Genomic DNA, 54,662 nt, shown 5'->3' on the forward strand with positions numbered 1-54,662 from the left:
CGGGTGGACCCCGGTCTGGCAGTGGGTCGCCCTGGTGGCGTTCACGCCGTACGTGGCGGCGGCCTCGGTGATCCCGATCCTCCTCGCCCTGGGGCTGCGCCGCTGGGCGGCCGCGGCCCTCGCCCTGGTCACGGGCGCGGTGCTCGCGACGGCCGTGCTCCCCCGCTACTTCGGCGACGGTCACCAGCCCGCGTCCGACGGGGGGCGGCTGCGGGTGCTCGCCGCGAACCTCGCCGTCGGCGCGGGCGACACCGACGTCCTGATGAGGCTCGTGCGCTCCCTCGACCCGGACGTGCTGGCCCTGCAGGAGGTCACCCCGGCCGCCCGCGACCGCCTGGAGGCGGCCGGGTTGCGCGAGCGCATGCCCCACGTCGTGGACCGCGCGGTCGACGGGGTGCACGGCTCGGGCGTCTACTCCAGGCATCCCATCACCGAGAAACCGCTGATCGCGCTGGGCAGGTTCCGGCAGGCCCGAGGGGTGATCAAGCACCCGAGCGGCCACGAGATCGAGGTCGTCTCGGTCCACCCCTGCGCGCCCCGGTACGGCGAGAAGATCCCCTGCTGGGACGAGGGACTGCGGGCGCTGCCCAGGGCGGGCGGGCAGCTGCGGGTGCTCGCGGGTGACTTCAACGCCACCCTCGACCACTGGCTGGTGCGCGACCTGCTCGACAGCGGCTACCGCGACGCGGCCGACGTCACCGGGCACGGCCTGACGCCCACCTGGCCGCAGCAGGGCTGGGAACCGGTCCCCGGGGTGACGATCGACCACGTGCTCGCCGACTCGCGCATGGCGATCAGGAGCTTCGGCGTCCACCGCCTCCCGGACACCGACCACCGCCCGGTCTTCGCCGAGCTGGGCCTGCCCCGCTTCACCAAGCGCTGACCCCCGCCCGGGACCTTACGGACCACCGGGTGAGGTCCGGGCGGTCGCGCGCCTTCGCGAGCGGGACCCGCCGAGGAACAGGACCAGGGCGAGGACGGCGTACGGCACCGCGAAGGCGGTGAAGATCTCGGCGTCGCCGGTCAGCGCCGAGGCCGCGGCGTAACCGCCGTACACGAGGAGGGCGGCCAGCTCGGTGCCCAGCCCGGCCAGCGAGGTCACGGTGGCGCGGGCCGGGCCCGTGATGCTCTCCTGCAGCCGTACGTCGGCCAGCACGGTCGCCAGCTGGAAGGCGCAGAAGGCCGCCGCGAGGGCGACGAACCCCGCCGCGACCCCGCTGAGCGCGCCCGCGCCGAGCGTCAGCGCCCCGAACGTGAGGAGCGCGGCGAACTTCCGGTCCGTGAGGCTCCGCCCGGCGCCCGCGAGCACGCCACCGGCCGCGATTCCCGCGGAGACCAGAAGCACCAGGAGCGGCACGACGTGCGTGGCGACGCCGGTGCCGATCGCGAGCAGCGGGGTGTACTCCTCCAGCGAGCCCCACACGGCCGTCACCGCCGGTACCAGCAGCAGCGCCCGGCGCGTCGGCCGGTCGGCGCGCGCCGCCCGCAGCCCCTCGCGCAGGATCGCGGCGTAGCCGCCCACCGGCTCCGCCTCGCCCTCCTGCTCCTGTACGGCTTCCTGCCCGGCGCGTGCGCGATGTTCGGGAAAGCCCAGCGCGGCCACCGCGGCGAGCACGCAGGCCAGGATGCTGCCGGCCGCGATCAGCGGGTAGCCGCCCAGGGTGAACACCGGTGTGGCCACCGCCATGGACACCACGACGGCGCCCGTGCCGATCGCGCGGGCGCGACCCATGACGGCGGCGTAGCGACCGGCCGCGCCCAGGCGGTCGAGTTCGGTGTATACCAGCGCCTCCAGGGCGCCCGACTGCAGCGCTCCACCGGCACCCCACAGGACGAAGCCCGCGGCGAACGCCCAGTAGGAGGGGGCCGCGACCCACAGGACGAAACCGACGGCGGCCGGCAGCGGCGCCAGGGCGAGCAGCGCCCGCCGCGAGACGGCGTCGGCCCACACCCCCGAGGGAACCTCCAGCGCGACGGAGGTGATCGACCAGATCGCCAGGAGCGAGGAGATCTCGGCGGTCGACAGACCCGTGTCGACGAACAACAACACGTAGAACGGATAGAACAGGACGAACTCATCTAGAAGGGTATAGACGTAGAGCGTCGCGGCCAAGCGCTTCGCACGCCGCTCGGGCGCACGGTGAAAAGAAGTGGTCATGAGGTCCTTCTCGCGGGAACTGTGCGGACTCGGGATGCTCGGCATCTCCGGAGGTCCACGGCAGCTCGCGCCGGACCGACCGATCGTTCAGGATCAATGTCGCCATGTCATGGGGCAGACACTACAGCCGCGCCGCCCGCCACGGCCTCCCCTTTTCTCCCGCGCGGGGAACGTCTCCCCGCGTGGGCGCGTCCCGGTGTCAGGTCGCCGCCGAGGCGGCTGACATCCCGACAGCGCGGATAGCTGCGGATGGCGCGGGCGGCCGGGCCCGTTCCACCTCCGACCGTTCCGTCTCCGACCGTTCCGTCTCCGACCGGCCCGCCTGCCTGCCGTGACCGGATCGGGCGGGCCGGGGGCCGGTCAGAACTCGTCGTGCCCGGAGACCTGGCCGATCGGGAAGACGTGCCTGTTCGCGGCGCAGATGGTCTCCAGGACGTGGACGGGCACGTCCACGTCCGAGTAGCCCGCGCGGAGGACCTGGACGACCCACTCCCCCGGTTCGAGCTCCAGGGTCTCGTACTCGAAGGATGTCGGCGGGCGGGCCGTCAGGTTCTCCTCGGCGTGGCCGAAGGTGTGACCGAGGGCGACCAGGGCCGACTGGAGTGACGGCCTGACGAACCCGGGCTCGGCGATGCGGGTGCCCCCGAACAGGTCCGCCCGGAAGTAGCTGGTGGCGATGCGCACCGGGATCCCGTTCGCCGTCATCATCTTCCGGCGGGCGATCACCTCGGCGCCGGGTTCGACGCGCAGGCAGGCGGCCACGTGATCACCGGCCGGCTCCGGGCCCACGTAGAGCATCCTGCGGTCCGGCGTGATGCCCTGCCTCTCCGCCTCGGCGAGGAACAGGGAGGCGGAGGCCCGCACGGCGGGATCGGTCGGCAACGCCCGCCGCACCAGAACCCTGGGCGCGCGAACCGCCGCCCCCCCGGCGTCACGGGCTGCGGGCTCCTCGAGAGCACGGTCACCGGACTCCTCCGAGGTGCGGACCTCGGGCTCATCGGGGACGTGGACCGCGGATTCCCCCGAGGCGCGGCCCCCGGACTCCTCGGGAGCACGGCCCTCAGACTCCTCCGAGGCGCGGCCCCCGGACTCCTCGGGAGCTCGGCCGCCGGATTCCTCGGGGACGCGGGCCGTCGGTCCCTTTCTCATCTGGGAGATGCGGCCGGGGGACACGCCCAGGCGCGTCCCTATGTCCTCCAGGCTCATCCCGGCGTCACGGGCCTCGGCGATCGCCTGGCGACGCATCTTCGCCGCCTCCGCGACGAGTCCCTGCTCGTCGGTGATGAGACGGCTCAGGACCCGTGCGCGCTCGACGGGGTCGCTCAGCGCGGAAACATCGCGCAACGTCTCCAGGTCCATCGGGGCCGCCTCCTCGCGCTCAACACCATCGGGGATTTTAGTCCCCCTATTCCGGTGCCCGACCAGCGCCCGTACCGGCCGGCCGGAAGGCCGCCCGGCGACGGTGGAGCCGCGAGCCGTTCGCCCGGGGAAGCGGCGGAAAAGGCGTGGTCAACGGTCACTCTGGCCCGGTGGTTACAGCATGGGGACCGTCAAATCAGTTGCCGACGCCGTACCCGGGTGCGGAAATTGAAGGGTCACCCGTGTCACGCGGGTGGTGGTGATCCGACGGGGCGCCCACCGGAGGCGGTGGCACGGGAGACCGGCTGAGAGGGATGGCGTTCCGGCCTGCCATGCCCCGGACGGCTCTCACCCGGTCAGAACACCGTGAGGAGCGTGCCGCCTGCCGATGCCCCCCGATACCGGAACCACCACAGCCAGCAAGGACAAGAACTCAGACGACAACGCAGACAACAATCCGCACACCGCCACCGCCACCGAGTCCCCGGCCTCGCGGCCCCTTCCCTCTCGCCGCGCCGGAGCGGGCTCCCTGTGGCGCCTGAAGTCCTACCTCCGCCCGTACGTCGGCCGCCTGGTCGTCATCTGGGTGGTGTCCTTCGCCGCGGTCGCGATCGGCATCGCCGTCCCGCTGATCGGCAAGGAGATCATCGACGGCCCCGTCGCCCGGGGCGACACCGGGGCCGTGCCTCCCCTCGCGCTGCTCGCCCTGGGACTGGGCGTGGTCGAGGCGCTGCTCACCTTCCTGAGGCGGTGGCTGCTCGCCGCCGCCGTCCTGGGCCTGGAGACCAGCATCCGCGACGACATCTACGCCCACCTGCAGCGGCTGCCGATGGGCTTCCACTCCTCCTGGCAGTCGGGCCAGCTGCTGTCGCGGGCGACGACCGACCTGTCGACGATCCGGCGCTTCCTCGGCTTCGGCCTGCTCTTCCTCGTCCTGACCAGCGTCCAGATCGCGACGGTGACCGGGCTGCTGCTCCACATGTACTGGCCGCTCGGGCTGCTGGTCGTCGCCTCGGCGGTGCCGATCATGGTCACCACCCTGCGCTTCGAGCGCACGTACATCACCATCTCCCGCCGGGTCCAGGACGAGCAGGGCGACCTCGCCACGGTCGTCGAGGAGTCGGCGGCGGGCATCCGTACGATCAAGGCGTTCGGCCGGGGCCGGTACGTCTCCGGGATCTTCGAGGAGGGAGCGCTGAAGGTCTACCGGACCTCGATGGAGAAGGTCCGGCTGTCGGCCAGGTTCTTCACCTTCCTCGAGGTGATCCCGAACATCACCCTCGCGCTCGTGCTGCTGCTCGGCGCCCTGGCGGTCGGCTCGGGCACGCTGACGCTGGGCACGCTGGTGGCCTTCGCCACCCTGATGCTGCAGCTGGTCTGGCCCATCTCCGCGCTCGGTTTCATCATGACGATGGGGCAGGAGGCGATGACCGCGGCGGACCGGGTGATGGAGGTGCTCGACACCGAACCGGGGATCGTCGGGGGCACCGGCGTGATCGAGCGACCCCGGGGGCACCTGCGCTTCGAGGGGGCGGGGTTCACCTTCCCCGGCGCCGGGGAGCCGGTGCTCCACGACGTCTGGCTGGAGGTGCGGCCGGGAGAGACGGTGGCGGTCGTGGGCGCGACGGGGTCGGGCAAGACCACGCTGACCTCCCTGGTCCCCCGCCTGTACGACGTCGGCGCCGGCCGGGTCACGATCGACGGGGTCGACGTCCGCGACCTGCCGCTGACCACGCTGCGCTCGACGGTCGCCACGGCCTTCGAGGAGCCGACGCTGTTCTCGATGAGCGTCAGGGAGAACCTCACGCTGGGACGGCACGACGCGAGCGAGGAGGAGATCGAGCAGGCGCTGCGGATCGCCCAGGCCGGGTTCGTCCACGCGCTGCCGTGGGGGCTGGAGACCAGGATCGGCGAGCAGGGCATGTCCCTGTCCGGCGGCCAGCGCCAGCGGCTCGCGCTGGCGCGCGCGGTTCTCAGCCGTCCCAGGATCCTCGTGCTGGACGACACGCTGTCGGCCCTGGACGTCGAGACCGAGGCCCTGGTGGAGGAGGCGCTGCGGCACGTGCTGCGCGAGGCCACCGGGATCGTCGTCGCCCACCGGGCCTCCACCGTGCTTCTCGCCGACAGGGTGGCCCTGCTGCTGGACGGCACGATCGCGCACGTCGGCGAGCACCACGAGCTCATGGCGAGCGTGCCCGAGTACCGCGCGCTGCTGTCGGCCGACCCGGACGCAGAGGAGGCACGGCTGTGAGCGTGACCGAACCTTCCACCGGCCCTTCCAGGTCCGCCGAACCCTCAGGTCCTTCCGGCCCTTCCGGCGAACCTTCCGACCCCTCCGGCGCCGAGGCCGCGAACAGCTCGGACGGGTCGAGCGGCTCCCGGGAGTGGCGGGGGGTCGCGGCGGAGAACCAGGACGAGCTGTCGGCGCGGGTGTCCTTCCTGCTGCGCGACAGGTCCAGGCGGCTGCTCGGCGACCTGCTGCGCCCGTACCGCAGGGAGATCGTCCTGCTCGTCGCGATCATCGTGACCTGCAACGTCGCCTCGCTCGCCATCCCCTACCTGGTCAAGGTGGGCATCGACGCGGGCATCCCGCCGATGGTGGCGGGCGAGGGACCTCGGACGCTGGTGACGGTCGTCGGGGCGATCCTGGCGGCGGCGGCCGTCCAGCTGGTGACCCGGCGGATATTCCTCAGGATGGCCGGGCGCATCGGCCAGAGCATCCTGCTGGAGCTGCGGCGGCGGGTGTTCGTGCACTTCCAGAGGCTGTCGCTGTCGTTCCACGAGGACTACACCTCGGGCCGGGTCGTCTCCCGGCTCACCTCCGACATCGACGCCATCTCCGAGATGCTGCAGTCGGGGTTCGACGACCTCGTCACCGCCGTACTGACCCTGGTCGGCACGGCGGTCCTGCTGCTCGTCCTGGACGTCCACCTCGGCGTGGTCGCGCTGCTCCCGCTGCCGGTCCTGATGCTGTTCACCGGCTGGTTCCGGCGCCAGTCGAGCATCATCTACCGCAGGACCCGGGAGACCGTGGCCCTGGTGATCGTGCACTTCGTGGAGTCGATGGCCGGCATGCGCGCGGTCCAGGCGTTCCGCGGGGAGCCGCGCAACCAGGAGATCTTCTCCCAGCTGAACACCGACTACCGCGACGCCAACAAGCGGAGCATGCACCTGGTCGCGATCTTCTCCCCGGGCGTCAAGCTGATCGGGAACGTGACGGTCGCGGCCGTCCTGCTCTACGGGGGCACGCTGGCGATCCAGGGCGAGGTCACGGTGGGCGTGCTCGCCGCCTTCCTGCTCTACCTGCGCCAGTTCTACGAGCCGATGCAGGAGATCTCGCAGTTCTACAACACGTTCCAGTCCGCCGGGGCCGCGCTGGAGAAGCTCTCCGGGGTGCTGCAGGAGCGTCCCGTGGTGGCCGAACCCGGCGACCCGGTGACGCTGGAGCGGCCACGCGGCAGGATCGAGTTCCAGGGAGTGGAGTTCTCCTACCTGGACGGCACCCCCGTGATACCCCGGCTGGACCTGGCGGTCCCCGCCGGGCAGACCCTGGCGCTGGTCGGCACCACCGGGGCGGGTAAGACCACGCTGGCGAAGCTGGTCTCCAGGTTCTACGACCCGGTGGCGGGCCGGGTACTGCTGGACGGCATCGACCTGCGCGACCTCGGCGAGGAGTCCCGGCACGCGGCGGTGGTCCTGGTCACCCAGGAGAACTTCCTGTTCAGCGGGTCGGTGGCGGACAACATCAGGTTCGGGCGGCCGGGCGCGAGCATGGCCGACGTGGTGGCGGCGGCCCGCTCGATCGGCGCCGACGCGTTCGTCTCCGCGCTTCCCGAGGGGTACGACACCCAGGTCGGCAAGCACGGCGGCCGGCTGTCGGCCGGGCAACGGCAGCTGGTGGCGTTCGCCAGGGCGTTCCTGGCCGACCCGGCGGTGCTCATCCTCGACGAGGCGACGTCCAGCCTGGACGTCGCCGGCGAGCGGCTGGTGCAGCGGGCGATGCGGACGGTCCTCGCGAACCGGACTGCCCTCATCATCGCGCACCGCCTGTCGACCGTCGAGATCGCCGACCGGGTGCTGGTGATGGACGGCGGCAGGATCATGGAGGACGGCCCGCCCGGCGAGCTCATCGGGCGGGCGGGCCGCTACGCCGACCTGCACCGCGCCTGGCTCGACAGCATCTCCGACCACCGCGACGTCCCCGGCTGACCCACCCGGCGGCCGGGCCACCGCGCGACGTCCCCGGTCCCTCCGGAGGAGTGGGCCAGGGAGGTCGCCGCTCCCCCGGGCCGCGCGACGTCCCCGGCTGTTCCGGAGGGGCGCGCTCGGAGGCCGTCGCTCCTCCGGGCCCCACGGTGCGGGCCGGAATCGGGTGTCCGAATTTTGGGCACCCGATTCCGGCGGACCCTGAACCCCCTGGGTGGGGTCCGCGTATCTCAGGGCGGAACGGCACGAATGATCCTTCCCACCCGCAGGAAAGGGGCAGTGATCTCGATGAGCACCCGGCGATCGCGCAAACGACGGCCTTTGGCCGCCACCTTGCTGGTCTCCGCCATGTTGGTCACCGGGTGCTCATCAGCGGCCGCGACGAACGCCTCTCCCGTCCAGGCGGTGGGACTGGCCGGAGACCGGGCGGACGCGGATGTCCGTTTCTCCCAGGAGATGATCCCCCACCACCGCCAGACGATCCAGCTCGCCGGCCTGGTGGAGGGCCGGAGCGAGAACTCCTACGTGCGCGACCTGGCCGCGAAGATCAAGGATCAGGAGTCCCATGACATCGACCTGATGTCCGACTGGCTGCAGATGTGGAACGTCGAGGTGCCGGCGGAGAACGACAAGGCCGTGCACGACATGCCGGGCATGCTGTCCGCCACCCAGATCTCCTCCCTGGAGAGACGGTCGGGCGCCGCCTTCGACAGGCTGTGGCTGAGCGTGCTGGGCAAGCACCTCAACAGCGGCGTCCAGATGGCCCAGGTCGTGATCGCGCTGGGCAGGCACCGGCCCACCATCCAGCTGGCGGAGACGATGATCGCCGCGCAGCGCGCCCAGATCGCCGAGATCGGCGAGAAGCTCGCCTGATTCCTCGTACCTCCGGAGGGCGGGCTATCCAGGAGCGGCCCGCCACCCGGAGGTACGGGCCTCCCAAACGGGGCATATGCGCAAGGCACCGCGGGTCGCGGTGCCGGCGGCGACGCCGGAGAGCACCCGGTGCGGCCGGCCGCCCGTTCCCCCGCTGGAGGTCTCATGAGCACGACCGGCAGGCGCCCCGTCCTCGCGGACTCCGTCCGGATCACCGAGGACGCCGTGGAGATCCTCGACCGCCGGGTCTATCCCTTCGAGCACCGCTGGGTGCGCTGTGCCACCAGCGAGGACGTCGCGGTGGCCATCGAGCGGATGGTCACGCAGAGCACGGGCCCCTCGTTCGCGGCGACCGCCGGGATGACGCTGGCCGCCCGCGAGGCGCGGCGCGAGCCGCCGGGCCGGGCGGCGGCGCGGCTGCGCGGGGCGGGCGACCGGCTGATCGCGACCCGGCCCACGAACAACCACATCCGCGACGCCGTGGAGGCCGTCCTGGCCGCCACTGTGGACGGGCCGCTGCCCGAGGCGTACGGGGACGAGCTGGTGGAGGCCGTGACCCGGGCGGCGGCCGGGCACGACGCCGCCTACCTGGCCGGCAGCGCGGCGATGGGCAGGCACGCGGCGGCGCTGCTCGACGACGGCGCCCGCGTCCTCACCCACTGCTGGGCGGACGCCTACCTGATCGCGACCGTCGAGGCCGCGCAGGAGGCGGGCAAGCGGCTGGAGTTCGTCTGCACCGAGACCCGGCCCTACCTGCAGGGGGCGCGGCTGACCGCGCCGACGCTGGTGGAGATGGGCTACCGGCCCACCCTGATCACCGACGGGATGGTGGCCTCGGTGCTGTCCGACGGGCTCGCCGACGTGGCGCTGACCGCGGCGGACCGGGTGACGATGGACGGGCACGTGGTGAACAAGGTCGGCACGCTCGGGGTGGCGCTGGCCGCCCGCGCCTTCGACGTCCCGTACTACGTGATAATCCCGGCGCCCGACCCACGGGCTCGGGGGATCGACGACGTCGTCATCGAGCGGCGGGACGGCGACGAGGTCCTGCACGTCCTGGGCACGCGCACCGCGGGCGAGGGCGTGACCGGCCACTACCCGGCCTTCGACGCGACCCCGCCGCACCTGGTGACGAGGATCGTGACCGAGCGCGGCGCCTACCCCGCCGAGCGCGTTTCGGAGCACTTCGGCCCCCCGGAGGGCTCCGGCCCGCCGAACGGCACCGCCCGCACCTGACGTCTGACCGGGGGTGCCGCTCACGCCTGACGGGTGGCACCACCCGCGCCTGACGGGGTGCCATCCGCGACGAACGGCACCGCCCGCCTGACGGGCGGGCGGTGCCGTTCACCCGTGACGGACGGTGCCGTTCGCGTCCGACTCGGCCCGGCCCGGTTAAGCCCGGTCCGGTTAAGCCCGGTCTACTTCAGCTCGAAGGCTCGGACGATCGTCTGCTCGACGGTGTTGCCCCTCTCGTCCCCGGCGCCGGCCCGCAGGCTGACGTACCGGGCGCGGGACGGGGCGTTCAGCCTGGCCCTCCACCCGTCGCCGGTGCGGGTCAGGCGCTCGGCGCGCCAGGTGACGCCGTCGTCGTAGGAGACCTGGAGCTCGCCCGAACGGATCGTGGACGACTTCGGCCCTCCCGGCAGGTGCGAGGGGAGAAGGGTGAGGGCGGCCGAGCGGGAGGCCCTGCCGTCCGCGCCGGTGTCCACGGCGTAGTCGAGCTGCACCAGCGGCAGCCGGACCGGCTCGGCGGAGCCGGAGGGTGCCGAGGTGAAGTTCCACACGGTCCGCGTGGTGGTGGAGGTCGGGTAGACCGCGGCGTCGCGTTCCGTCGTGGTGACGAGGCGGTACGGAAGCCTGGCCTGGCCGACCTCGGCGTCCAGGACGTAGCCGGGGGTCTCGGCGACGAGGGTGTCCCCCTGGTGGAGCGACGTCAGCTGGTCGATCTGGCCGATGCCGGACAGTCCGACGTGGTCGGCGCCGGAGTCGCCCCAGCCGGGCACCTGGACGCGGAGGGTGTTTCCCTCGCGGACCGGGAGCGCGATGGAGTCGTTCACCCTCGGGCGCTGGATCGGGCCGAACCACTGCTCGCCGGTGGTGCTCCCCGCCCGGTAGGACCTCTCCCCCGAGAACTGCCACGTCGCCCGCGGGACCTCCGCCTCGGACGTCCAGCGCACGGAGTCTCCCGGGGTGACCCAGTCGGTGCGCTCGCCCTTCGACCTGCTCAGCAGCGTGTAGCCCACCTTGGTGTTCAGGCCGGGGACGACGTCGAAGCGGTACTCGAACACCTCGGCCGCCGGGTCGTTGCGGAAGTCGACGTCGACCCGCGCCAGGTCGCGGTGCGCGGGACGGTAGGTCAGGTCGCCGGGAACGGACTGCTCCCAGCGCCGGACCAGGTCGTAGAGGTAGCCGGTGTCGGGCCTGGAGACCGTGCGCAGCCGGACCGCCCCCTTCCCGAGGCGGGAGATGAGCTGCTCGCCCTCGTCCCTGGTCAGTGACGCCACGGTCAGGGGCGTCCTCCTGATCGGCTCGCGGAGCCGTCCCACCTCGTCGTTGACGATCAGCAGCAGCTTCGCCCCGGCGGCCACGGCGGCGGGCACCTGCTCGTCGGTGTCCCCGTAGCGGACGACCGCGATCTTCCCCTTGACGTCCAGCCCGGCGTAGTCGGCCGTGCGGCCCCCGCCCGCGAAGACGGCGGGCAGGTTCCACGAGCCCTCGGGCAGGAGGCCGGCCCCCGGCTGGATCCACAGGTCGTCGTACGCCTGCCCGTCCGAGCTCACGGTGAGGAGCGGCTGGATCTTGCGCCAGCGCGTGCCGATGGACAGCCGTCCCTCGCGCACCCGCTTCGTGGGCTGGATCCAGACGCTGTCGTACCCGGTGCCGAGCGTGTAGGAGTCGGCGACGGAGGCCGTGTCGCCCAGCGTGCGGTGGTAGTCGACGCGGGTCTCGGCGTCGGCGCTCTCCTGGGGCGTGACGGCCTTCGCCTCGCGCACGGTGGCGGCGTCCAGGGTCACGACGGTGTCGTCCTCGACGGTGACCAGGGGCTCGTTGAGCAGCGCGAAACCGAGCGAGGAGGGACCGTGCGTGCCTCGCACCTCGCCCCACATCCACACCGAGTACCTGCCCTGGGGCACCAGGACGTCCACCTCTCCGGTGAAGGTGAGGAAGCTGTAGTAGCCGTCGGCGGGGTCGCCCTCGCGCAGGAGGTTGATCTGGCCGCTCATCGGGGCGCCGTCACGGTCCTTGGCCTTGATGACGAGGTGGCGGGGCTGGTCCTCGGTGCTGACGCCGACGACGGTGCGGGCGAGCACCGGGCCGCCGCCCGCGGACGCCTCGATCCACCCGGTGTAGCCGTTCTTCTCCGACACGCGGGCGAGGTCGGCGGTGATGGTGACGGTGCCGGTGCCGCCCGCCGGGACGACGACCCGGGAGGCGGACAGGGCGAACAGGCCGTCCGGGGCACCGGCGACCTTGAGCGCGAGGTCGAGGACGACCTCGGCGCCGGAGGTGTTGGTGTAGGTCACCTGCCGCTCGGGCCTGCCGCCCTGCTCCTCCTCCAGCGGGTGGATGCCCAGGTAGGCGCTGCCGGTGGCGAACAGGGTGGCGGTGGTGGCGGCCCGCGCGTCCAGGCGGCCGGTGCCGGCCTCGTAGGCGGTGTGGTCGGGGGTGCCCTTGGACGTGCTCATCAGCGCGTCCTTCAGCTGCCCGCCGGTCCAGCCGGGGTGCGCGGCGGCGAGGAGGGCGGCGGCGCCCGCGACGTGCGGGGTGGCCATCGAGGTGCCGCTCATGGTCGTGTACGGGCCCTCGCCCGTCTGCGCGTACTGGGACCGGGCCGCCAGCACGCCGACGCCGGGAGCGCTGAGCTCCGGCTTGAGCGCGCCGTCGACCAGCCTCGGGCCCCGGCTGGAGAAGTCGGCGAGGTGGTCGGAGGTGTCCACCGCCGCGATGGTGAGGGCCGCGTCGGCGGCGCCCGGGGCGCCCACCGTGCGCTCGGAGGGTCCGGCGTTGCCCGCCGCGATGGTGAACAGGGCACCGGTCTCGGCGCTGAGCGCGTTGACGGCCTGGCTCATCGGGTCGGTGCCGTCGGTGGGCGCGTCGGTGCCGAGGCTCATGCTGACGACCTTGGCCTTCCGGTCCCTGGCGGCCCACTCCATGCCGGCCACGATCCAGGAGTCCTGCCCCTGTCCCTGGTCGCTGAGGACCTTGCCGACGTGCAGCTCGGCTCCGGGGGCGACACCCTTCTCCCTGCCGCCCGAGGCGGCGCCGGTGCCGGCGATCGTGGAGGCGACGTGGGTGCCGTGGCCGTGCCGGTCGGTGACCTCCTCTCCGGGTACGAAGCTGGCGGAGGACTCGATCTGGCCGGCCAGGTCGGGGTGGCCCGCGTCGACGCCGGTGTCCAGGACGGCGACGTCGACGCCCTCGCCGGTGTTGCCCGCCGCCCAGACCTCGGGGGCGCCGATCTGCGCGACGGTGTCGGCCAGGTCGACCTTGACCTTGCCGTCCAGCCAGACCTTCGTGACACCACCCGTGAAGGCGGGCGCGGCGTTCCCGCGCCCGCCTTCACGGGTGCCGGGCGCCGTGGCCCGGCCGCCGGTGAGCGCGGACCAGAAGCTCGCGGCCTTGTCGCGGTCCTCGGTGACGGCCGCGCCCTTGATGCTGCTGAGGGTACGGACCTTCGTGGCGCCCTCGGGCAGCGACTTCGCGGCGCGGGCGGCGGAGGCGTCCGCGTAGGTGACGATCAGCGGGAGGTGGTCGACGTTGGCGTCGTCGTAGCCGTCGGCCAGCAGGCGGGTGACGTTGAACAGCCGCCTGTCGAGCAGCCCCGCGGAGAGGTAGGGCGTCGCGCTGTCGGGATAGACGTAGGTGTCGGTGCCCACGGTGGTGACGCGGGCGCCGACGGGTTCGCCGTCGGGGCCCCGCACCACCGTGGTACCGGTCCCGGCGCCGCCGGAGCGGACCGTGACCTTGTCACCGGTGATCAGGGTGATGGTGCGGGTGACCGCCGCGGCGCCGTGGGCGGGTGTTCCCGCGGCCGGTGCGGGGTCGAGCCGGATGGTGTCGAGCCTGGTGGTGGCGTACGTCGGCGGGGTCACCGCGAGTACCGCCAGGGCGACCGCGGCGGCGAGCAGCCGCGATCCGCCGTAGGGCATGAGTGCCAAGTGGATTCCTTGACTCGAACGGTTCAGGGGGACGCGACAGCGGTGGCGGCGGTTTTTGTCCTCTACCAAGGAGAGAAACGGACGACCGTATCTGCCAAAGGACAATGTGGTGATTCCTGACCGCCCACGTCAACAGGAGTCGCGTTACGCGTTCGATTCACAAGTTCACTTTTCTGGACATTTGTTATGAAAAGCACCCATATTTCGATAAAGTAGTTAATCGATTACAGACAGCCCTGTAACGGCGAGAAGCCTGCCCCGAACGGAAAGTGACCGCCCGGCGAACGCGTACATGACACGCCGTCACGGGAACGGCGCGTGCCGCCCCCGTACGGGACTCGCGAAGGGCGGCACAGCACGAAGGCCCCTCTCGCGGCGGCGAGAGGGGCCTTCGGGTATGGCGAACCGGACGTGCCGGAGGACGTGCCGGGCTCAGCTGGCGGTGCCGGCCGTCTCCTGCTCCGCGGCGCGACGCCTCTCCTCCTCCTCGATCGCCTCGACCGTCTCGTTGTCGCGGTCACGGCGGTACTCGCGGACCGAGTAGGCGATGGCGGCGGCCCAGATGACGGCGATGGTGATGTAGGCGACGGTCTGCACGCCGCTGGAGGCGTCGACCCAGTCGCTGCGCAGCAGGGTCCTGACGTTGGTCAGGACGATGACGCCGCCGACGGCGGAGCCCAGGATGCGCGGCGGGATGTGGCGGACGAGCCAGGCGGCGATGGGGGCCGCGATGACGCCGCCGATCAGCAGCACGGCGACCCAGGAGAAGTTGATGTTCTCGGAGCCGATGCCGTAGAGGAAGCCGATGCTGGCTGCGACGGCGACCAGGAACTCGCTGGCGTCGATGGAACCGATCACCTTGCGCGGCGCCAGGCGCCCGCTGGCCAGGATCGCCGGGGTGCCGACCGGGCCCCAGCCGCCACCGCCGGTGGCGTCGACGAATCCGCCGACCAGGCCGAGGGGCGCGAGGAAGCGCTTGCGCAGCGGCTTGCCCAGGTTGCCGCGCGGGAGGCCGAAGGCCGTGAAGCGGATCAGGACGTAAAGGCCCAGCGCGAGCAGGATGATCGACATGACCGGTGCCGCGACCTCGGTGGAGAGGCCGGACAGGAAGGTGGCTCCCGCGAAAGCGCCGATGGCGCCGGGGATACCGATCTTGGCGACGACCTTCCAGTCGATGTTGTTGAAGCGCCAGTGGGAGATGCCCGAGGCGAGGGTCGTGCCGATCTCGGCGAGGTGGACGGTGGCCGAGGCGGCGGCGGGGTTGGTGCCGATGGCCAGGAGCAGCGTCGTCGAGGTGACACCGTAGGCCATGCCGAGGCTTCCGTCGACGAGCTGTGCCGCGAAGCCGACCAGGCCTAAGAGGATGAGCGCACGCACAACGCCCCCCTTCCTGTTTTTCCTACTCTGTTGATAGGAATTATCGTGATTGAATGCCAAGGCGACGTCAAGTCACGTTTCGAGCAAGGCGTCTCAAGGTATGGGAATCTTCATCCCACGCCCGGCGTCAGGCCCTGCGCCGCCTGCCCGCCTCGGCCACCGGCGACAGCAGGGCGGCCAGGCTGACGGTGTCGACGATGGCGTTCACCGACGTCTCGATGTTCAGCCACACCGTGCGCAGCCGCACCGCCTCCCCGAAGTAGGCCACGTCGCCGGTCGGCAGCCCCCGCACCGAGGTCAGCTCGCCGGCGACGGCGCGCAGGACGTCCCCGACCGAGATGTCGACGGGCGGCCGGGTGAGCGTGAAGCCGCCCTCGTGGCCCCGCTGGGCGAAGACGAGGTCGGCGCGGCGCAGGTCGGTCAGGATGCCGCGCAGGAAACTCGCCGGAATCTCCTGCGCCTGGGCCATCGTCTCCGACTTGACCGGGGCGGGATCGCTCAGGGCGATGACCAGCATCGCCCTTATGGCGTAGTCGCTCCGGGCCGTGATGTGCATCCGAAAGTCCCCCCGACGGTGCGCCTCTGCCGCTGGCCGATGGCCTCATGTGGGCTGGTCTCGCTTAAATCTACTATCTCTATAGGTTAACTGTGAATTATTCTCGTGGTCAGGTGTGCCCGCGAGAGCCCCGCTCACCCCCCGTACTCCCGTGGTCACGCGCCCGTCACCGCCCCGCGTCCCGCGTCGCGACGGCCTGACACGTCAAGGTGCCGGACATGCCGAAACGGCCGGGCGGCCGGCGCGCGAGAGCGGGCCGGCCGCCCGGCCGGCGGTCGAATCGGCCTTCAGGCGAGAAGGCGCGAGGGCGGGAAACCCCGTGGGGTCAGTGGCCGACGGAGTCGGAGTCGGTCGCGGCGGCCTCGCCCCGGTCGAGGGAGGACAGCTCCGCCACCTCCTCGGGGGTGAGGGTGAAGCCGAAGATGTCGGCGTTGGCCCTCATCCGCTCGGGGCTGGACGACTTCGGCACGGTGATCAGGCCGAGCTCGATGTGCCAGCGCAGCACGACCTGTGCGGGGGTCCTGCCGTGCCGCTCGGCGGCGGCCGTGACGACCGGCTGCTCCAGCAGGTCGCCGCCCTGCCCGATGGGCCCCCAGGACTGGGTCGCGATCCCGTGCCCGGCGTCGTAGGCGCGGGTCTCGTCACGGGTGAAGAACGGGTTGAGCTGGATCTGGTTCACGTCGGGCACCACACCGGTCTCGGCCAGCAGCCGGTCGATGTGGGCCGGCTTGAAGTTCGACACGCCGATCGCCCGTACGCGGCCGTCCTTCAGCAGCTTGACCATGCCCTTCCACGCCTCCACGTAGCGGTCCTTGCGCGGCAGCGGCCAGTGGATCAGGTAGAGGTCGGCGTAGTCGAGCCCGAGCCGGTCCAGGCTGGCCTGGTAGGCCTCCTGCGCGGCGTCGTACCCGTGCCACTCGCCGTTCAGCTTGGTGGTGACGAACAGCTCCTCCCTCGGCACGCCGCTCGCCCGCAGCCCGCGCCCCACCCCGACCTCGTTGCGGTACGCGTAGGCGGTGTCCACCAGCCGGTAGCCCATCTCGACGGCGCCGGCGACCGCGACCTCCGCCTCCTCGTCCGACATGGGCCAGGTGCCCAGGCCGACCTGCGGGATGTCCGCGCCGTTGACCAGCTTCACTGTTGGAATGTCCAGATTAGTCATGATTGACAGCCTTCCACGCCGGGTTCACCAGGCAGCCGCCGGGTTCACCAGGCAGCGCCGGGGAGCGGTCACGCCGCGCGCGCCGCCTCGGGGAGCCGCTCGCGGAGCAGGAACGTCCCGGCCAGCGCGGCCAGCGCCAGGAGGGCGAGGACGATCCCGTAGTACGTGGTGAGCTCGGCGAGCGGCAGGAGGCCCGCGACGATCCCGGCGACGGTGGCGGGGATGCCCATGGCGAGGTAGCTGACGATGTAGAAGGCGGCCATCAGCCCGGCCCGCTCGTGCGGGGCCGCGGCCGGCAGCAGGGTGCGCGCGGCCCCCTGGAAGCCCGCGCCGAAGCCCAGCCCGGCGACGACCGTACCGGCGAAGAACAGCGCCACCGAGCCGGTGTTCACGCCGAGCAGGGTCACGCCGACGCCGAGGGCCAGGAGCACGGAGGCCACCCGCATGGCGCGCGGGGCGGGGACCGAGCGCAGGGCGAGGATCGCGACGGTGCCGCTGATGGTGAGCGCGAAGACCAGCAGGCCGCCCACCACGACCGACCCCGAGCCGGTGACCTCGCGGGCCAGGGACGGCCCCAGGGACAGGTAGAACCCGCCGAGCGCCCATCCGGCCACGGTGATCGGGGTGACCAGCAGCAGGACCCGGCGCGCCCCGGCGGGCACGCTGACGTGCGGGCGCAGCGAGGCCAGCGCGCCCGCCCGGCGGCCGACGGACTCGGGCAGCAGGAGGATCGCGACGCCCTGCAGCACGAACGCGACGATCAGGACGACGAACACCGTCCGCGTCGGCGCGGGCAGGTACTGCACGAGCAGGCTCGATCCCAGGCTCCCCGCCGCCAGGCCCAGGGCGGGCGTCGCGCTGTTGACCAGCGGGCCGCGCGTCCGGTCGGCGTCCAGCAGGCCCGCTCCCAGCGCCCCGGTCGCGGCCCCGGTGGCGAAGCCCTGCACGACGCGCGCGGCCACCAGGGCGGTCACCCCGTCGGCGGAGGCGAAGATCACCATCGCGACCGTCTCCAGCGCCACCGCCCCGAGGATCACCGGGCGGCGCCCGATGTGGTCCGACAGGGAGCCCACGGTGAGCAGCGCCACCAGCAGGCTCACGGCGTAGATGGCGTAGATGGCGGTCAGGACGCTGGAGGAGAAGCCCCAGTGGCCCTGGTACACGGCGTACAGCGGGGTGGGCGCGCTGGCGGCGGCCATGAAGGTGGTGAGGGTCGTCGCCAGGAGCACCATGGCCGCGCCCGACCCCAGGCGGATCCGTTGGGCGGGCAGCGTCGAGGTCACGGAGGACATGGAGGGACTCCCGGAGCTTTAAAGCAAAGGATTTGCGTTTAGCAACGTACACACCGAGACCCACTGAAGCAAATATTTTGCGTTAAGCTCTGATCATGGGTACGAGGCAGGCGGTACGCACCGGGGGCCGGAGCGCGCGGGTGCAGCAGGCCGTCCACGAGGCGGTCCGGGCCCTGCTGGCCGAGCGCGACCGCGCCGACCTGACCGTGCCGCTCGTCGCCGCCCGCGCGGGCGTGACCCCCTCGACCGTCTACCGCAGGTGGGGCGACCTGCAGGAACTGCTGGCCGACGTCGCCCTTGAGCACATGCGGCCCGACGGCCCCCCGGCCGACCTCGGCAACCTGCGGGACGACCTCGCGACGTGGGCCGAGGAGTGGCTGGAGGAGATGTCCTCCCCCACCGGGCGCGCGTTCGCCCGCGACGTGGTCGCCGGCGACGACGGCAGCGGCCGGAGCACCGCGCAGTGCTGCGCGTACGCCAGCAGCCGTATCCAGATCATCCTCACCCGCGCCGCCGGGCGCGGCGAGGACGTGCCCGCGCTGGACCTGGTGCTGGACCACGTGCTGGCACCGATGATGTACCGCGTCCTCTTCCTGAGCGACTCCCTCGCGCCCGGATACGGCCGCGCCCTGGTCGACACCCTGCTGGGCCCCTCCGGCGGTTGAGCCGGGGCCGCCGGATTCGCGCCGGCGGCGCCACGGTGTTCACACCGGCGGCACCACGGTGTTCGCGCCGGAGGTGAGACGGTCTTTCCCGGTCGGCGGGTGAGCGGAGGACCACCGGATCCGTTCGCGGTGCCGCCGTGTCCACCCCGGAGGCGAAACAGTCCCTCCCGAATGGCGGGATGGACGGCGGGATGGGAGATATCGATCCGCCGCCGAGACGATTTCACGCCCTCCGGCCCTCTCACCTCCACGGACTCCCGCGAGTGAAACGTGGTCGGCCATGTGATGTCTCCCACAAAGCATGCGAAACACGTGTGTACGCATATTTTGGGTAACTCTTCAAGAATTGATTGCCGATCTTCGTTTTGTCAGGCTGAACGCCGTGCCGTCCTGACTGGGGAGACAGTGCGGTGCCTTGTGAGAGACCGGAGGGGTCTGTCGTGCACGTCTCGCTCGCGGCGCCGGTGGCGCCGATCGCCGCGCACCAACTGCTGATCTTCTTGCTCCAGGTCGGGCTGCTCCTGCTGCTCGCCCTCGTCTTCGGACGCCTCGCCAGGCGGTTCGGCATGCCCGCCGTCGTCGGCGAGCTGTTCGTCGGCGTGCTCCTGGGCCCGTCGTTCCTGGCGCACGTCGCACCGGACCTGTCCACCTGGCTGTTCCCGCAGGACAGCGCCCAGTTCCACCTGCTCGACGCGGTCGGGCAGATCGGCGTGCTGCTGCTCGTCGGTATCACCGGGATCCACATGGACATGGGGCTGATCCGGCGCCGGGGCTCCACGGCCGCCGGGGTCAGCATCGGCGGGCTGGTGGTGCCGCTCGCGTTCGGCGTCGGCGCGGGATTCCTGCTCCCGGCCACGCTCATTCCCACCGGCACGGAGACCCTGGTCTTCGCGCTCTTCCTCGGCGTCGCGATGTGCGTCAGCGCCATCCCGGTCATCGCCAAGACCCTCATGGACATGAAGCTGCTCCACCGCAACGTCGGGCAGCTCACGCTGGCCGCGGGCATGATCGACGACGCGTTCGGCTGGTTCATGCTGTCGATCGTGTCGGCCATGGCCACCACCGGCCTGCGCGCGGGGAACGTGCTGATCTCGCTGGCCTGCCTGCTGGCGGTCGTGGTCTTCGCCCTCACCGTGGGCCGCCCGCTGGTGCGGCACGCGTTCCGGCTCACCTCCCGGGGCGAGGAGGACTCCGGCGCCGCCGTCGCGACCGCGGCCGTGCTGCTCCTGCTCTCCGCCGCCGCCACGCACGCGATGGGCCTGGAAGCCGTCTTCGGCGCCTTCGTGTGCGGCATCCTGATCGGCAACGCGGGCGGCGTCGACCCGGCGCGGCTCGCCCCGCTGCGCACGGTGGTGCTCTCCGGCTTCGCGCCGATCTTCTTCGCCACCGCCGGTCTGCGCATGGACCTGACGTCCCTGGCCGACCCGATGGTCCTGCTCGCCGGGCTCGCCATCCTGGCCGTGGCGATCATCGGCAAGTTCGTCGGGGCGTACGCGGGGGCGCGTTTCAGCAGGCTCAACAAGTGGGAGGCCCTGGCCCTGGGCGCGGGTCTCAACGCGCGGGGTGTGATCGAGGTGGTCGTGGCCATGGTCGGCCTGCGGCTGGGCATCCTCAGCGTCGAGGTCTACACGATCGTCGTTCTGGTGGCGATCGTGACCTCGCTCATGGCGCCGCCGATCCTGCGCTGGGCCATGGCCAGGGTGGAGCAGACCGCAGAGGAGGAGCTGCGCGGGAACGAGCAGCTCGCCTGGGCGCAACAGTCCCGGACGAACGACTCGGAGCCGCTGTAGCACCACTCCGTACCGCCGTCGCGGTGCCGCGCTCAGCGGTGCCGCGATTCGCGCGGGAGAGGTCCGGGCCGCGGCGGGAGCCGAGCCGGCCGGAAAGGAAAGGGCCGAGGCTGCCAAGGCCGAGGGCCCTCCACGGTACGGCGGGAGGAACCGGAACAGGAGACCGTCCGCGACACGGCGTGACGGGGAAACGGAAGCCCGTCCGCGACACGGCGGGAACAGGGACACGGCGGGAACGAGGAAGCGGTGGAAGGCGGTTCGCAAGCGGGCCGCAACCGGGCCCTCCTATAAAGGGTCGCGTTCCCGTATGGTCCATCGGGCGGCCCCTCCCCTCGGGGCCTCACCCACACCGGCCTGTCCACGAACTCCCGCCCGGCACCGCTCTCCCCCGCCGGCCGGGTCCGCGCGCCTCGGGGGGAGACAGTGAGAGAGACATGTTCAGCCTTACCCGCCTGCTCGCCGGTGCCGTGCTCCTGCCCGCCGCCCTCTTCCCCGCCCCCTCTGCGTCGGCTCACTCCGTCCAGGACACCGGGACCGTCCAGGACACCGGGACCGTTCAGAACACCTGGACCGTCCGGGACACCGAGACCGTCCAGGACAGCCGGGCGGCGGCGGGCGCCAGGGCCGCTTGCAGGCCCGGCAGCGGTCCCAGGCTGGCCGGCAGGGACCTCACCCGCGTCGCGCTGCCCGCCGACCTGTCCTGCGCCGACCTGCGGAAGGCGAAGCTGGACGGCGTGGTCGTGCGCAGCCTCCTCACCGGGGCCGACCTGCGGGGCGCCTCGCTCAAGGGCGCCCGCCTCGGGAACGCCGAGATGGCCGGGGCCAAGCTGCGCGGCGCCGACCTGTCGGAGGCGGAGCTGTACTACGCGAACCTGCGCGGCGCCGACCTGCGCGAGGCGACCATGGACGACTCGGTGCCCTACAACGCGCACTTCGAGGGGGCCGACCTGAGCGGGGCCACGATGGTGCGCGCCAGGACGTACGCGGCCCAGTTCGACGACGCGAAGCTGGTCGGCGTCGACCTGACCGACGCCGACGCCTACAACACGGACATGCGCCGGGCCGATCTCACCGGCCTCAAGGCGCCCAAGGCCCGCATGTACAACTCCACGATGATCAAAACCGTGTTCCGGGACGCCGACCTGCGGGGCGCGCAGCTGCGCGGGTCGGTGCTGGAGGGCGCGACCTTCCGGGGCGCCGACCTCGGCGGTGCCGAGCTGGGCGACGTCACGGGCGCGCGGCTGGCGGGCAGCAAGGGCGTGCCCAAGAGCCTGCCGGTCCCCGATCCGGCGTGCGAGCCGGGCAGCGGGCAGAAGTACGCGGGCTGGGACCTGACCTCGGTCGCCGAGTTCCCCCGGGACCTGAGCTGCGCCGACCTGACCGGCGCCAAGCTGGACGGGGTCGACCTGGGCATCGTCAAGCTGGACAAGGCGATCCTGCGCGACGCCTCGGCCGTCGGGGCCACGATCCGCTACCTCAAGGGCGCCGACCTGCGCGGCGCGCGCCTGGAGCGCGCCAAGCTCGGCAGCGTCGAGCTGATGGGGGCCGACCTGACGGGGGCGCGCATGGCGAGGGCGGCGCTCGGCAGCGCCAAGCTGGCCGGGGCGAACCTGTCGAAGGCGGACCTGTCGGGGGCGGAGTTCGGCAGCGCCGACCTGACGGAGGCCAAGCTGAGCGGCGCCGACCTGCGCGACGCGGAGTTCGGCAGCGCCAGGGCCGACGGGGCCGACTTCACCGGCGCCAGGATGGAGCGGGCCGACCTGAGCAGCGGCAAGTTCCAGGGCGCGGTCTTCCGCGGGGCGACGCTGACCGACGCCGACCTGCGCTACACCGAGCTGCGAGGCGCCACCTTCGTGGACGCCGAGGTCACCGGCATGAAGACCGACCGCGCCAAGGACGCCGACCTGTCGGGGTCGTCCAGCCGGCCGGCGATCGGCTGGGTGATCTTCCTCTCGCTGGCGGGCCTGGTCGCGTTCTGGGTGCTGGTCAAGGTGGTCGCCCGCAAGCGGCGGCGCGGGAAGGCCACCAGGCAGGAGGCGATCGCGCGGGCGGCCCACCTTGAGGGGGCCAGGCGGTCGCAGGAGGAGAACGTGACGCGGCTGGGCGAGGAGATCGACCGCCTGGCCGACGGTGAGGGCGGCGGGGACGACGTCAACTGGCACCGGGCCCTGGACGCCTACGACGCGGCCAAGAAGGCGCTCGCCGAGGCCCGTGACATCGACGACGTCAAGGCCGTCGACATCATCGTGGCGCGGGGACGCGACGCCCTGAGGGGACGCGCCGCGAGGTAGGGACCGGCGCCTCCGTCGCGTCGGAGGGCGGTCACGAAGAACCGGCGGGCCGGCCGTGTCGGGCGAGGACACCGGGACGGCCGGCGGCCGCGTGACCGGCCGTCGGGGCCGCCGGCGCGTCCGGCACCGCGACGTCAAAGGCGGCCCCGCGCGGTCACCTCGCGCCCGGCCGACCCACACATCTCACCTCGCGCCCGGCCGGCCCGCCCGCCTCACCTCGCGGTCGACGGCCCAGGCGTCCGCCACCGGGCCCACGTGCCCGAGCTTGTCGGGGTTGATCACCGAGCGGATCGTCTGGATCCGCCCGTCGAGGACGTCGAGCACGAGGATGTTGAGCACCCCGCCGTCCCTGTCGTGGAAGATCGCGCCCGGCTCGCCGTTGACCTCGTGCGGCTCGAACGTCACGTCGACCCGGGCCATCCGGGGGAAGAGGAGGCCGAGCAGCCGGGCCACCTTCCCGGCGCCGACGACGGCCCCGGCCAGCTGCGGGGCCTTGCCGCCGCCGTCGCCGACCATCGAGACGTCGGCGGCGAGCAGTTCCCGCAGGCCCGCGACGTCGCCCTCGCGGAGGGCGTCGAAGAACCGCGCCGCCAGCCGCTCCCGCTCCCCGCGATCCGCCTCGAAGCGGGACCGGCCCGCGGCCATGTGGCGCCGCGCCCGCGTCGCCAGCTGGCGGCACGCCGCCTCCGAGCGCCCCACCACCGACGCGACCTCGGGAAAGCCGAAGTCGAACACCTCCCGCAGCACGAACACCGCCCGTTCCAGCGGGCTGAGCCGCTCCAGCAGCAACAGGGCCGCCATCGACACCGAGTCGGCCAGTTCCGCCGACCGCGCCGGGTCCTCGTAGGGGTCGGCGAGCAGCGGCTCGGGGAACCACGGTCCCACGTACCTCTCCCTCCGGACGCGGGCCGAGCGCAGCACGTCGATCGAGATCCGGGTCACCGTGGCCGAGAGGAAGTCCTTGACCGACCTGGGCCGCGTCGGGGACGCCTCGAAGCGCAGCCAGGTCTCCTGGACCGCGTCCTCGGCCTCGCTCACGCCGCCCAGGATCCGGTAGGCGATCGAGAACAGCAGTGGCCGCAGCTCCTGGAACTCCTCGGTCCTGCTCATGAAGGCTCCTTCCCGAGGCCCCGGCGCCACCCGCCGCGAACACTCCCGTGCCTGGCGCCACCCGCCACGAACACTCCTATGATCGGCAATCGCTTCCCCGGACGGGACGCCCGCTCGCCCCGCGCTCCCGGACGGGACAGGGCCGGGCGATCGGGAACCGCGCGTCACCGCCGGTCAGCCGATGAAGGGCTCGGGGCCGAGGCGGCCCCATGCGATGAACGCCGCGAGCGCGAGGTAGGCCAGGTTCAGCACCACGAAGCCGAACTCGCCACGGCGGCCGTGAGTGATCATCGCGCCGGTCATCAGCAGGACCCAGCAGAGCGCGGTGACCGGCACCAGAACCGGTACGACGCCGAGCACGGCGGGCAGGATCAGGCCCACCGCGGCCAGGAGTTCGAGGACGCCGAGGGTCTTGACGAAGGGGGCGCCGACGTCGCCGGTCCATCCCCCGCCGTGGACCGCGGCCAGCCTCTCCCCGGGCACGAATGTCTTGCTGATGCCACCGGCCAGGGCCACCGCGGCCAGCAGCCCGGCGGCGATCCACAGCGCGAGGTTCATCGCCCACTCCTTGGTCGAAGATCGAAGATTGCCCGCACCGCGTATGACGAGACAGCGACCCCGCCTGTGACATCTCCGAACAACCCGGGCCCGACGCGGGGCCTCCTCCGGCCGCCTGCGACCTTCAGCGGGACGCGCGGGCCACAGTGATCGCGTTCCCACTTATTCCTTGACACGAATATTCGCTATGGAGAATACTTCGGTCCATGGACGCACTCCTCACCGCGCTGGCCGACCCGGCCCGCTGGCGGCTCGTGAACCTGCTGGCCGAGCGGCCCCGGTCGGTCGGTGTCCTCGCCCAGCTCGCCGGGGCGCGCCAGCCGCAGACGACCAAACACCTGCAGACCCTGGAGCGCGCCGGTGTCGTCACCTGCCGGCGCACCGGCCAGCGCCGCGTCTACGCGCTCCGTTCCGATGCCCTGCGGGACCTGGCGACCGCGCTCGGCCGGCTCGCCGACGCCGCGGACCGGGCCGGCGGCCCGCGCGAGACCTACGACCGCTACGGGCTCAGCCTCCACGCGGAGCGGCTCGCCGCCGAGGAGCCGGGCTGGGCCGACGGCCGCACGTTCGGGTTCCACCGGTCGCTGGCGGGGCGGCCCGAGCTGGTCTGGCGCCACCTGACCGAGTCGTCCCTGCTCGCCCGGTGGTGGACGCCCGACGACCTGCGCGTCTCCGAGCTCGTGTTCGAGGCGCGGCCGGGCGGCCGGATCGTCCACGAGTACCGCGACGCCGAGGACGCCGACGGCTCCGACCTGGTCGCCGGGCGCGCGGAGGGGGTCGTCGACGACGTACGCCCCGGTGAGCGCCTCGCCTACCGGCTCTTCCCGCTGCTGCCCGGCGGCGGCGTCGCCTTCACCGCCCACCTCGACATCGGCCTCCGGCCCACCGACACCGGCACGGACCTCGACGTCCACTACCGGATCGCCGACAGCACGGTCGACTCCGCGGACTTCGTCGCGGGCATCGAGATCGGCTTCGGCCAGAGCCTCGACAAGCTCGCGGCGACCCTCGCCGCGAACCCGCACGACGCCACCACCGCCACTGCCACCGCCGGAAGCGGGCACGACACCGACACCAGGAGCACGAAGTGACGCAGCAGACCGGCGGCCGCAGGGTCGTCGCCAACATGAACCTCTCCCTCGACGGCCGCTACGCCGGGCCGGGCGACCCCACGGACATGGGCTGGGTGATGCCGTACGCGCACACCGACCTCGCCCGCGACCACCTGACCGGCCTCTGGGAGCCCGCGACGACGGCCCTGCTCGGGCGGGTCAACGCCGAGGGGTTCCTCGGCTTCTGGCCCACCGTCATCGGCGCGGAAGGAGCCGACCCGCGCGACGAGGGCTTCGCGAAGTGGCTCGTCGACGCCGACAAGGTGGTCCTGTCCTCCACCCTCGGCGACGCGCCGTGGGAGCGGACGACGGTCGTCGACAAGCCGGCCGCCGAGGTGGTCGCGGACCTCAGGGCGGCCGAGGGCGGCGACATCGTCGTACTCTCCAGCGCGAGCGTCATCAAGGCGCTGCTCGCGGCCGACGAGGTCGACCGGCTGGCGCTCACCGTCTTCCCGGTCTTCCTCGGCGGCGGGCCGCGCCTCTTCGACGACGGCCTGCCCGCGGGGCGGTGGACGCTCGCGAGCCAGGCCGCGGGCGAGCACGGCACGCTGGCCCTCGTCTACGACCGGGCCCGCTGAGCGCGCCGGCATCAGGACTGTTCAGGGCTGGAAGCGGTACCCCATGCCGGGCTCGGTGAGCAGGTGGACCGGGTGGGCCGGGTCCCGTTCCAGCTTCTTGCGCATCTGGGCCATGTACTGGCGCAGGTAGTGGGTCTCCCTGAGGTACTTGGCGCCCCAGACCTCCGTCAGCAGCTGCCGCTGGGTGATGAGCTTGCCGGGGTTGCGGACCAGGATCTCCAGCAGGTGCCACTCGGTGGGCGTGAGCCGTACGCCGCCGGAGACGGTCTTGTCGACCAGGTCCACCACCCGGTCGCCGACGCGGATCTCGGCGAGCTCCGCCTCGTGCAGCGCGCTGCGGCGGGAGACGGCCCGGATGCGGGCGAGGAGCTCGTCGATGCCGAACGGCTTGGTGACGTAGTCGTCGGCCCCGGCGTCCAGCGCGTCCACCTTGTCGGACCCTCCCGTACGGCCGGAGAGCACGATGATCGGGACGGTGGTCCAGCCGCGCAGGCCGTGGATGACGTCGATCCCGTCGAGGTCGGGCAGGCCGAGGTCGAGCACGACCAGGTCGGGGTGCCAGTCGGCGGCCTGGCGCAGGGCCGCGCCGCCGTCGGGGGCCACGGCCACGTCGTAGTGGCGCGCGGCGAGGTTGATGCGCAGGGCGCGCAGCAGCTGGGGCTCGTCGTCGACGACGAGGACGCGGGTCACGGCCGTTCCCCGGAGGCGCGTTCCCCGGAGGCGCGTTCCCCCGAGGCGCCCGCTCGCGCCCGGGAGGAGACGGGAAGGGTCAGGATCATGGTGAGGCCACCCCCTGGGGTCTCGTCCGGCAGCAGGGTCCCGGCCATCGCCTCGGCGAGCCCCCGGGAGAGCGCGAGGCCCAGGCCGACGCCGGTGTGGTTGTCGCGGTCGCCGAGCCGCTGGAAGGGCATGAAGACCCGGTCGTAGGCGTCGGGCGGGATGCCCGTGCCCCGGTCGACGACGCGGATCTCCACGTGGTCGCCGTACTCGCCCGCCTTGACGAGGACCTTGCGGTCCCCGGGGCTGTAGCGGACGGCGTTGGACATGAGGTTGACCAGGATGCGTTCCAGCAGCGCCTGGTCGGCGACGACCTCGGGCAGATCGGCCGGGAGGTCCACCTCGATCCGCGGCGACAGCGGGCCGAGGTCGTCGACGGCGCGCGGCACGATCTCCTCCAGCGCGGTCGGCTCCAGCCTCAGCCCGAGCACCCCCGCCTGCAGGCGGCTCATGTCGAGCAGGTTGGCCACCAGGCGGTCCAGCTTGGCGAGGGACTCGTCGGCGGTGGCGAGCAGTTCCTCCCTGTCCTGGGGCGACCAGTCGATGCCGGTGTTGCGCAGGCTCTCCACGGCCGCCTTGGCCGAGGCGAGCGGGGTGCGCAGGTCGTGGCTGACCGCGGCGAGCAGCGCGGTGCGCATCCTGTCGGCCTCGGCCAGCGGCCTGGCCTGCTCGGCCTCCGCCGCGAGCCGGTCCTGGCGCAGCGCCACCGCCGCCTCGGCGGCGAACGCCTCGAGCACCCGCCGGTCGGACGCCTCCAGCAGCCTGCCCCGGATAGCCAGGACGAGCCGCTCGTCGATGACCACGTCGGTGTCCGCGCCTCCGGGGCAGGTGCAGGGCGTCTCGCCGGCGGTGGCCACGATCCGCCACGCCTCGGGGTCGGACTGGTCGTCGGGGCCCTGCTCGCCGGTGCGTTCCAGCAGGGTGACCGAGGCGAGCCCGAAGGTCTCCCGCAGCCGGGCGAGCAGCGAGGCGAGCGCGTGCTCGCCGCGGAGCACGTGCCCGGCCAGGGTGGAGAGGACCTCGGCGTCGGCGCGGGCGCGGGCCGCCTCCCGCGTACGGCGGGCGGCGACGTCCACGACCGCGCTCACCATGACGGCCACCAGCACGTAGACGCTCAGCGCGAACAGGTTCTCGGGGTCGGCGATGGTGAAGCGGTCGACCGGCGCCGTGAAGAAGTAGTTGAGCAGCAGGAAGCCGAGCACGGCGGCGGTGACGGCCGGCCACATGCCGCCCGCCAGGGCGACCACCACCACCATGAGCAGGAAGAGCAGTATGTCGCTCGGCAGGTTCAGGTGCCCCCGGAAGGGATGCAGCACCGCGGTCAGGAGCGGCAGCCCGAGGATCGCGAGGCCCCAGCCGGCCACCCGGCGGGTACGGGTCAGCGCGGCCCGCGACGGGGCACGGTCGCGCCCCCGGCTCACCCTGTCATGAGTGATCATGTGGACGTCGATGGACCCGGACCGCGCGGTCGTGGTCACCCCGACCCCCCGGGAGAGGATCTGGGCGAACCGGCCGCGCCGGGAGGCCCCCAGCACCAGCTGGGTGGCGTTGACGCCGCGGGCGAAGTCCAGCAGGGCGGTCGGCACGTCGTCGCCGACGACCTGGTGGTAGGTGCCGCCCATGTCCTCCACCAGCGTGCGCTGGCGGGCCGTGCTCGCCGGGTCGGCCCCGGCCAGGCCGTCGGCGCGCGTGACGTGCACGGCCAGCAGGTCGGCCCCCTTGCTCCTGCCCGCGATCCTGGCGGCCCGCCGCACCAGCGTGTCGCCCTCCGGGCCGCCGGTCAGCGCGACCACGACGCGCTCGCGCGCCTCCCAGGTGCCGGCGATGCCGTGCTCGGCGCGGTAGCGGTCGAGCTGGTCGTCGACCTTGCCCGCCGTCCACAGCAGCGCCAGCTCGCGCAGCGCGGTGAGGTTGCCGACCCTGAAGTAGTTCGACAGGGCCGCGTCGACCTTCTCCGGCGCGTACACGTTGCCGTGCGCCATCCGCCGCCGCAGCGCCTCGGGGGCCATGTCCACCAGCTCGACCTGGTCGGCGCGGCGCACCACCTCGTCGGGCACCGTCTCGCGCTGGGCCACCCCGGTGATCTCCTCGACCACGTCGTTGAGCGACTCCAGGTGCTGGATGTTGACGGTGGAGACGACGTCGATGCCCGCGTCGAGGATGTCCTCGATGTCCTGCCAGCGCTTGGCGTTGCGCGAGCCGGGCACGTTGGTGTGGGCGAGCTCGTCGACCAGGGCGACCTTCGGCCTCCTGGCGATGACGGCGTCCACGTCGAGCTCGGTGAACACGCTCCCCCGGTGGACCAGGCTCGCGCGCGGGACGACCTCCATGCCGTCGAGGAGCTCCGCGGTGCGGGGGCGGCCGTGGGTCTCGACGAGGGCCACGACGACGTCGGTGCCCCGCTCGAGGCGGCGGCGCCCCTCGCAGAGCATCGTGTACGTCTTGCCGACACCCGGCGCGGCTCCGAGGTAGACGCGCAGCCGCCCCCGCCCCCTGCTCATCGGTCGAGCGCCAGGTTGAGTTCGAGGACGTTCACCGCCGGTTCTCCCATGAAACCGAGGGAGCGGCCGGTGGTGTTCGCCGCGATCAGCTGCCGTACCCGCTCCTCGGGGATGCCGCGCTCCCTGGCCACCCGGGCCGCCTGGAGGTCGGCGTACGCGACGGAGATGTCCGGGTCGAGGCCGGAGCCGCTGGCGGTGACCGCGTCGGCGGGCACCACGGCGCGGGCCGTGCCGCGGACCGGGACGGTGCGCCCGGCCGCGTAGTCCTCGCCCGGCTTGCCGCACTCGACCCTGACGCCGCGGTACTCGGCGACGAACGGGGTCGCGGGGCAGGCCTGGTTGACGCTGACGGCCCTGGTGGGGGTGCCGACGGCGGGGAAGACCTTCAGAACGGCGCCGACCCCGTCGGGCGTGCAGTACGGCCGGGCGCCGCTCACCCCCTCCAGTTCCCCGACGGCCCTGGACCGGGCGCATACCTGGGTGAGCAGGCTCTGCCTGCCCTCCTCCCCCGGGATGTCCACGACGTCCTCGGGCCCGAGGTTGCTCGCGGCGGTGGAGAGCATGTCGTAGCCGTCACCGGCCGCCGAGGGACGGCTCTGGAAGTACCTGCCGACCGGGTTGCCGTCGGCGTCGGTGAAGCTCTGGCCGACGATCGCGCTGCCCACGTCCTTCCCGTCCTTCCGGACGAGGGAGCCGTTGGCGCCGTCGTCGAACACGGCCTGGGCGACGCCGGTGATCACCAGCGGGTAGAGGGCCCCGGTGACCAGGGTGAGGACGAGCAGCGCGCGGAGCGCGGCGAGATGCTGGCGGATCCAGCTGGGCAGGCGTTCCATTACGACATCCCCGGAAGGAACTGGATGAGAAGGTCTATCAGCTTGATGCCGACGAAGGGCACGACGATGCCGCCCAGACCGTAGACGTAGAGGTTGCGGCCGAGCAGTTTCGAGGCGCTGGAGGGGCGGTAGCGCACGCCGCGCAGGGCGAGCGGGATCAGCGCGACGATGACGACCGCGTTGAAGACGACCGCCGACAGGATCGCCGACTGCGGGCTGGACAGGCGCATCACGTTCAGCGCGTCCAGGCCCGGGTAGACCGCCGCGAACATCGCGGGAATGATCGCGAAGTACTTGGCGACGTCGTTGGCGATGGAGAAGGTCGTCAGCGCGCCGCGGGTGATGAGCAGCTGCTTGCCGATCTCGACGATCTCGATGAGCTTGGTCGGGTTGGAGTCGAGGTCGACCATGTTGCCGGCCTCTTTGGCGGCCGAGGTGCCGGTGTTCATCGCCACCCCGACGTCGGCCTGCGCGAGCGCGGGCGCATCGTTGGTGCCGTCGCCGGTCATCGCGACGAGCCTGCCGCCCTCCTGCTCCGACTTGATCAGGGCGAGTTTGTCCTCGGGCGTGGCCTCGGCGAGGAAGTCGTCCACGCCCGCCTCGTCGGCGATGGCCTTCGCCGTCAGCGGGTTGTCGCCAGTGATCATGACGGTGCGGATGCCCATCCTGCGCATCTCGTCGAAGCGCTCGCGCATGCCCTGCTTGACGACGTCCTTGAGGTGGACGACGCCCAGGACGCGCGCCCTGTTCTCGGCGCCCTCGACGACCTCACCGACGACCAGCGGGGTGCCGCCGGAGCCGGAGACGGCGTCGACGATGCCCCCCACCTCGTCGGTGGGGTGGCCGCCGTGCTCGCGTACCCACTTCATCACCGCGGTGGCGGCGCCCTTGCGGACCTGGCGGCCGTCGAGGTCGACGCCGCTCATCCGGGTCTGCGCGGTGAAGCCGATCCACTCGGCGTGGGCGAGCTCGCCGGGTTCGCGCTCTCGCAGGCCGTACGCCTGCTTGGCGTAGACCACGATGGAGCGGCCCTCGGGGGTCTCGTCGGCGAGGCTGGCCAGCTGCGCGGCCGTCGCCAGCTCGTCGGCGGAGACGCCGGGCGCGGTGAGGAACTCCGACGCCTGCCGGTTGCCCAGCGTGATGGTGCCGGTCTTGTCCAGCAGCAGGGTGTTGACGTCCCCGGCGGCCTCGACCGCGCGCCCGCTCATCGCGAGGACGTTGCGCTGGACGAGGCGGTCCATGCCCGCGATGCCGATCGCCGACAGCAGCGCCCCTATCGTGGTCGGGATGAGGCAGACCAGCAGCGCGACCAGCACGATGCCGGTGACGCCGTCCCCGGTCAGGGCGAGCGAGTCCGGTACGCCGGGGTTCTGGGCCTTGGCGTAGATCGCCAGCGGCTGCATGGTCGCGGTGGCGACGAGGAAGATGATCGTCAAAGCGGCGAGCAGGATGTTGAGCGCGATCTCGTTGGGCGTCTTCTGCCGGTCGGCGCCCTCGACCAGGGCGATCATCCGGTCGATGAAGCTCTCGCCGGGCCGCTGGGTGATCTCGACGACGATCCGGTCGCTCAGCACCTTGGTGCCGCCGGTCACCGCCGACCTGTCGCCGCCCGACTCGCGGATGACCGGGGCGGACTCGCCGGTGATGGCCGACTCGTCCACCGAGGCGATGCCCTCGACCACGTCGCCGTCACCGGGGATGATCTCCCCTGCCTCCACGACGACGAAGTCGCCGCGCAGCAGTTCGGGGGCCCCGACGACGTCCCACTCGCCTGAGTCGCGCCCGCGCAGCCGCCGCGCCGTGGTGTCGCGCTTGGCGGCGCGCAAGGTCGCCGCCTGGGCCTTGCCGCGCCCCTCGGCGACGGCCTCGGCCAGGTTGGCGAAGATCACCGTCAGCCAGAGCCACACCACGGTGGCCCAGGCGAAGAACGACGGGGTGAGCACGGCGAGCACCGTGGTGAAGACCGCGCCGATCTCGACGATCAGCATCACCGGGTTGCGCCAGAGCGTGGCCGGGTTGAGCTTCCGCACCGCCTCGGGCAGCGAGGTGACCAGCTGCCCGGGGTCGAGGAGGCCGCCGCCCACCTTCCCGTCCTTCTTCCCGTCCTTGGGGGCGGGGGGACGGCCCGGCGCTTCGAGCGTCTGGGTGGACATCACTGGATTCCTTCCGCGAGCGGGCCGAGCGCCAGGGCGGGCAGGAAGGTCAGCGCGACGAGGATCACCGTCACGCCGACGACCATGCCGACGAACTGCGGGCGGTGCGTGGGCAGCGTGCCCGCCGACACGGGCACCGGTGCCTGCCTGGCCAGGGAACCGGCCAGGGCGAGGACGAAGACGATCGGCAGGAACCGGCCGAAGGCCATGCACAGGCCGAGCGCCACGTCGTACCACGGCGTGTTGACGGTGATGCCGCCGAACGCCGAGCCGTTGTTGTTGGACGCGCTGGTGAAGGCGTACAGCACCTCGGAGAAGCCGTGCGGGCCGCTGTTGAGCATGCTCGCCCGCTGCTCGGCCGAGCCCATCGCCAGCGCCGTGCCGGTCAGCACGAGCAGCGGCGTGACCAGGAAGTACATCGCGGCGAACTTGATCTCCCGCGAGCCGATCCGCTTGCCCAGGTACTCGGGCGTGCGGCCGACCATGAGCCCGGCCACGAAGACCGTGATCACGGCGAGGACGAGCATGCCGTACAGGCCCGCGCCCGCGCCGCCGGGGGCGACCTCGCCGAGCATCATGTTGAACATCGTGAGCATGCCGCCGAGCGCGGTGAACGAGTCGTGGAAGGAGTTGACCGCGCCGGTGGAGGTGAGCGTGGTGGCGGCGGCGAAGGTGCCGGAGTTGGGCACGCCGAAGCGCACGTCCTTGCCCTCCATCGCCGCGCCGACCGCCTGCGGGACCGTGCCGCCGTGGGCGATCTCCAGCCCGGTCAGCAGCGCGACGCTCGCCAGCGCCAGGGTCCCCATGATCGCGACGATCGCGTAGCCCTGCCGGACGTCGCCGACCATGCGGCCGAACGCGCGGGGCAGCGCGAACGGGATGAGGAAGATCGCGAAGATCTCGACCCAGTTGGTCCAGGAGGTGGCGTTCTCGAACGGGTGGGCCGAGTTCGTGTTGTAGAACCCGCCGCCGTTGTTGCCCAGCTCCTTGATGATCTCCTGGCTCGCCACCGGGCCGCCGGTGATCGCCTGGGTGCCGCCGGTCAGGGTGGTCACCTCGTGCGGGGAGGCGAAGTTCTGGATCAGGCCGCCGGCCACCAGCACGACCGCGCCGACGACGGCGAGGGGCAGCAGGATGCGGATCGTGCCGCGGACCAGGTCCACCCAGAAGTTGCCGAGCTCGTCGGTCCTCCTGCGGGCGAAGCCGCGGACCAGCGCGATCGCCACCGCCATGCCCACCGCGGCGGACACGAAGTTCTGCACCGCCAGGCCGGACATCTGCACCAGGTGGCCCATGGTCGACTCGCCCGAGTACGCCTGCCAGTTGGTGTTGGTGACGAAGCTGACGGCGGTGTTCCAGGCGACGTGGTCGGTCACCGGGGCGAAGCCCAGCGACAGGAACAGCCTGTCCTGCAGCCGCTGCAGCCCGTAGAGCAGCAGGATGGAGATCGCCGAGAACGCCAGCAGGGCGCGGGCGTAGACGCCCCACCGCTGCCCGGTGTCCGGCTGGACGCCGACGAGCCGGTAGATCACCCGCTCGACGGCGAGATGCTTCGTACCGCTGTAGACGCGGTACATGTAGTCGCCCAGCGGCCGGTGGACCAGCGCGAGGGCGACGACGAGGGATCCGATGAACAGGATCCCGGCCATGGTCGAGGACATCAGGAGCGCTCCCTCATCAGAAACGCTCCGGGAAGAGCAGGGCCGCGACCATGAAGATCACCAGACCGGCGACCACGACCAGGCCGACGGCGTTGACGGCACTCACAACCGTTCCACCGCCCTGACGACCAGCCCGAGGATCACGAAAATCGCGACCGTCAGGGCGACGAAGATGACGTCTGCCATCCCCACTCCTCGAATCCGGGGTTTGTCTCACCACCACCCGACGGGCGGGGCATATGTAAGGAAACCGCCGTTTTTCACACTTACTGCGCATCTTGACGGGTCCCATACGCCCCGGCTCCGAGGCTTGACGCCTCCCCTACACGAGTCCCGGACGCCCGACCGGACACCCCCGTCACACAAGCCCTTGCCTGACGCTCCTCATACGCGCCCCGAACGCCCCCCGACCGTCCCCGCCGTGACGGCGTCCTCACCACCCGCCCCAGGAGGGGCGAGAGCCCATCCGGCCTCACTTTCCCGAACAAGCTCGCGTCCCGGTTATTCTCAACGCCGAAGTCCAGGGAAATTCCCCTGCTTTTCCGACTCTCAGTCGACCTAACCCTGAGAATTGGGAGTCAGTAAAGACCGAAACCCTGGCCGGCCGCTTGACAGGCGCGTTCCCGCTGGAAATGGTTAAGCCGAGGACGTACGAACAATCATTGTCCAGGGAGCTCCGCATGATTCCATTCATTCCCGCACTGAACGAGAACCAGGTGATCACGGAAAGCCTTCGCGGCATAGAACAGAGAATAAAGGCCGAGAACAAAGGGGTTTTCTCCGAGGCCGTCATCCTGTTCGATCACGTTCCGGTTCACCGCACCCAGCCCTACAGCGGCTACGACGGCTACGCGGTGTCCGGCCAGAACCTGCACTTCGCGCTCACCAATCCGACCTCCGGCGCCCGCAACGCCCGCAGGCCCTACTACATCTCCGACAAGGAGGCGAACATCTCACTGGCCGACTCCGAGGTGGTCAGCCTGGAGCAGGCCCGGCGCTGGCTGGTCGACTGGAAGGCCGGTAAGGCCCTGATGCGGGAGCAGATCCTCCAGAAGCACCAGGACTGGCGGAAGAGCCACGAGACGGCGGCGTCGGACATGCGGGCCCGCGAGTACGAGCGGGTGCGCTCCGAACTGGATCCGCTGCCCCCGCAGGTGTGGAGCCTGGACCAGGAACACGCCTGGCAGGCCCATATGGACCGCGCGGAGGCGGCGGCACAGCAGGAGCTCCAGGTATGGGACGGCTACCCCCACTCGGTGACCGTCCTCCTGGTCGGCAACATCGGCCCCTGCGACGGATGCAAGGCCCGGCTGAAGGTCTTCCTGTACGAGCTCAGCGCGGAACTGTTTCCCAAGGCGTTCGTATCGGTGAAGTCCGTGTACACCGGAGACCAGTGCAAGCGCGGGGTGCGTGGCACCACCGACCGGCTGGAAACGGAGTACGGATACCCGGACCGCGTGGAACAGCGGGACTTCCCGTTGGACCCCGCCACCTCCCGGCGCGCGTGGGTCCGCCCGGTGAGCGCGTGGCCGGTGTGACAGTGGACCGGCGGGGCCGGCCTCGGGCGCGGCGGGAAGGCCACGGGTTCGCCGGCCGGGGTGGCACCGCGAAGACGGGCTGCCCCGGTTCCGGCCTGGGGTGACGGCCACCCGCCTCGTGACGGCCGGCGAGGTTTCGGCCTGGGCGACGACCACCTGCCCCGTGACGGCCGGCGGGGGTGCCGGAAGGCCTCGCGGATCAGTCGCGCATGGCCAGCAGCGCCTCCCGCGCCGCGGCGAGCGCCTCCTCCTCGGAGGCTCCGGCGTGCAGGGCGGCCCTGGCGAACTCCTCGGCCGCCGCCGCGAGCCGGAGGCGGAACTGGTCGGCCGTGCCGGTGATGACGGCCGCCCGGCCACGGCGTAGCTCCACCAGCCCCTCGTCGCGCAACTGCTGGTAGCCCCGCAGGACGGTGTGCAGGTTGATGCCGAGGGTGGCGGCCACGTTGCGCGCGGAGGGGAGCCGGTCCCCGGGGGCGGCCATGCCGTTGGCCAGCGCGGCGCGGACGGAGGCCGCCACCTGGTCGGCGAGCGACTGCGCCGAGGAGGGATCGACCGTGATCAGCACTACGCCGTCCCCTCTCGTCGCTCCCGGCTCAGCCATCCGTTCACCAGCGCGGCCGCCGTCTCCGCCTCGCGCGTGGAGTAGACGAACCACCGGTCGTCGCTGAGCGACAGGACGAGCACCGGCCCCTTCCCGCCGATGACGCCCCAGCCCACCCGCCCGTCGTCCAGCCTGTATCTCCCGGCGGGGGCCTCGCTCCTGGCCTCGGCGAACCGTACCACCTGGTAGGGCACCGTCCGATGCAGGCTGGGCAGCCAGGGAACGCGCACCGTGACCCCCGAGCCGTCTATCTGCAGGTGGGTGCGCGCCTGCGCCGCCTCGAAGACCGCCCACAGCGCCAGCAGCACCGTCCCCTGCCATGCGCCGGAGCCGTTGGACACGCTCAACACGGCGAACGCGGCCAGCACCGCGGCGACCAGCAACCTGCGCACCGACCAGGTGGAGGTCACGAACATGGCACGCTGTGCCGGGCCGAGCTCCATGGTGGGCGCGTCCGGCGGTGGCGCGGCGGTGACCACGGGTGGCGACGGCAGCCGCCCCGCCGCCATCCAGCCCAGGACGGCCGCCCCCGCGGTGGCGACGACCTCCACCACCAGGTGCCAGGCGGGCCGGATCACCGTGCCCGGCGTGCCGGCCAGTTCCATCAGCCAGAGCGCGCCGGACACCGGAACGGCCACGCCGACAACGAAGCTGCTGATCACCAGGCTCCGCTGGGCACTGGGCAGGTGCCAGTAGCACAGGAACGAGATGACGAACAGCACCTCGAACCACACCACCACCCCCCAGAGGGGCTGCGCGAACCAGTCCTGCCAGGTGGCCGCGTGCCGGGTGTCGACGACCCAGCCCTGGACGTGGACGCGGCCGGGCAGGCGCTCACCGTACAGGGCAATCGCGACCATGGGCACGACCAGGAGGAGCGGCGGGCCGGCGAGCGTCAGGAGCAGGCGACGCAGCCTGCCCGGCGCGGCGCGATCGGGACGACGAGGCAGCGTGGGCGACGGGGGAATGAGCACGATGCGACCTCCTACTGTTTGCTTTCGACTATAACAGTGCAAACAGTTACCCAGAGGGTGACAGGACACTTCCCCGGCCGGGCCGGCTCCCGTCGCCTCCCGCATGACCAGCGGGAGGGCCGGTCCCGCTGATTGTCGGTACGGCCTGCCACCATGATCCGCATGACGACCGCCCCCCCTGGCCCCCTTCCAGTAACTCAACGTGTCCGAGAGTCCGGGTAGCGGCGCGCTGGACGTGATCTTCGGCGTGACCTTCTTTCGCCCTGGCGGCGAAGGTCACCGGGGTGCCGTTCAGGCCGGACCTGCCCGGCCGCCCGATACCCGTGGGGTCCGTCGTGGAAATGTGATCATCGGGCGATGAGCGGCGCGGGAGGCTCCTTCGGCGGGCGCGGCCGTCCTCCTGGGCGCCACGCGACGAAAGCGCGACCGCCGACCGGCCCGGGTCGGCGAGAGGCTCACCGTCCACGATCGCTTACGGCCTTCGAGCCAGATCCGCGCCTCACCAACGAGGACCGGCATTTTCAAATCAAACAGGAGAACGCGCACAGAAAGCACTCATATGCGTCCCGTCAGGCCCGGACGACGCATGCCCGATCCGGTTCCTTCACTTCGCCACCGCGGAGGTGTCGAAGAAATCGCATGTGTCACCGATTTCAGGGATAACACGTTCTATCAGAACAGGACGATCCGCGTCAGGACAACATGATGATCTTCCTGGCTGATGCGGTATTCAGCGATACCGTAACCATGAGGGATGAGAATCTCCCGCCAGTCCGAGTCGGTGCCGAGCTGATCGCTTCCCGGAAGCCATGGATTTCGCAAATCGCTACGGTCAAGGCAGCTATCGTGGAGAAAACCTCAGCCGATACGGCCAGATCCGCGAGCGTGTCGGCCACGACCTCGGAGAGGACAACCGGCCAGAGATCATCGTCCGCACTCACGAAGTGGCGCGCCCCTGTCGGCGGCGGATGATCTCCTCCATCGTCGTCGTGGGTAGAACGCCCGCCTCGGCAGCCGCGTGAACCCGGTCGCGATCGGGATCGCTGTCGAGCATCGCCCGGCCCCACCATGCGGTCAGAACAGCATCCAGTTCCGCCCCCTGCTGGGCGCGCAGCAGCTCGGCGAAGAACTGGGCGCGGCGGCCGCCGACCAAGGCATCGGAGATCCCGCCGATGGTGTGGGGTACTCTCGGCTGCTCCACCACGCGCTGATGGACGGGCTGAGCGCTCATCACTACCGCCTTTCCACGCTTTTCCCCAAAGTACGGTGGCCGCGATGAACTCGCAGCCTCTGACGTCACTTCCGTGCCGTCCGTCGCTCAACCGCTGTCACAGGTAGACGGCGACGGCCACGACGCCGTCTGGTTCGATGCCGTGATCTCGGCAGGCAATGGTCACTTGACGAGGGCGCGCCTCACCCGGCGGGTGCCGGGCTGATCTGGAACAGGGCGGCCTTCCACTCGCCGGCGCGGCGGGTCAGCGCGGTGGTGGCGAAGACCCGCATGGTCCGCTTGTCCGTGCCGTCGACGAGCACGTCGATCTCCACGGTGGCGGTGTGGACCGCGGCGCCGTCGCCCAGCACGGTCACCCGGTGGTCGCTCAGGTCCGTGCGCGTGTACGGGTTGCGGTTCTCGGCGAACCCCTTCAGGATCGCCTCCCGGTCGTCCACGATCCCCCACTGCGACACGCTCAGCGGCGCCTCGGTGAGGAAGCGGTCGTAGAACTCCGCGTCGCCGTTCCTGTTGGCCTCCCAGGCCCGCTCGGACAGTTCGATCAGCTCATGCTCGATCCGCTCACGGTCAGGGCTCATCGTCGCGCTCCCTCTCGTTGACACCGGTTTAACCGGTGTCAAGTGTTACACTCGGTCCATGACCTTGGCAACCGGTATGAGGCTCGTCGGTCTCGACGGGCAGAGCTTCAGGTTCGACGCCGGCACGCTCTGCCTGGAGCTTCTCCTCACCGGGGGCGAGGGGGAGCTCTCGAAGTGGGAGCGGCTCCACACGCCCGGCGACCTCGCCGACTGGATCCCGAACTCCAGGGCGGGGCTCGGCGACCTCGTCCAGGTCTCCGCCGGAGAACTCGCCGCCACGCTCCGCCTCCGCGCCGCCCTCCAGCGGCTCGCCGCGACCGCCGCCTCGGGCTCGCGCGCCTTCTCCGCGGCCGACCTCTCCGCGCTGAACGAGGCCGCCGCGGCGCCGCCGCCCGTCCCGGTCATCGGCCCCGCCCTGGAGCGCGGGTGGGCCTCCCCCGTCACCGGGGCGCAGTTCCTCTCCATGGTGGCCCGCGACGCCGTCGAGGTGTTCGGCGGGCCGGCCCTCGACCGGGTCAGGATGTGCGGGGGCGAGCGCTGCCTCCTGCTCTTCCTCGACACCTCACGCCCGGGGGCCCGGCGCTGGTGCTCGATGGACCGCTGCGGCAACCGCCACAAGCTCCGCACCCGCCGCGACCGCCACCCGGCGGGATGAGTTCTCCCCCGCCCTCGAACACCCGGCCGACCGACGGCGGCTGCCCACCTTCGAACACCCGGAGGCCGGACGCCCCCGCCTCGGAACGGCGGGCCGCTCCGAGGCCGCGCAGGCCCGGCCCGCCTTTCCGAGTAGGGTCCTGTCCGACGCCCGCCTCGGGACGCGCGGGGTCTGACGAGCTCGTCCGGACGGGTCACGACGCGGGCCCCCTCCTCCAAGGAAGTGCGATGACCTCACAGCCAGCGGGACGTTTCGGCCTGGTCGGCAGCGGATGGCGTTCGGAGTTCTTCGTACGCCTGGCCAGGCAGTTGCCGGAGCGGCTGTCGGTGTCCGGAGTGGTGACCAGGTCGCGGGAGCGCGGCGCCGAGGTGGAGGCCGCCTGGGGCGTGCCGGCGTTCCGTTCCGTCGAGGAGATGCTCGCGGCCGGGCGTCCCGAGTTCGTCATCCCCTCGGTGCCGTGGCCGGTCACCCCCGAGGTGACGAAGGAGCTGGTGGGGTTCGGCGTGCCGGTGCTGGCGGAGACTCCCCCGGCCGCCGACCTGGACGGGTTGCGCGACCTGTGGTCGGCCGTCGGGTCCAGCGGCCTGGTGCAGGTCGCCGAGCAGTACTCGCACATGCCGGGGCACGCGGCGAGGCTCACGCTCGTCCGCGAGGGGGTCATCGGGCAGGTGACGTCCGCGCAGATCTCCTCGACGCACCTTTACCACGCCGTGTCGCTGATCCGGCACCTGCTCGGGGCCGGTTTCGGGGAGACCACGGTGACGGCGCGCTCGTTCACCGCTCCGCTGGCCGACCCGCTGTCCAGGGACGGCTGGACGGGCGACTCCACGCCGAAGGAGGCGGCCACCACGATCGCCACCCTGGGCTTCGCCGAGGGGATGGGGCTCTACGACTTCACCGACAACCAGTGGTGGAACCCGCTGCGTGCCCGGCGTGTCGTCGTCCGGGGATCGCTGGGAGAGATCGTGGACGACGGCGTGGTGCGCCTGGCCGACCCCAGGACCCCGGTGGAGTCACGGCTCATCCGGCGCCAGACCGGGATCGACCTGAACCTGGAGGGCCGCGAGCTGGACCACATCAGCTTCGACGGGCGCGTGGTCTACCGCAACGAGTACCGAGGCGCGCACTTCTCCGAGGACGACCTGGCCGTCGTCTCGATCCTGTGCGGGATGACGTCCTGGTGCCGGGGTGAGGCCCCGGAGCCCTACTCCCTGGCCGACGGCTGCCAGGACCATCTGATCGGCCTGGCGATCGGGGAGGCACTGCGTACCGGCGCCGACGTGACCACCGGCCGCGAGGCCTGGGCCCGGTAGCCCCCGGTCCCCGGGCCGGACACGATCTCGGTGGCCCCCGGTCCCCGGGCCGGACATGATCGCGGTGGCCCTCGCCGGCCTTCCGGAGACGGTCCGGCGGTCCCGTCCCCGGCCGCGGTGGCCCTCGCCGATCGTCCGGACACGGTCTCGCGGCCCTGGCCGGGGTCGCGGTCCCACCTCGCCCGGGGGTGTAATCTTCACCGGTCGCCCGGGGGGACCGGCCAGCGTGGTCGCGCCCGTCCGGAAGGCCTCCGGCCCGGCGAGTGCCCGTGCGGGAGACCTCCCGGCCCGGCGAGCGCACGTGTCAGGGGCCTTTGGCCCGGCCGGCGCCTGCCGAGGCGGGGCGACGGGCTTCACCACCGATCCGAGCGGAGGACGAGAAGCGAATGGACGACCAGTCTCCCGAGGACGAGCAGTCTCCCCAGGACGACCGGTACCGCGCAGATCCGGTCCTCGCCCGCCTTCGAGAGCTCCGGGACAGCATCGACAACATCGACGCGGCGCTGGTCCACCTGCTCGCGGAGCGCTTCAAGTGCACCAGGCAGGTGGGTGAGCTGAAGGCCGCCCACCGGCTCGCCCCGGCCGATCCGGCGAGGGAGGCGGCGCAGATCGAACGGCTCCAGGCGCTCGCCGCGCAGGCCAATCTCGACCCGGAGTTCGCCAAGAAGTTCCTGCGCTTCATCATCGAAGAGGTGATCCGTCACCACGAGCTGGTCGCCCGCCCCTGACCGGCGCCACCCGGCCGGCGGTGCTCCGCGCGCCGCCGTCCCGGGAGGTCTCCGCTCCTGACCGGACCCGCCGGTCGCCGGTGCTTCGCGGCGGCGTCCGAATCCGAAGAGGCCCCCGCCCCCACCCCCGCCGGGGTCTCGCCGGGGAAGGTCAGTGGCCGGCGCTCTGGCCACCGTCGACGTACAGGATCGCGCCCGTCACGAACGGCGCCTTCTCCAGGTAGACCACGGCGTCGACGACGTCGGAGATCTCGCCCAGGCGGCCGACCGGGTGCAGGGCGGCCATGGCCTCGTGCGTCTCCGGCGCGTGCATCGGGGTCTTGATGACGCCCGGCGACACCGCGTTGGCCCGCAGCCCGCGACCGGCGTACTCGATCGCGAGCGACTTCGTGGCCGACTCCAGGCCGCCCTTGGTGAGCGAGGCGAGCACCGACGGCACGTTGGAGTTGGCGTGCTCGGCCAGGCTGGTGGTGATGCCGACGACGTGGCCGCCGCCGTGGGCCAGCATGTGCGGGACGGCCCGCCGGGTGATCTGGAAGAACCCGTTGAGGTTGATGCCGACGTAGGTCGCGAAGTCCTCGTCGGTGTAGTCGGTGAACGGCTTGGCGATGAAGATCCCGGCGTTGTTGACCAGGGTGTCGATGCGCCCGAACCTCTCGATCGCGGCGTCGACGACCCTGGTCGCGGTGTCGGTGTCGGCGATGTCGCCCTGGACGGTGTGGATCCGCGGGTCCTCGGACCGCGCGATGGAGCGCGACGTCGCGACGACGGCGTAGCCCAGCCCGCGGTAGGCGGCGACCAGGCCCGAACCGATGCCCTGGGAGGCTCCGGTGACGATCGCGACCTTCTGTTCCTGCGTGCTCATGCGATTACTCCTGTACTAGCCGACTGGTCTACTACCGCAATGTAGACGACCGGTCTAGTATCCGTCAAAACTCGGGAGAGGCCGGTGGCCCGGTCCGGGAACCGGGCCATCGGGAGGCGACGGCTAGTGCTCCACGATGCGCGAGACGTGGTACTGCCGGATGCGCCACGCGTCCCCGTCGCGCACCAGGACCAGCGAGAGGTTCACCGGTATCTCGTCCTCACCCTCGACACCGTCGGCGCGGAACGACACGGCGGCGAAACCGCCCGCCACCGTCTCACCGAGCGTGTAGGTGTGCAGGATCCTGGCCTCGGCCGTGCGGCCGGGCGGGACGGCCGCGTAGTAGGCGCGTACGGCCTCCCGCCCGGACGCCGGTTCCGGGAGGAAGCCCAGGAACAGCGCGTCCTCGGTGAACAGCTCGGCCATCGCGTCCGGCCGGTGGCCGTCGAACGCGGCCTTCCACTTCTCCAGGATCACGGGCATCGGATGACTCATGACTACCTTCCGTTTGTAGACGACCGGTCTAGTGGCAAACATAGACGACCGGTCGTACACTTGCCATATGGGACGTACCAGCGACGCCAGGGAAAAGATCCTCACCGCCGCGCGGCGGCTGATCGAGCTGAACGGGTATTCCGCGCTCGGTGTGGCGGAGATCTGCAAGGCCGCCGGCGTCCCCAAGGGCAGCTTCTACTACTTCTTCGAGTCCAAGGAAGCGCTGGTCCGGGCCGTCATCGACGAGGAGTGGGACGAGGAGCGCGGCACGTGGAGGGCGATCCTCGGCGGCGACGGCGCCCCCCTGGACCGGCTGCGCCGGCTGTTCGAGGCGACCGCGGCCGAGCAGAGCGCCGGGAAGCAGTCGTGCGGCACCGTCTCCGGCTGCATGTTCGGCAACCTCACCCTGGAGCTGAGCAACCGGACCGAGCCGATCCGCGTCCGCCTGCAGGAGATCTTCGACGCCCAGGTCGACATGGTGCGGTCCGTCGTCGAGGAGGCGCGCGGGCGTGGCGAGGTCACCGTGGCCGACAGCACCGCGGCCGCCCGTGCCGTGGTCGCGCAGATCGAGGGCCAGGTGCTCCTCGCGAAGCTGTACAACGACACCCAGGGCCTCGACACCATGTGGGCCAACTGCCTGGCCCTGCTGGGCGCCCGCCTGCCGGAGCCGACGGCCGCCGCCTGAGGCGTGGCGGCCCGGCCGGTCACGGTCCGGGACCTCCCGCCGGGCCACCCGCCAGGACCCGCCGGCGAGCCCCCGGGGGCCCCTCGATCGTTCCTACGCGCTCACCAGCGCAGTTCCCCGGCCTCGTCCTGGAACGTTCCCGTCGGGCCGTCCGGGCCGAGAGTCGCCAGGCGCACGACGGTCCTGGCGCTCTCCTCCGGTGACCTCCCGCCTCCGAAGGGCAGGCCGGCGGTCATGTCGGTGGCGGTGAAGCCCGGTTCGAGCGCGTTGAACTTGATGTCCGGCTGGGACTTGGCGTACTGAACCGTGAGCATGGTGGCCGCCGACTTGGACGCGGAGTAAAGCGCCGCCCTCACGTGGAACTCCGGCCGGTCGGGGTTGTTCACCGCCCAGAACGACCCGGCGCTGCTCGACACGGTGACCACGGTGGGGTTCGGGGATCTGCGCAGCAGGGGAAGCGCCGCCTCCGTGACGCGCACGATTCCCACCGCGTTGGTGTCGAACACCCGCAGAGCCGCGGGACCGTCGACGACCTCGTCCCCGAGAATGCCCGCGTTGTGCACCAGGACGTCGAGCCGTCCCTCGGCCGCGTCGATCGTCGCCAGCGCGTCGCTCACCGACGCGTCGTCGGTCACGTCGAGCCGCACGAATCGTGCGCCGAGCGCCGCCGCGGCCTTCTCCCCTCGTTCGGCGTCACGCGCGCCGATGTAGACGACGTGCCCCAGCTCCAGAAGCTGTCTGGCTGTCTCGAAGCCGATGCCCTTGTTGGCCCCGGTGATCAGTGTGACGGTCATGTGTCTCCTCGTGAAATACGTGGCCCGAGCGGGCTGTTAGGCACGCTATGCGGACCTGCACACCCCAGCCAGAGCCCTCTGGAGCCCGGGGTGTGACAGGGCCCCCTCTATCCGCCTCGGAGAGTCTTGGGACGGCCTCATGAGCAAGACGAAATGAGCGAGACGAACGCCCTTGGCGCGTACCTGCGTGCCCGGCGCGAGCTGGTGACGCCCCAGCAGGCGGGCATCCCCGGTGTCGGCGTGCGGCGGGTGCCCGGGCTGCGGCGCGAGGAGGTCGCCATGCTCGCCGGCATCAGCGCCGACTACTACCTGCGGCTGGAGCGGGGCCGCGACCGCAACCCGTCCGCGCAGGTGCTGGAGGCGATCGCTCGCGTGCTCCACCTCGACGACGACCACATCGCCCATCTGCGGACCCTGGTCTCGGAGGCGCCCCGGCAGCGCGGGCGCCGGCCGCCCGAGGAGATCCCGCCGCCCGGCGCGCTCAAGCTCCTGGACTCCCTCGTCCAGCCCGCTTTCATCGAGGGACGATACTTCGACATCCTGGCCTCGAACGGTCTCGCCAGGGCACTCTCCCCCGGCCTCGCCGTAGGAGGAAACCAGCTGAGGGACATGTTCCTGGACCCGGCCGAGCAGGCTCTGCATCCGGACTGGAAAGACGTCACGGAGTGCCTCGTCGCGAACCTGCGGCAGTCCGTGGGCAACGACACCGACGACCCTCGCTTCGTCGAGCTCACCGAGGAACTCTCACTGGCGAGCCCCCATTTCCGCCGGCTTTGGGCCCGCCATGAGGTCCGTGGACAGCGCGGGTCGCTGATGCGGATCAACCATCCACAGGTCGGGGAACTGACCCTCAACCGGGAACGGCTGGGCATAGGCGGAACCGAGGGGCTGATGCTCGTCGTGTACCACCCGGACGCCGGGTCCGGCGACGCGGACAAGCTGGCGCTGCTGGCCTCCGCGGGCCTGCCTGCCTCGGACAGGAACAAGAGCTCCGCCAGACCGGCACGTGAGATGGACAGCGCCGCGTTCGGGTGAACCCGCCGGGCACGAGACCGGCTCCGGCCCCGCCCGGCGGAAGCGTCGATGGGGACACGTGGGGACACGTGGGGACACGGCTGAACTCACTGTCCTCCGCCGATCACGACCGTGTTCCATATCTCATCCACTGGAATCCGGTACAAGGGACACCGTCATCGGCCGAACCTTACCGGGAAGGCAAAAGCCATCGTCGGCTTCCGGCCGAGCGGCCTCCTTTCACGCCCGCACCATGAACGGTGGCGTGCTGCTACCGCAAATGGATATGGAATGACGTTCACGAAACCTCCCATCGCGCTGGTCCCGCTTTTTGCGGCGCCCTCCACCCGATAACGGGATCATCGTGGTTGCTCGGGCTCAACGGCGCCACTTTCCTCGGATGGCGCTCGTCGTCGGACTGGTCATCCCCGGCGAAGTCGGCAAACGCATGTCGTTGAGCGGGAACCCCTTCGGCGGAGCACTCGACGGGCTGAGGGCCATGTGGCGATCTCCGATCGTCGGCCCGTTGCTGCCCATTTTCGCGGAGGTCGTCTTCGCAACTTCCATCGAGGGTGTCGCCGGCGTCTTCTACCTGCGAGAAGTGACGAGCAGCGACGCCGTCTACGGTCTGCTGCTGTCGGCATGGGCGCTCGGGGCCATACCCGGCTCCCTCATCGGCGGGTGGGGCAGGGTGTCGCGCCATCATCTCGTCATGCTGCTGGGCGGTGCGTTTCTCGTGTCGGCCGCACTGCTGGTCGAAGGGTTGGTTCCCATCGCCGCGGTGATCGGGGTGGCGTTCCTGGTCGGTGGCTTCGGTAACGGTATGCACAACGTCGGCGTCCGTGACGTGATTCATCACAACATCAGCCCGGAGATGCACGGCAGGGCATGGGCTTACTACCGCGTGCTCGTGAACACCTGCCTGGCTCTTGGTTACATGTCCGGCACTCCAGGGGTTTTCGTGGATGCCCGCACCGCGATCCTTGTCTCCGCGTTGCTGTCCATGGTCGTCACCCTGCTCGCGATCTCGTGGTTCTGGAGACGACGTTCGGAAACGGAGGTGCCGCGAGAGAGCCAGGGCAGCCGGCCATCGCTGAGATGATGGCGCCACGTCGAGTGACGGAGCCCGGGATCATCTCCGATGTGGCGATCGATCAAACGTCGTGGGACGCGTTCCAGGAAGATCAGAGCAGGGCGCGGCACGATGTCATCCCACACGGAGAACGGCACATCGCCAACGTACGGCCTGGCGCGCGGTCATCTCGTGGGCGACCCGGGCGGCGTCCACGACGAGCGCGGCCTCCGCCGCGGCGGCGAACGGAGGAAGGTGGAGAGCGCCGCCCGCCCGGGGGGTGTGAGGCACAGGCGGGCGGCGCCGTTCGTGGAGCCGCTCAGCGCAGGGACAGCTGGAGCAGCAGATCCTTCACCTCGGTGGCGGCGATCCGGTCGCTGGCCACGGACGGGTCGGAGCAGAGCAGCACCGGCCCGTCGAGGGGGTTGTCGGGCAGGCGGCCGTGCGAGCCCCGGATGGCGCGGGCGCCCGCGTCGAGGCCGACGACGTTCATCGTGTAGCGCAGGCCGGTCTTCTTGCGCAGCAGCGCCACGGCGGCCCTGCGCTTGGCCGCGCCGGGGGCCACGGGGTCGAAGAACAGCTCGGCGGGGTCGTAGCCGGGCTTGCGGTGGATCTCGACCAGGTTGGCGAAGTCGGGGCGCCGGGCGTCGTCGAGCCAGTAGTAGTAGGTGAACCACGCGTCGGGCTCGGAGACCAGGACGAGCTCACCGGCGCGGGAGTGCGCCAGGCCGTTCCTCGCCTTGCCCTCCTCGTCGAGCACCTCGGCGACCCCGGGCAGGTTCGCGCAGAGCTTGGCGACGGCCGGGATGTCGGCGGGGTCGGCGACGTAGACGTGGGCCACCTGGTGGTCGGCGACGGCGAACGCGCGGGAGGTCCAGGGGTCGAGATACTCCATGCCGTCCTGGGTGTAGACCTCCAGCAGTCCCTCGTTCCGCAGCAGCCGGTTGATGTCGACCGGGCGGGAGACGTCGGTGATGCCGTACTCCGACAGGGCCACCACGGTGGTCCCGCGCGCGGCGGCGGCGTCCAGCAGGGGGGCGAGCACGGTGTCGAGCTCGGAGGCGGCGGCGGCCGAGCGCGGGTCGGACGGGCCGAACCGCTGCAGGTCGTAGTCCAGGTGCGGCACGTACGCCAAGGTCAGGTCCGGGTTGTGGTCCTTCATGATCTGCTCGGTGGCGCGGCAGATCCAGGTGGAGGAGGCGATCCCCGCCCCCGGGCCCCAGTAGGTGAACAGCGGGAAGGTGCCCAGCTTGCCGGTGAGCTCGTCGTGCAGCTCCGGCGGGTAGGTGTAGCAGTCGGGGTCCTTGCGCCCGTCGGCCCGGTAGATCGGCCGGGGGGTGACCGTCCAGTCGACGTCGGCGCCCATGGCGTACCACCAGCAGACGTTGGCCACGGTGAAGCCGGGCCGCTCGCGGCGGGCGGCGTGCCACAGCTTGTCCCCGCCGACCAGCGCGTTGTGCTGGCGCCACAGGAAGACCTCGCCGAGCTCGCGGAAGTACCAGCCGTTGCCGACGACGCCGTGCTCGGTGGGCGCGACGCCGGTGAGGAAGGTCGACTGGGCCGAGCAGGTGACGGCGGGCAGCACGGTGCCGAGCTCGGCCTGGAAGCCGCCGTCGGCGACGGCGCGCAGCCTCGGCATGTGGGCCAGCAGCCTCGGGGTGAGCCCCACCACGTCAAGGACCAGCAACGATGTCATGCTTTCACTCCAAGGTCGCGCATCTCGGCGCGGGCGAAGTCCAGCTCGTCGGCGATGCCGCCGGCGAGCTGTTCGGGCGTCTGGGGGCGCAGCGCGGGTGGCAGCACGCCCCAGGTGTAGGTCTCCACGTCGAAATGATCGCAGAGCGGCTCGGGTCCGCCGACCAACTCCGCGAGGGCCTCGCGGAGCACCGGCGCGGTGGTGGCGAGCGGCGCCTGCGGGGCGACGTGCAGCGGTACGTGGTAGTGGACCCGCCACGGTCCGGGCAGCTCCCGCTCGAACGCCTCGTCGAGGTCGTCGGCGGCGTCGCCGGCCGCGTTGCGGGTCTGGTGCAGGAAGCGCGGCTCGACGTACTCGCGCAGGGTCTCCGGGTCGTCGCTCTCCAGGGCCGCGGAGACCTGGACCTTGACGACGGGCAGACCCGCGTCGGCGTACCGGCGCAGCGCGTCGGCGGGCCGCTCCCAGGCGCACGCCAGGTGGGCGAGGTCCAGGCAGATACCGAGCCGGTCGGTGTCGACGCCGGACAGGGCGCGTACGGCCTGCCCGGTGGTCTCCACCACGCAGCCGGGCTCGGGCTCGAACGCCACCCGGACGACGCGGCCGGTGGCGGACTCGACGGCGGCGAGCCCGGTGGCGAGCTCGTCGAGCCCGCTCACGGCCTGACGGGCCATGTCCTCGTCCCAGGGGTCGCGCCAGGCGAGCGGGAGCGTGGAGATCGACCCCCTGGCGGCGTCGTCCGGCAGGAGGGCGGCCAGGATGTTCGCCAGGTCGAGGGTGTAGGCGAGCCGTTCGGGAGTGGTCCAGTCGGGGTGGTAGACCGCGTGCTTGACCACCGGGTCCTGGAAGGAGCGGTAGGGGAAGCCGTTGAGTGTCACGACCTCCAGCTCCCGGGCGTCCAGCTCGCGGCGGAACCCGGCCAGCAGCGCGGGGTCGGCGGCGAGCTCGGCGGCGACGGGCGCGGCCAGCCAGAGCCCGAGCCCGAGCGTCTCGGAGCCGAGACGGGCGCGGATCGGCACCGCGTACGTGTCGAGCTGCCCGACGATGCCGTCGAGGTCCTCGGCCGGGTGCACGTTGGTGCAGTAGCTGAGGTGCAGCGTCCGCCCGCCCGGATGGGTGAGCCGCATCAAGACCCTCCGCGCTTGATGGAACTGCCCTCGAACGTGGCCTCGCGCGCCCCGGCGACCTCGGACAGGTCCAGGCGTCCCGACTGGCCGTAGAACTCCACGGGGTTGCGCCACAGCACCCGGTCGACGTCGTCCTCGCTGAACCCGGCCTCCAGCATCGCCCTGCCGGTCTCCAGGGTGAGCAGCGGGTCGGACACGCCCCAGTCGGCGGCGGAGTTGACCAGCACCCGCTCCAGGCCGTGCTCGCGCAGGATCTCCACCATGCGGGGCGGCGACATCTTGGTCTCGGGGTAGATGGAGAAGCCCATCCAGCAGCCCGCGTCGTGCACGATCCCGGCGGTGACCTCGTTGAGGTGGTCGACGGCGACCAGGCCGGGCGCGATGCCGGACGAGGCGACGACGTCGAGGGTGCGCTGGGTGCCCCTGGCCTTGTCGCGGTGCGGGGTGTGCACGAGCGCGGGCAGCTCGTGGTCGACGGCCATCGCGAGCTGCCGCTCGAAGGCGTCGTCCTCGGCGGGGGTCATCGAGTCGTAGCCGATCTCGCCGACCGCGACGACGCGGTCCTTCTCCAGGTAGCGCGGGAGCAGGTCGAGCACGGGCCGGCAGCGCGGGTCGCCGGCCTCCTTGGGGTTCAGCGCGATGGTGGCGTGGTGCAGGATGCCGAACTGCCCCGCGCGGTACGGCTCCCAGCCGATCAGCGAGTCGAAGTAGTCGGTGAACGAGCCGGGGTTGGTACGCGGCTGGCCCAGCCAGAAGGCGGGCTCCACGACGGCCAGCACCCCGGCGGCGGCCATCCTGGCGTAGTCGTCGGTGGTGCGCGACGTCATGTGGATGTGCGGGTCGAAGATCCGCATCAGGCCTCCTTCTCGCTGGTCTTCTCGCCGGCCGGACGGTCGGGCTTCTCTCCGGTCAGGTCGCCGGGCTTCTCTCCGGTCAGGCGGCCGAGCAGGGCGGTCGCGTCGTCGGGGGTGGGACGCCCGGCCGCGGTGCGCTCCTCGGCGAACGCGGCCAGCATCCCGGCCAGTTCGTCGTCGGCCCGCTCCTCCAGCCGGTCCACGGCGGCGAGCGGCACGCCCATGAACACGCACTTGAGCACCGCCTGCCGCCACATGGTCTGGTCGAGGTGCCCGGCGTACGGGCCGAGCGCGGCGGCCACCAGGCGGGTGTCGTTGGTGCGGATCGCGTCGTGCAGGAGCGGTACCGCCTCCGCGCCGACGGGCAGCAGCGGCAGGGCCTTGAGCACGGCGCGCTTCTCGTCGGCGTCGCCGTAGCGGTAGAGGTCGGCGACCTGCCCGGCCACCGCGTCCGGCGGGAGCGCGGCGAGCAGGACGGCCCTCGCCGCCTCGTCGGCGGTCCAGCCGGGCGCCTCGGGCAGCGGCGCCCGTCCGGCGCGCCGTCCCGCGGAGGCGAAGTGCCGCGTGACGCTCTCGGGCTTGGCGGCGACGCTCTCGCGGGCCCCGGCCAGCCACTCCTGGTCGAGGGCCTGGTCGAGCGCGGCCAGCAAGCCGTCCGTCCGGGTGCTCGGTCGTGGTGTCATGCGTTCGTCCCTTCTGCGGCGGCGGCGCGCAGGAAGTCCAGGGATCGGGCGGCCACCTGCGGCGCGGCGTGCGAGTGGCGGGGCAGCTCGACCGCGACCAGGCCCCGGTAGCCGCTCGCGGCCAGGGCGCGCAGCACGGGAGGGAAGTCGATCTCCCCCTCGCCGAACTCCAGGTGCTCGTGCACCCCTCGGCGCATGTCGTCGATCTGCACGTTGACCAGGTGGTCGGCGACGGCCGTGACGCAATCGGGGACCGGGTCGGGTTCCAGGCAGCGGCAGTGGCCGATGTCCAGCGTGATGCCGAACCCCGCGGGCTCGCCGAGCTCGGCGTGCAGCTTGCGCCACCCGGCGATCGTCTCGACGAGCATGCCGGGCTCGGGCTCGAAGCCCAGCGGCACGCCGGCGGCGGCGGCCGTCCCGGCGATCCGGGCGCAGCCGTCGACGAGCCTGGCCCAGGCGGTGGCCTCGTCGACCGTCTCCGGGCGCACCCCCGCCCAGAACGACACCGCCTCGGCTCCCAGGTCGGCGCCCACGGCGACCGCCCGGCCCAGGAAGTCCAGGCGCGCCTCGCGCTCGTCGTGCAGCAGCGTGGGGGCGTGCTTGCGCCGCGGGTCCAGCAGGTAGCGGGCCCCGGTCTCGACGACCACGCCGAGCCCGAGGTCGCGCAGCAGGTCGGACACGGCCGCGACCCTGCGGGCCAGCCCTTCCTCGTACGGGTCCAGGTGGTCGTGGTCGAGCGTGAGCGCGACCCCCTGGTAGCCGAGGTCGGCGATGACCCGGAGCGCGTCGGGCAGCCGGTGGTTGGCGAACCCGTTGGTGCCGTAGCCGAACCTCAGCCCGGCGCCCGTGCCGGTGCCCGTTTCAGTGCCGGTGGGGCTCACGTGGGGGACACCTTCCTGGCGAGGGCCCGGCCGAGCGGGACGGCCGCCGCGACCGCGATGCCCTCGCGGGTGGCGCCGCTGCGGGCGACGAGCGCGCCCTGCAGGGCGGGCAGCGCGACGATGCCGGTGCCGACGGCGGCCCGCAGCCGCGAGGCCGACGGCTCGGCGACGGCCTGGGCCTGGGACAGGCCGAACCTGGCGGCGTACCAGCCGGTGAGTCCCGCCTGCACGGCCCGCACCACCTGCGCCGCGCGCGCGGTCTGCGGCCTGGAGGAGGCCTCGCCGCGGCCCAGGGCGGTGGCCACCGCGAGCGCGACGGTACCGGCCAGGGTCGCCACGGGGAGGCTGCGGTCGGAGCCGGACACCTCGGCGCGCGACAGCGCGGTGAGCAGGTAGGTATGGGCGGCGACGGTGAACGCCGAGGGCAGCGCCTCCGCGACGCTCCGCCCCGGCGTGGCGCCCAGCAGCACGTCCAGGCCCCGGCACAGCGCCATCGCCAGCGGTCCCGCCGCCGTGTTCTTCGCCACCAGGTCGTACGACCAGACGGCGGCGGCGAGCGGGACGGCGACCGCGAGGGCCCGGCGACCGCCGGAGAGCCCGGCCGCCGCCAGACCGGCGACGGTGAGCCCGGCGGCGATCCCGAGCGCGGCGTCGGGCGAGATCCGGCCGGACGGGATCGGCCGCTCCGGGCGTTCCACCGCGTCCAGGTGGCGGTCGGCCCAGTCGTTGGCGGCCATCCCCGCCCAGTACAGGCAGACCGAGGAGCAGGCCAGGCCGAGGGTCCTGCCGCCGAGCACCTGCCCGGCGGCGGCCCCGGCGACGACGTCACCGGGGACGGACAGGGCGGCGGGGGCGCGCACGAGCTCCGCGAGGTCGCGCAGCGACGGCATCAGACGGTTTCCTCTCCGCCGAGGCCGCCGAGGGTGCCGGCGAACTCGCGGAGCACCCGCCACTGGTCGGCCAGCGCGTGCGGCACCGTCCCGAGCGGGTCCTTGAAGAAGAAGGCCAGCTCGCCCAGCGGGCCGGTGCGGCCGGAGCGGTGCGCCGCCGCGGTGAGCCTGGCCAGGTCCAGGATCAGAGGCGCGGCGAGGGCGGAGTCGCAGCCGTGCCAGGTGAACTCCATGCGCATGGGCGTACCCAGGAACCCCTCGAAGGTGACGAGGTCCCAGGCGGTCTTGAAGTCGCCGATGTCCTCCACGTACTCGATGCGGGTCTCGCCCTGCGGGGTGTAGCCGAGCGTCTCGCCCAGCACCCGCTGCTTGCTGGCGGCCTTGGCCGCGTTGGCCGCCGGGTCGGCGAGGTTGGCGCCGTCTCCCCCGCCGAGGAGGTTCATCCCCGACCAGGTGCGGACCCGCAGGTTGCGCTGGGCGAACATCGGGGCGAGCACCGACTTGACGAGCGTCTCGCCGGTCTTGCCGTCGTGGCCCGCGTACGGCAGCCCCAGCAGGCCGGCGAGCCGGTCCAGGGCGGGCAGCCGGGCGCCCGTCGAGGGGGTGAAGTCCACGTAGGGACAGCCCGCGCGGAACGCGGCGTACGCCGTCAGGGCGCTGGGCGGCAGCAGGTCCTGCGAGACCGCGAGCTCGGCCTCCAGCAGCTCCAGGTCGGCGTGGGCCGGATGGGGCTCGGGGGCCGGCTCGGTGGTCGAGACGTTGATGACGACGACCCGTTCCAGGCCGTGCCGCAGCCGGAACTCGGTGATGTCGGCGGCGATCAGCTCCGCGGTCGCGGCCTGGTTCTCGGCGAGCGGCACCTGCCGCAGGTTCTCCTCGACCCGGGCGAGCTCGTCGCGCAGCGGCTCGACCAGCCTCGCCGGCACGATGCCGGCTCCGGCCAGCGCGGCCGCCTTCTTCTCCAGCGGGGTCGGGACGATGTCGTGCCCGCCGAACACCAGGTCTCCCAGACCTGGCAGCCCGGCACCGCCGAACTCGGGAAGCTCCGTGACGCAGCCCGTCGGCTGAGCGAGGCCGGCGCGTATCGCCAGCGCCCCGATCACGCTCGTGACGGCGACGGAACCTCGTGCTCCTACCAGCCACACTCCCGTACGCATCTGGCCTCCTGTGGTGAGTCGACTCCTGGGGGATGACGGTCTTCATCCGCCCGGCCGGGGCCGGACGGCGCCGATGACATCACCATTTCGGCCGTCCGGTCGGAGGGGATGTCACGGCGGGTATTACGTGGTCGTTGGAACGAAGGAGACGACCCCGCGGCGGGCCGGTCCGGGAGGTCCGGCTCGCTTGTGCAAGGAATCGTACGTTGTGCGGATATTACGGATATATGTCTCAGGGGTATATTTTTCAGTCAGAGCAGCTCATCGTAAGAAAATTCTGTCAGCGGGTCCAGTCAGAAACCACGGCACGGGAAGTCCGGGCCGAGAGATTCGCCCCGAAGGGGGTCGGCCCGGGTTTCCGGCCGGGTTTCCGCCCGGCTTTCCTGAGGATTTCCTGCGAGGTTTCCGGCCCGCTTTCCGGCCGGGAGCCCTGCCTGATTCCAGCCCTCGGTCTTCGTACCCCGGTACGGGTTCTCAGTCCGAGGAGAAGGCGGCGTCGAAGGCGGCGGTGGGCGGGGTGATGGCGTTGAGCTTGCGGATGACGGCCAGCGCGTCGGGGGCGCCGTCGAGGCGGTCCATGCCGGCGTCCTCCCACTCGATGGAGATGGGGCCGTCGTAGCCGATGGCGTTCAGCGCGCGGAAGCAGTCCTCCCAGGGCACATC

The 54,662-nt window shown here is 71.9% G+C and carries 47 protein-coding genes and 1 pseudogene (1 of these 48 cut by a window edge); 17 read left to right on the top strand and 31 right to left on the bottom strand.

Features of this window, described 5'->3' with window-relative positions:
* Positions 1-883 carry the 3' portion of an endonuclease/exonuclease/phosphatase family protein gene (locus ACFYWM_RS27115; protein WP_389918746.1) on the top strand. The gene continues 80 nt to the left of window position 1, outside the view, so the window shows 883 of its 963 coding nt (coding positions 81-963); its start codon lies beyond the left edge, outside the window; its stop codon occupies positions 881-883.
* A gap of 15 nt (positions 884-898) precedes the next feature.
* Here the strand turns inward: ACFYWM_RS27115 and ACFYWM_RS27120 are convergent, their stop codons facing one another.
* Positions 899-2,158: an MFS transporter gene (locus ACFYWM_RS27120; RefSeq protein WP_389918749.1), complete on the bottom strand. Its 1,260-nt coding sequence runs from the start codon at positions 2,156-2,158 to the stop codon at positions 899-901.
* Between the two features lie 360 nt (positions 2,159-2,518).
* Positions 2,519-3,517 (bottom strand): UTRA domain-containing protein, encoded by a 999-nt coding sequence (locus ACFYWM_RS27125; RefSeq protein ID WP_389918752.1) that lies wholly within the window; start codon positions 3,515-3,517, stop codon positions 2,519-2,521.
* A 388-nt stretch (positions 3,518-3,905) separates the two neighbouring features.
* Between ACFYWM_RS27125 and ACFYWM_RS27130 the strand changes: the two genes are divergently transcribed.
* Both ACFYWM_RS27130 and ACFYWM_RS27135 read left to right on the top strand, forming a co-directional pair.
* Entirely contained in the window at positions 3,906-5,768 is a 1,863-nt protein-coding gene (locus ACFYWM_RS27130) for an ABC transporter ATP-binding protein (RefSeq protein ID WP_389918755.1), read from the top strand.
* Between the two features lie 2 nt (positions 5,769-5,770).
* Positions 5,771-7,726 (top strand): ABC transporter ATP-binding protein, encoded by a 1,956-nt coding sequence (locus tag ACFYWM_RS27135; protein ID WP_389918759.1) that lies wholly within the window; start codon positions 5,771-5,773, stop codon positions 7,724-7,726.
* Positions 7,727-7,953: 227 nt separating this feature from the next.
* Here the strand turns inward: ACFYWM_RS27135 and ACFYWM_RS27140 are convergent, their stop codons facing one another.
* Positions 7,954-8,082, bottom strand: a complete 129-nt coding sequence (locus ACFYWM_RS27140) for a hypothetical protein (protein WP_389918762.1) — start codon at positions 8,080-8,082, stop codon at positions 7,954-7,956.
* 46 nt (positions 8,083-8,128) lie between these two features.
* On the opposite strand from ACFYWM_RS27140, the gene ACFYWM_RS27145 reads away from it, so the two are divergent.
* Positions 8,129-8,596, top strand: coding sequence for a DUF305 domain-containing protein (locus tag ACFYWM_RS27145; protein ID WP_389918764.1), 468 nt, complete (start codon positions 8,129-8,131; stop codon positions 8,594-8,596).
* A gap of 165 nt (positions 8,597-8,761) precedes the next feature.
* Positions 8,762-9,832, top strand: coding sequence for a hypothetical protein (locus ACFYWM_RS27150; RefSeq protein WP_389918767.1), 1,071 nt, complete (start codon positions 8,762-8,764; stop codon positions 9,830-9,832).
* Between the two features lie 182 nt (positions 9,833-10,014).
* On the opposite strand, the gene ACFYWM_RS27155 is transcribed toward ACFYWM_RS27150, so the two are convergent.
* From ACFYWM_RS27155 to ACFYWM_RS27175, 5 genes are all read right to left on the bottom strand, one after another.
* Entirely contained in the window at positions 10,015-13,746 is a 3,732-nt protein-coding gene (locus tag ACFYWM_RS27155; protein ID WP_389918893.1) for a S8 family serine peptidase, read from the bottom strand.
* 441 nt (positions 13,747-14,187) lie between these two features.
* Positions 14,188-15,132: a sulfite exporter TauE/SafE family protein gene (locus ACFYWM_RS27160; protein ID WP_389918769.1), complete on the bottom strand. Its 945-nt coding sequence runs from the start codon at positions 15,130-15,132 to the stop codon at positions 14,188-14,190.
* Between the two features lie 127 nt (positions 15,133-15,259).
* The gene (locus tag ACFYWM_RS27165; protein WP_389918772.1) at positions 15,260-15,688 is read right to left on the bottom strand and encodes an RrF2 family transcriptional regulator; all 429 of its coding nucleotides are present in this window, start codon (positions 15,686-15,688) and stop codon (positions 15,260-15,262) included.
* A gap of 325 nt (positions 15,689-16,013) precedes the next feature.
* Positions 16,014-16,850, bottom strand: coding sequence for an aldo/keto reductase (locus ACFYWM_RS27170; RefSeq protein WP_389918775.1), 837 nt, complete (start codon positions 16,848-16,850; stop codon positions 16,014-16,016).
* A 68-nt stretch (positions 16,851-16,918) separates the two neighbouring features.
* On the bottom strand, positions 16,919-18,142 hold the full coding sequence (locus tag ACFYWM_RS27175; protein ID WP_389918778.1) for an MFS transporter: 1,224 nt from the start codon (positions 18,140-18,142) through the stop codon (positions 16,919-16,921).
* A 95-nt stretch (positions 18,143-18,237) separates the two neighbouring features.
* Here ACFYWM_RS27175 and ACFYWM_RS27180 point away from each other — a divergent pair, with 95 nt between their 5' ends.
* From ACFYWM_RS27180 to ACFYWM_RS27190, 3 genes are all read left to right on the top strand, one after another.
* Positions 18,238-18,807, top strand: a complete 570-nt coding sequence (locus ACFYWM_RS27180) for a TetR/AcrR family transcriptional regulator (RefSeq protein ID WP_389918781.1) — start codon at positions 18,238-18,240, stop codon at positions 18,805-18,807.
* A 440-nt stretch (positions 18,808-19,247) separates the two neighbouring features.
* Positions 19,248-20,597, top strand: a complete 1,350-nt coding sequence (locus ACFYWM_RS27185; RefSeq protein WP_389918783.1) for a cation:proton antiporter — start codon at positions 19,248-19,250, stop codon at positions 20,595-20,597.
* 434 nt (positions 20,598-21,031) lie between these two features.
* Positions 21,032-22,888: a pentapeptide repeat-containing protein gene (locus tag ACFYWM_RS27190; RefSeq protein WP_389918786.1), complete on the top strand. Its 1,857-nt coding sequence runs from the start codon at positions 21,032-21,034 to the stop codon at positions 22,886-22,888.
* 183 nt (positions 22,889-23,071) lie between these two features.
* Here the strand turns inward: ACFYWM_RS27190 and ACFYWM_RS27195 are convergent, their stop codons facing one another.
* Together ACFYWM_RS27195 and ACFYWM_RS27200 are read right to left on the bottom strand one after the other, a co-directional pair.
* Positions 23,072-23,998 (bottom strand): RNA polymerase sigma-70 factor, encoded by a 927-nt coding sequence (locus tag ACFYWM_RS27195; RefSeq protein ID WP_389918788.1) that lies wholly within the window; start codon positions 23,996-23,998, stop codon positions 23,072-23,074.
* A gap of 174 nt (positions 23,999-24,172) precedes the next feature.
* Positions 24,173-24,556, bottom strand: a complete 384-nt coding sequence (locus ACFYWM_RS27200; protein WP_389918791.1) for a DoxX family protein — start codon at positions 24,554-24,556, stop codon at positions 24,173-24,175.
* Positions 24,557-24,762: 206 nt separating this feature from the next.
* On the opposite strand from ACFYWM_RS27200, the gene ACFYWM_RS27205 reads away from it, so the two are divergent.
* Together ACFYWM_RS27205 and ACFYWM_RS27210 are read left to right on the top strand one after the other, a co-directional pair.
* Complete coding sequence (locus ACFYWM_RS27205) at positions 24,763-25,647, top strand: metalloregulator ArsR/SmtB family transcription factor (protein ID WP_389918794.1); 885 nt, start codon at positions 24,763-24,765, stop codon at positions 25,645-25,647.
* Positions 25,644-26,246: a dihydrofolate reductase family protein gene (locus ACFYWM_RS27210; RefSeq protein ID WP_389918797.1), complete on the top strand. Its 603-nt coding sequence runs from the start codon at positions 25,644-25,646 to the stop codon at positions 26,244-26,246. Before ACFYWM_RS27205 ends, ACFYWM_RS27210 begins: the two co-directional genes overlap by 4 nt.
* A gap of 21 nt (positions 26,247-26,267) precedes the next feature.
* Here the strand turns inward: ACFYWM_RS27210 and ACFYWM_RS27215 are convergent, their stop codons facing one another.
* Genes ACFYWM_RS27215 through kdpF form a run of 6 tightly spaced genes read right to left on the bottom strand, consistent with a single transcriptional unit; the run spans position 26,268 to position 34,277 of the window.
* Positions 26,268-26,936: a response regulator gene (locus ACFYWM_RS27215; RefSeq protein WP_389918800.1), complete on the bottom strand. Its 669-nt coding sequence runs from the start codon at positions 26,934-26,936 to the stop codon at positions 26,268-26,270.
* A complete protein-coding gene (locus ACFYWM_RS27220; protein ID WP_389918802.1) occupies positions 26,933-29,524 on the bottom strand; it encodes a DUF4118 domain-containing protein in 2,592 nt (863 codons plus the stop codon). The genes ACFYWM_RS27215 and ACFYWM_RS27220 overlap by 4 nt, the downstream gene beginning before the upstream one ends.
* On the bottom strand, positions 29,521-30,357 hold the full coding sequence (locus ACFYWM_RS27225) for a potassium-transporting ATPase subunit C (RefSeq protein ID WP_389918805.1): 837 nt from the start codon (positions 30,355-30,357) through the stop codon (positions 29,521-29,523). The genes ACFYWM_RS27220 and ACFYWM_RS27225 overlap by 4 nt, the downstream gene beginning before the upstream one ends.
* Positions 30,357-32,510: a potassium-transporting ATPase subunit KdpB gene (gene kdpB / locus ACFYWM_RS27230; RefSeq protein ID WP_389918808.1), complete on the bottom strand. Its 2,154-nt coding sequence runs from the start codon at positions 32,508-32,510 to the stop codon at positions 30,357-30,359. Before kdpB ends, ACFYWM_RS27225 begins: the two co-directional genes overlap by 1 nt.
* Complete coding sequence (gene kdpA, locus ACFYWM_RS27235) at positions 32,510-34,171, bottom strand: potassium-transporting ATPase subunit KdpA (protein WP_389918811.1); 1,662 nt, start codon at positions 34,169-34,171, stop codon at positions 32,510-32,512. Before kdpA ends, kdpB begins: the two co-directional genes overlap by 1 nt.
* 16 nt (positions 34,172-34,187) lie before the next feature.
* Positions 34,188-34,277, bottom strand: a complete 90-nt coding sequence (gene kdpF, locus ACFYWM_RS27240) for a K(+)-transporting ATPase subunit F (protein ID WP_344745511.1) — start codon at positions 34,275-34,277, stop codon at positions 34,188-34,190.
* A 574-nt stretch (positions 34,278-34,851) separates the two neighbouring features.
* Here kdpF and ACFYWM_RS27245 point away from each other — a divergent pair.
* Positions 34,852-35,709, top strand: a complete 858-nt coding sequence (locus ACFYWM_RS27245; protein ID WP_389918814.1) for a hypothetical protein — start codon at positions 34,852-34,854, stop codon at positions 35,707-35,709.
* A gap of 199 nt (positions 35,710-35,908) precedes the next feature.
* Here the strand turns inward: ACFYWM_RS27245 and ACFYWM_RS27250 are convergent, their stop codons facing one another.
* The 4 genes from ACFYWM_RS27250 to ACFYWM_RS27265 form a co-directional block, all read right to left on the bottom strand.
* Entirely contained in the window at positions 35,909-36,274 is a 366-nt protein-coding gene (locus ACFYWM_RS27250; RefSeq protein WP_389918817.1) for a GntR family transcriptional regulator, read from the bottom strand.
* Positions 36,274-37,284 carry a hypothetical protein gene (locus ACFYWM_RS27255; RefSeq protein WP_389918820.1) on the bottom strand — a complete coding sequence of 337 codons (1,011 nt, stop codon included), beginning with the start codon at positions 37,282-37,284 and terminating at the stop codon, positions 36,274-36,276. Before ACFYWM_RS27255 ends, ACFYWM_RS27250 begins: the two co-directional genes overlap by 1 nt.
* Before the next feature lie 937 nt (positions 37,285-38,221).
* On the bottom strand, positions 38,222-38,515 hold the full coding sequence (locus ACFYWM_RS27260) for a hypothetical protein (RefSeq protein ID WP_389918823.1): 294 nt from the start codon (positions 38,513-38,515) through the stop codon (positions 38,222-38,224).
* Positions 38,516-38,697: 182 nt separating this feature from the next.
* Complete coding sequence (locus tag ACFYWM_RS27265) at positions 38,698-39,093, bottom strand: nuclear transport factor 2 family protein (protein ID WP_389918826.1); 396 nt, start codon at positions 39,091-39,093, stop codon at positions 38,698-38,700.
* A gap of 58 nt (positions 39,094-39,151) precedes the next feature.
* On the opposite strand from ACFYWM_RS27265, the gene ACFYWM_RS27270 reads away from it, so the two are divergent.
* The 3 genes from ACFYWM_RS27270 to ACFYWM_RS27280 all read left to right on the top strand — a co-directional run bounded on the left by ACFYWM_RS27270 (position 39,152) and on the right by ACFYWM_RS27280 (position 41,789).
* Entirely contained in the window at positions 39,152-39,748 is a 597-nt protein-coding gene (locus ACFYWM_RS27270) for a CGNR zinc finger domain-containing protein (protein ID WP_389918829.1), read from the top strand.
* Between the two features lie 227 nt (positions 39,749-39,975).
* Positions 39,976-41,061 (top strand): Gfo/Idh/MocA family protein, encoded by a 1,086-nt coding sequence (locus ACFYWM_RS27275; RefSeq protein WP_389918832.1) that lies wholly within the window; start codon positions 39,976-39,978, stop codon positions 41,059-41,061.
* A 386-nt stretch (positions 41,062-41,447) separates the two neighbouring features.
* Positions 41,448-41,789, top strand: a complete 342-nt coding sequence (locus ACFYWM_RS27280) for a chorismate mutase (RefSeq protein ID WP_389918835.1) — start codon at positions 41,448-41,450, stop codon at positions 41,787-41,789.
* A gap of 151 nt (positions 41,790-41,940) precedes the next feature.
* Here ACFYWM_RS27280 and ACFYWM_RS27285 read toward each other — a convergent pair whose 3' ends face one another.
* Both ACFYWM_RS27285 and ACFYWM_RS27290 read right to left on the bottom strand, forming a co-directional pair.
* Entirely contained in the window at positions 41,941-42,654 is a 714-nt protein-coding gene (locus ACFYWM_RS27285; RefSeq protein ID WP_389918837.1) for an SDR family NAD(P)-dependent oxidoreductase, read from the bottom strand.
* 123 nt (positions 42,655-42,777) lie between these two features.
* Entirely contained in the window at positions 42,778-43,149 is a 372-nt protein-coding gene (locus ACFYWM_RS27290; RefSeq protein WP_389918841.1) for an SgcJ/EcaC family oxidoreductase, read from the bottom strand.
* A 67-nt stretch (positions 43,150-43,216) separates the two neighbouring features.
* Here ACFYWM_RS27290 and ACFYWM_RS27295 point away from each other — a divergent pair, with 67 nt between their 5' ends.
* Positions 43,217-43,834, top strand: coding sequence for a TetR/AcrR family transcriptional regulator (locus ACFYWM_RS27295; RefSeq protein WP_389918844.1), 618 nt, complete (start codon positions 43,217-43,219; stop codon positions 43,832-43,834).
* A gap of 101 nt (positions 43,835-43,935) precedes the next feature.
* On the opposite strand, the gene ACFYWM_RS27300 is transcribed toward ACFYWM_RS27295, so the two are convergent.
* Positions 43,936-44,628 carry an SDR family NAD(P)-dependent oxidoreductase gene (locus ACFYWM_RS27300; RefSeq protein WP_389918847.1) on the bottom strand — a complete coding sequence of 231 codons (693 nt, stop codon included), beginning with the start codon at positions 44,626-44,628 and terminating at the stop codon, positions 43,936-43,938.
* Positions 44,629-44,781: 153 nt separating this feature from the next.
* Between ACFYWM_RS27300 and ACFYWM_RS27305 the strand changes: the two genes are divergently transcribed.
* Together ACFYWM_RS27305 and ACFYWM_RS27310 are read left to right on the top strand one after the other, a co-directional pair.
* On the top strand, positions 44,782-45,663 hold the full coding sequence (locus ACFYWM_RS27305; RefSeq protein WP_389918850.1) for a helix-turn-helix transcriptional regulator: 882 nt from the start codon (positions 44,782-44,784) through the stop codon (positions 45,661-45,663).
* A 379-nt stretch (positions 45,664-46,042) separates the two neighbouring features.
* Positions 46,043-46,744: an MFS transporter gene (locus ACFYWM_RS27310; protein ID WP_389918853.1), complete on the top strand. Its 702-nt coding sequence runs from the start codon at positions 46,043-46,045 to the stop codon at positions 46,742-46,744.
* Positions 46,745-47,033: 289 nt separating this feature from the next.
* On the opposite strand, the gene ACFYWM_RS27315 is transcribed toward ACFYWM_RS27310, so the two are convergent.
* The 8 genes and pseudogenes from ACFYWM_RS27315 to ACFYWM_RS27350 all read right to left on the bottom strand — a co-directional run.
* Complete coding sequence (locus ACFYWM_RS27315; RefSeq protein ID WP_389918856.1) at positions 47,034-48,410, bottom strand: alkaline phosphatase family protein; 1,377 nt, start codon at positions 48,408-48,410, stop codon at positions 47,034-47,036.
* The gene (eboE, locus tag ACFYWM_RS27320; RefSeq protein WP_389918859.1) at positions 48,407-49,534 is read right to left on the bottom strand and encodes a metabolite traffic protein EboE; all 1,128 of its coding nucleotides are present in this window, start codon (positions 49,532-49,534) and stop codon (positions 48,407-48,409) included. The genes ACFYWM_RS27315 and eboE overlap by 4 nt, the downstream gene beginning before the upstream one ends.
* The gene (locus ACFYWM_RS27325) at positions 49,534-50,388 is read right to left on the bottom strand and encodes a TatD family hydrolase (RefSeq protein ID WP_389918862.1); all 855 of its coding nucleotides are present in this window, start codon (positions 50,386-50,388) and stop codon (positions 49,534-49,536) included. Before ACFYWM_RS27325 ends, eboE begins: the two co-directional genes overlap by 1 nt.
* Positions 50,388-51,071: an EboA domain-containing protein gene (locus tag ACFYWM_RS27330; RefSeq protein ID WP_389918865.1), complete on the bottom strand. Its 684-nt coding sequence runs from the start codon at positions 51,069-51,071 to the stop codon at positions 50,388-50,390. The genes ACFYWM_RS27325 and ACFYWM_RS27330 overlap by 1 nt, the downstream gene beginning before the upstream one ends.
* Positions 51,068-51,952, bottom strand: a complete 885-nt coding sequence (locus ACFYWM_RS27335; protein WP_389918868.1) for a sugar phosphate isomerase/epimerase family protein — start codon at positions 51,950-51,952, stop codon at positions 51,068-51,070. The genes ACFYWM_RS27330 and ACFYWM_RS27335 overlap by 4 nt, the downstream gene beginning before the upstream one ends.
* A complete protein-coding gene (locus ACFYWM_RS27340; RefSeq protein ID WP_389918871.1) occupies positions 51,949-52,842 on the bottom strand; it encodes an SCO3242 family prenyltransferase in 894 nt (297 codons plus the stop codon). The genes ACFYWM_RS27335 and ACFYWM_RS27340 overlap by 4 nt, the downstream gene beginning before the upstream one ends.
* A complete protein-coding gene (locus ACFYWM_RS27345) occupies positions 52,842-53,999 on the bottom strand; it encodes an inositol-3-phosphate synthase (RefSeq protein ID WP_389918873.1) in 1,158 nt (385 codons plus the stop codon). Before ACFYWM_RS27345 ends, ACFYWM_RS27340 begins: the two co-directional genes overlap by 1 nt.
* A gap of 474 nt (positions 54,000-54,473) precedes the next feature.
* Positions 54,474-54,662: pseudogene (locus tag ACFYWM_RS27350) on the bottom strand (sugar phosphate isomerase/epimerase); the annotation flags it as partial.

This window comes from Streptosporangium sp. NPDC002721 (genome assembly GCF_042888905.1).
In the GTDB taxonomy this organism is placed as follows: Bacteria; Actinomycetota; Actinomycetes; order Streptosporangiales; family Streptosporangiaceae; genus Streptosporangium.

Coding starts and splice junctions, on each gene's coding strand:
- ACFYWM_RS27220 (WP_389918802.1), bottom strand. CDS start 29,524: ATGAGCAGGGGGCGGGGGCGGCTGCGCGTCTACCTCGGAGCCGCGCCG.
- ACFYWM_RS27245 (WP_389918814.1), top strand. CDS start 34,852: ATGATTCCATTCATTCCCGCACTGAACGAGAACCAGGTGATCACGGAA.
- ACFYWM_RS27150 (WP_389918767.1), top strand. CDS start 8,762: ATGAGCACGACCGGCAGGCGCCCCGTCCTCGCGGACTCCGTCCGGATC.
- ACFYWM_RS27190 (WP_389918786.1), top strand. CDS start 21,032: ATGTTCAGCCTTACCCGCCTGCTCGCCGGTGCCGTGCTCCTGCCCGCC.
- ACFYWM_RS27300 (WP_389918847.1), bottom strand. CDS start 44,628: ATGACCGTCACACTGATCACCGGGGCCAACAAGGGCATCGGCTTCGAG.
- ACFYWM_RS27270 (WP_389918829.1), top strand. CDS start 39,152: ATGACCTTGGCAACCGGTATGAGGCTCGTCGGTCTCGACGGGCAGAGC.
- ACFYWM_RS27275 (WP_389918832.1), top strand. CDS start 39,976: ATGACCTCACAGCCAGCGGGACGTTTCGGCCTGGTCGGCAGCGGATGG.
- ACFYWM_RS27315 (WP_389918856.1), bottom strand. CDS start 48,410: ATGACATCGTTGCTGGTCCTTGACGTGGTGGGGCTCACCCCGAGGCTG.
- ACFYWM_RS27195 (WP_389918788.1), bottom strand. CDS start 23,998: ATGAGCAGGACCGAGGAGTTCCAGGAGCTGCGGCCACTGCTGTTCTCG.
- ACFYWM_RS27120 (WP_389918749.1), bottom strand. CDS start 2,158: ATGACCACTTCTTTTCACCGTGCGCCCGAGCGGCGTGCGAAGCGCTTG.
- ACFYWM_RS27165 (WP_389918772.1), bottom strand. CDS start 15,688: ATGCACATCACGGCCCGGAGCGACTACGCCATAAGGGCGATGCTGGTC.
- ACFYWM_RS27265 (WP_389918826.1), bottom strand. CDS start 39,093: ATGAGCCCTGACCGTGAGCGGATCGAGCATGAGCTGATCGAACTGTCC.
- ACFYWM_RS27155 (WP_389918893.1), bottom strand. CDS start 13,746: ATGCCCTACGGCGGATCGCGGCTGCTCGCCGCCGCGGTCGCCCTGGCG.
- ACFYWM_RS27130 (WP_389918755.1), top strand. CDS start 3,906: ATGCCCCCCGATACCGGAACCACCACAGCCAGCAAGGACAAGAACTCA.
- ACFYWM_RS27200 (WP_389918791.1), bottom strand. CDS start 24,556: ATGAACCTCGCGCTGTGGATCGCCGCCGGGCTGCTGGCCGCGGTGGCC.
- ACFYWM_RS27280 (WP_389918835.1), top strand. CDS start 41,448: ATGGACGACCAGTCTCCCGAGGACGAGCAGTCTCCCCAGGACGACCGG.
- ACFYWM_RS27180 (WP_389918781.1), top strand. CDS start 18,238: ATGGGTACGAGGCAGGCGGTACGCACCGGGGGCCGGAGCGCGCGGGTG.
- ACFYWM_RS27175 (WP_389918778.1), bottom strand. CDS start 18,142: ATGTCCTCCGTGACCTCGACGCTGCCCGCCCAACGGATCCGCCTGGGG.
- ACFYWM_RS27330 (WP_389918865.1), bottom strand. CDS start 51,071: ATGACACCACGACCGAGCACCCGGACGGACGGCTTGCTGGCCGCGCTC.
- ACFYWM_RS27290 (WP_389918841.1), bottom strand. CDS start 43,149: ATGAGTCATCCGATGCCCGTGATCCTGGAGAAGTGGAAGGCCGCGTTC.
- ACFYWM_RS27125 (WP_389918752.1), bottom strand. CDS start 3,517: ATGGACCTGGAGACGTTGCGCGATGTTTCCGCGCTGAGCGACCCCGTC.
- ACFYWM_RS27305 (WP_389918850.1), top strand. CDS start 44,782: ATGAGCGAGACGAACGCCCTTGGCGCGTACCTGCGTGCCCGGCGCGAG.
- ACFYWM_RS27340 (WP_389918871.1), bottom strand. CDS start 52,842: ATGCCGTCGCTGCGCGACCTCGCGGAGCTCGTGCGCGCCCCCGCCGCC.
- eboE (WP_389918859.1), bottom strand. CDS start 49,534: ATGCGGCTCACCCATCCGGGCGGGCGGACGCTGCACCTCAGCTACTGC.
- ACFYWM_RS27225 (WP_389918805.1), bottom strand. CDS start 30,357: ATGGAACGCCTGCCCAGCTGGATCCGCCAGCATCTCGCCGCGCTCCGC.
- ACFYWM_RS27310 (WP_389918853.1), top strand. CDS start 46,043: ATGGCGCTCGTCGTCGGACTGGTCATCCCCGGCGAAGTCGGCAAACGC.
- ACFYWM_RS27260 (WP_389918823.1), bottom strand. CDS start 38,515: ATGAGCGCTCAGCCCGTCCATCAGCGCGTGGTGGAGCAGCCGAGAGTA.
- kdpA (WP_389918811.1), bottom strand. CDS start 34,171: ATGTCCTCGACCATGGCCGGGATCCTGTTCATCGGATCCCTCGTCGTC.
- ACFYWM_RS27295 (WP_389918844.1), top strand. CDS start 43,217: ATGGGACGTACCAGCGACGCCAGGGAAAAGATCCTCACCGCCGCGCGG.
- ACFYWM_RS27325 (WP_389918862.1), bottom strand. CDS start 50,388: ATGCGGATCTTCGACCCGCACATCCACATGACGTCGCGCACCACCGAC.
- ACFYWM_RS27170 (WP_389918775.1), bottom strand. CDS start 16,850: ATGACTAATCTGGACATTCCAACAGTGAAGCTGGTCAACGGCGCGGAC.
- ACFYWM_RS27345 (WP_389918873.1), bottom strand. CDS start 53,999: ATGCGTACGGGAGTGTGGCTGGTAGGAGCACGAGGTTCCGTCGCCGTC.
- ACFYWM_RS27285 (WP_389918837.1), bottom strand. CDS start 42,654: ATGAGCACGCAGGAACAGAAGGTCGCGATCGTCACCGGAGCCTCCCAG.
- kdpB (WP_389918808.1), bottom strand. CDS start 32,510: ATGTCCACCCAGACGCTCGAAGCGCCGGGCCGTCCCCCCGCCCCCAAG.
- ACFYWM_RS27205 (WP_389918794.1), top strand. CDS start 24,763: ATGGACGCACTCCTCACCGCGCTGGCCGACCCGGCCCGCTGGCGGCTC.